Annotated in this window: 53 protein-coding genes and 1 tRNA gene (2 of these 54 only partly in view); 37 read left to right on the forward strand and 17 right to left on the reverse strand. The window is 64.3% G+C overall.

Annotated features, from left to right (window positions below):
* Window positions 1-151, reverse strand: partial view of a hypothetical protein gene (locus MPN20_RS03315; protein WP_242779512.1) — the 5' portion only. Its footprint begins 584 nt before the window's first position; the window shows 151 of its 735 coding nt (coding positions 1-151); its start codon is at window positions 149-151; the stop codon falls past the left edge of the window.
* Window positions 152-195: 44 nt separating this feature from the next.
* On the opposite strand from MPN20_RS03315, the gene MPN20_RS03320 reads away from it, so the two are divergent.
* The 4 genes from MPN20_RS03320 to MPN20_RS03335 all read left to right on the forward strand — a co-directional run bounded on the left by MPN20_RS03320 (window position 196) and on the right by MPN20_RS03335 (window position 3,618).
* Entirely contained in the window at window positions 196-981 is a 786-nt protein-coding gene (locus tag MPN20_RS03320; RefSeq protein WP_242779515.1) for an ABC transporter ATP-binding protein, read from the forward strand.
* A gap of 20 nt (window positions 982-1,001) precedes the next feature.
* Window positions 1,002-1,814, forward strand: a complete 813-nt coding sequence (locus MPN20_RS03325) for a sulfite exporter TauE/SafE family protein (RefSeq protein ID WP_242779651.1) — start codon at window positions 1,002-1,004, stop codon at window positions 1,812-1,814.
* 19 nt (window positions 1,815-1,833) lie between these two features.
* On the forward strand, window positions 1,834-2,742 hold the full coding sequence (locus MPN20_RS03330) for an RNA methyltransferase (RefSeq protein WP_242779518.1): 909 nt from the start codon (window positions 1,834-1,836) through the stop codon (window positions 2,740-2,742).
* A gap of 105 nt (window positions 2,743-2,847) precedes the next feature.
* Window positions 2,848-3,618, forward strand: coding sequence for a phosphatase (locus tag MPN20_RS03335; protein ID WP_242779521.1), 771 nt, complete (start codon window positions 2,848-2,850; stop codon window positions 3,616-3,618).
* Between the two features lie 53 nt (window positions 3,619-3,671).
* Here the strand turns inward: MPN20_RS03335 and MPN20_RS03340 are convergent, their stop codons facing one another.
* Window positions 3,672-4,223 carry a YbaK/EbsC family protein gene (locus MPN20_RS03340; RefSeq protein ID WP_242779523.1) on the reverse strand — a complete coding sequence of 184 codons (552 nt, stop codon included), beginning with the start codon at window positions 4,221-4,223 and terminating at the stop codon, window positions 3,672-3,674.
* 176 nt (window positions 4,224-4,399) lie between these two features.
* Here MPN20_RS03340 and MPN20_RS03345 point away from each other — a divergent pair, with 176 nt between their 5' ends.
* Entirely contained in the window at window positions 4,400-4,654 is a 255-nt protein-coding gene (locus MPN20_RS03345) for a type B 50S ribosomal protein L31 (protein ID WP_242779525.1), read from the forward strand.
* A 576-nt stretch (window positions 4,655-5,230) separates the two neighbouring features.
* On the opposite strand, the gene MPN20_RS03350 is transcribed toward MPN20_RS03345, so the two are convergent.
* The 3 genes from MPN20_RS03350 to MPN20_RS03360 all read right to left on the reverse strand — a co-directional run bounded on the left by MPN20_RS03350 (window position 5,231) and on the right by MPN20_RS03360 (window position 7,413).
* Entirely contained in the window at window positions 5,231-6,055 is an 825-nt protein-coding gene (locus MPN20_RS03350; RefSeq protein WP_242779527.1) for a PfkB family carbohydrate kinase, read from the reverse strand.
* Window positions 6,056-6,099: 44 nt separating this feature from the next.
* Window positions 6,100-6,564 (reverse strand): tRNA (cytidine(34)-2'-O)-methyltransferase, encoded by a 465-nt coding sequence (locus MPN20_RS03355; RefSeq protein WP_242779529.1) that lies wholly within the window; start codon window positions 6,562-6,564, stop codon window positions 6,100-6,102.
* 147 nt (window positions 6,565-6,711) lie between these two features.
* Window positions 6,712-7,413: a class I SAM-dependent methyltransferase gene (locus MPN20_RS03360; protein WP_242779531.1), complete on the reverse strand. Its 702-nt coding sequence runs from the start codon at window positions 7,411-7,413 to the stop codon at window positions 6,712-6,714.
* Window positions 7,414-7,739: 326 nt separating this feature from the next.
* Between MPN20_RS03360 and MPN20_RS03365 the strand changes: the two genes are divergently transcribed.
* The 6 genes from MPN20_RS03365 (at window position 7,740) to MPN20_RS03390 (ending at window position 18,117) form a co-directional block, all read left to right on the forward strand.
* A complete protein-coding gene (locus MPN20_RS03365) occupies window positions 7,740-9,647 on the forward strand; it encodes an HNH endonuclease signature motif containing protein (protein WP_242779533.1) in 1,908 nt (635 codons plus the stop codon).
* Between the two features lie 39 nt (window positions 9,648-9,686).
* On the forward strand, window positions 9,687-10,382 hold the full coding sequence (locus tag MPN20_RS03370; RefSeq protein WP_242779535.1) for a DNA recombination/repair protein RecA: 696 nt from the start codon (window positions 9,687-9,689) through the stop codon (window positions 10,380-10,382).
* A 118-nt stretch (window positions 10,383-10,500) separates the two neighbouring features.
* Window positions 10,501-12,117, forward strand: coding sequence for a DNA polymerase Y family protein (locus MPN20_RS03375; RefSeq protein WP_242779537.1), 1,617 nt, complete (start codon window positions 10,501-10,503; stop codon window positions 12,115-12,117).
* Window positions 12,117-15,575: an error-prone DNA polymerase gene (locus tag MPN20_RS03380; protein ID WP_242779653.1), complete on the forward strand. Its 3,459-nt coding sequence runs from the start codon at window positions 12,117-12,119 to the stop codon at window positions 15,573-15,575. Before MPN20_RS03375 ends, MPN20_RS03380 begins: the two co-directional genes overlap by 1 nt.
* Window positions 15,576-15,758: 183 nt before the next feature.
* Window positions 15,759-17,081 carry a PLP-dependent transferase gene (locus MPN20_RS03385; protein ID WP_242779539.1) on the forward strand — a complete coding sequence of 441 codons (1,323 nt, stop codon included), beginning with the start codon at window positions 15,759-15,761 and terminating at the stop codon, window positions 17,079-17,081.
* Window position 17,082: 1 nt separating this feature from the next.
* On the forward strand, window positions 17,083-18,117 hold the full coding sequence (locus MPN20_RS03390) for a homoserine O-acetyltransferase (RefSeq protein WP_242779541.1): 1,035 nt from the start codon (window positions 17,083-17,085) through the stop codon (window positions 18,115-18,117).
* 151 nt (window positions 18,118-18,268) lie between these two features.
* On the opposite strand, the gene MPN20_RS03395 is transcribed toward MPN20_RS03390, so the two are convergent.
* Both MPN20_RS03395 and MPN20_RS03400 read right to left on the reverse strand, forming a co-directional pair.
* The gene (locus MPN20_RS03395) at window positions 18,269-20,335 is read right to left on the reverse strand and encodes an acyl-CoA dehydrogenase (RefSeq protein ID WP_242779543.1); all 2,067 of its coding nucleotides are present in this window, start codon (window positions 20,333-20,335) and stop codon (window positions 18,269-18,271) included.
* On the reverse strand, window positions 20,332-20,976 hold the full coding sequence (locus tag MPN20_RS03400; protein ID WP_242779545.1) for a TetR/AcrR family transcriptional regulator: 645 nt from the start codon (window positions 20,974-20,976) through the stop codon (window positions 20,332-20,334). The genes MPN20_RS03395 and MPN20_RS03400 overlap by 4 nt, the downstream gene beginning before the upstream one ends.
* Window positions 20,977-21,034: 58 nt before the next feature.
* Between MPN20_RS03400 and MPN20_RS03405 the strand changes: the two genes are divergently transcribed.
* The 5 genes from MPN20_RS03405 to MPN20_RS03425 all read left to right on the forward strand — a co-directional run bounded on the left by MPN20_RS03405 (window position 21,035) and on the right by MPN20_RS03425 (window position 26,241).
* The gene (locus tag MPN20_RS03405; RefSeq protein WP_242779547.1) at window positions 21,035-22,324 is read left to right on the forward strand and encodes an acetyl-CoA C-acetyltransferase; all 1,290 of its coding nucleotides are present in this window, start codon (window positions 21,035-21,037) and stop codon (window positions 22,322-22,324) included.
* Window positions 22,321-23,673, forward strand: coding sequence for a 3-oxoacyl-ACP reductase (locus tag MPN20_RS03410; protein WP_242779549.1), 1,353 nt, complete (start codon window positions 22,321-22,323; stop codon window positions 23,671-23,673). Before MPN20_RS03405 ends, MPN20_RS03410 begins: the two co-directional genes overlap by 4 nt.
* Entirely contained in the window at window positions 23,673-24,527 is an 855-nt protein-coding gene (locus tag MPN20_RS03415) for a MaoC/PaaZ C-terminal domain-containing protein (protein WP_242779551.1), read from the forward strand. Before MPN20_RS03410 ends, MPN20_RS03415 begins: the two co-directional genes overlap by 1 nt.
* A gap of 193 nt (window positions 24,528-24,720) precedes the next feature.
* Window positions 24,721-24,808 (forward strand) — tRNA-Leu (locus tag MPN20_RS03420).
* Window positions 24,809-24,933: 125 nt separating this feature from the next.
* Entirely contained in the window at window positions 24,934-26,241 is a 1,308-nt protein-coding gene (locus MPN20_RS03425; protein WP_242779655.1) for a M20/M25/M40 family metallo-hydrolase, read from the forward strand.
* Here MPN20_RS03425 and MPN20_RS17465 read toward each other — a convergent pair.
* Entirely contained in the window at window positions 26,195-27,184 is a 990-nt protein-coding gene (locus MPN20_RS17465; RefSeq protein ID WP_242779553.1) for a DMT family transporter, read from the reverse strand. The genes MPN20_RS03425 and MPN20_RS17465 overlap by 47 nt on opposite strands.
* Before the next feature lie 10 nt (window positions 27,185-27,194).
* Window positions 27,195-27,398 carry a DUF5703 family protein gene (locus tag MPN20_RS03435; RefSeq protein ID WP_242779555.1) on the reverse strand — a complete coding sequence of 68 codons (204 nt, stop codon included), beginning with the start codon at window positions 27,396-27,398 and terminating at the stop codon, window positions 27,195-27,197.
* Between the two features lie 37 nt (window positions 27,399-27,435).
* On the opposite strand from MPN20_RS03435, the gene MPN20_RS03440 reads away from it, so the two are divergent.
* A complete protein-coding gene (locus MPN20_RS03440; RefSeq protein ID WP_242779557.1) occupies window positions 27,436-28,173 on the forward strand; it encodes a histidine phosphatase family protein in 738 nt (245 codons plus the stop codon).
* Between the two features lie 51 nt (window positions 28,174-28,224).
* Here the strand turns inward: MPN20_RS03440 and MPN20_RS03445 are convergent, their stop codons facing one another.
* Window positions 28,225-29,058, reverse strand: coding sequence for an undecaprenyl-diphosphate phosphatase (locus tag MPN20_RS03445; protein WP_242779559.1), 834 nt, complete (start codon window positions 29,056-29,058; stop codon window positions 28,225-28,227).
* Window positions 29,059-29,127: 69 nt separating this feature from the next.
* Between MPN20_RS03445 and MPN20_RS03450 the strand changes: the two genes are divergently transcribed.
* A complete protein-coding gene (locus MPN20_RS03450; RefSeq protein WP_242779561.1) occupies window positions 29,128-30,027 on the forward strand; it encodes an aldo/keto reductase in 900 nt (299 codons plus the stop codon).
* 30 nt (window positions 30,028-30,057) lie between these two features.
* Here MPN20_RS03450 and MPN20_RS03455 read toward each other — a convergent pair whose 3' ends face one another.
* Window positions 30,058-30,336: a hypothetical protein gene (locus tag MPN20_RS03455; protein WP_242779563.1), complete on the reverse strand. Its 279-nt coding sequence runs from the start codon at window positions 30,334-30,336 to the stop codon at window positions 30,058-30,060.
* Between the two features lie 57 nt (window positions 30,337-30,393).
* Here MPN20_RS03455 and MPN20_RS03460 point away from each other — a divergent pair, with 57 nt between their 5' ends.
* The 3 genes from MPN20_RS03460 to mshC all read left to right on the forward strand — a co-directional run bounded on the left by MPN20_RS03460 (window position 30,394) and on the right by mshC (window position 33,247).
* A complete protein-coding gene (locus MPN20_RS03460) occupies window positions 30,394-30,957 on the forward strand; it encodes a DUF3090 family protein (protein WP_242779565.1) in 564 nt (187 codons plus the stop codon).
* 6 nt (window positions 30,958-30,963) lie between these two features.
* Window positions 30,964-31,878 (forward strand): SCO1664 family protein, encoded by a 915-nt coding sequence (locus MPN20_RS03465; protein ID WP_242779567.1) that lies wholly within the window; start codon window positions 30,964-30,966, stop codon window positions 31,876-31,878.
* 109 nt (window positions 31,879-31,987) lie between these two features.
* The gene (gene mshC / locus MPN20_RS03470; protein ID WP_242779569.1) at window positions 31,988-33,247 is read left to right on the forward strand and encodes a cysteine--1-D-myo-inosityl 2-amino-2-deoxy-alpha-D-glucopyranoside ligase; all 1,260 of its coding nucleotides are present in this window, start codon (window positions 31,988-31,990) and stop codon (window positions 33,245-33,247) included.
* Window positions 33,248-33,356: 109 nt separating this feature from the next.
* On the opposite strand, the gene MPN20_RS03475 is transcribed toward mshC, so the two are convergent.
* Window positions 33,357-34,187: a PAC2 family protein gene (locus MPN20_RS03475; protein WP_242779571.1), complete on the reverse strand. Its 831-nt coding sequence runs from the start codon at window positions 34,185-34,187 to the stop codon at window positions 33,357-33,359.
* 22 nt (window positions 34,188-34,209) lie between these two features.
* Between MPN20_RS03475 and MPN20_RS03480 the strand changes: the two genes are divergently transcribed.
* The gene (locus MPN20_RS03480) at window positions 34,210-34,869 is read left to right on the forward strand and encodes an HAD family phosphatase (protein ID WP_242779573.1); all 660 of its coding nucleotides are present in this window, start codon (window positions 34,210-34,212) and stop codon (window positions 34,867-34,869) included.
* 27 nt (window positions 34,870-34,896) lie between these two features.
* Here the strand turns inward: MPN20_RS03480 and MPN20_RS03485 are convergent, their stop codons facing one another.
* A complete protein-coding gene (locus tag MPN20_RS03485; protein WP_242779575.1) occupies window positions 34,897-35,706 on the reverse strand; it encodes a PD-(D/E)XK nuclease family protein in 810 nt (269 codons plus the stop codon).
* Between the two features lie 105 nt (window positions 35,707-35,811).
* Here MPN20_RS03485 and MPN20_RS03490 point away from each other — a divergent pair, with 105 nt between their 5' ends.
* The 3 genes from MPN20_RS03490 to arc are packed head-to-tail and all read left to right on the forward strand — an operon-like array spanning window position 35,812 to window position 39,791.
* Window positions 35,812-36,972: a site-2 protease family protein gene (locus MPN20_RS03490; protein ID WP_242779577.1), complete on the forward strand. Its 1,161-nt coding sequence runs from the start codon at window positions 35,812-35,814 to the stop codon at window positions 36,970-36,972.
* 46 nt (window positions 36,973-37,018) lie between these two features.
* Window positions 37,019-38,146, forward strand: coding sequence for a tRNA (adenine-N1)-methyltransferase (locus MPN20_RS03495; protein WP_242779579.1), 1,128 nt, complete (start codon window positions 37,019-37,021; stop codon window positions 38,144-38,146).
* A complete protein-coding gene (arc, locus tag MPN20_RS03500) occupies window positions 38,139-39,791 on the forward strand; it encodes a proteasome ATPase (RefSeq protein ID WP_242779581.1) in 1,653 nt (550 codons plus the stop codon). The genes MPN20_RS03495 and arc overlap by 8 nt, the downstream gene beginning before the upstream one ends.
* Before the next feature lie 99 nt (window positions 39,792-39,890).
* Here arc and MPN20_RS03505 read toward each other — a convergent pair whose 3' ends face one another.
* The gene (locus MPN20_RS03505) at window positions 39,891-40,295 is read right to left on the reverse strand and encodes a DUF3054 domain-containing protein (protein WP_242779583.1); all 405 of its coding nucleotides are present in this window, start codon (window positions 40,293-40,295) and stop codon (window positions 39,891-39,893) included.
* Window positions 40,296-40,327: 32 nt separating this feature from the next.
* Between MPN20_RS03505 and dop the strand changes: the two genes are divergently transcribed.
* The 7 genes from dop to MPN20_RS03540 all read left to right on the forward strand — a co-directional run bounded on the left by dop (window position 40,328) and on the right by MPN20_RS03540 (window position 46,460).
* The gene (gene dop / locus MPN20_RS03510; RefSeq protein WP_242779585.1) at window positions 40,328-41,854 is read left to right on the forward strand and encodes a depupylase/deamidase Dop; all 1,527 of its coding nucleotides are present in this window, start codon (window positions 40,328-40,330) and stop codon (window positions 41,852-41,854) included.
* Window positions 41,855-41,913: 59 nt separating this feature from the next.
* Window positions 41,914-42,105: a ubiquitin-like protein Pup gene (locus MPN20_RS03515; protein WP_242779587.1), complete on the forward strand. Its 192-nt coding sequence runs from the start codon at window positions 41,914-41,916 to the stop codon at window positions 42,103-42,105.
* Between the two features lies 1 nt (window position 42,106).
* Window positions 42,107-42,907 (forward strand): proteasome subunit beta, encoded by an 801-nt coding sequence (gene prcB / locus MPN20_RS03520; RefSeq protein ID WP_242779589.1) that lies wholly within the window; start codon window positions 42,107-42,109, stop codon window positions 42,905-42,907.
* Window positions 42,904-43,593 carry a proteasome subunit alpha gene (gene prcA / locus MPN20_RS03525; RefSeq protein ID WP_242779591.1) on the forward strand — a complete coding sequence of 230 codons (690 nt, stop codon included), beginning with the start codon at window positions 42,904-42,906 and terminating at the stop codon, window positions 43,591-43,593. The genes prcB and prcA overlap by 4 nt, the downstream gene beginning before the upstream one ends.
* The gene (gene pafA / locus MPN20_RS03530) at window positions 43,593-44,996 is read left to right on the forward strand and encodes a Pup--protein ligase (RefSeq protein WP_242779593.1); all 1,404 of its coding nucleotides are present in this window, start codon (window positions 43,593-43,595) and stop codon (window positions 44,994-44,996) included. The genes prcA and pafA overlap by 1 nt, the downstream gene beginning before the upstream one ends.
* A gap of 51 nt (window positions 44,997-45,047) precedes the next feature.
* Entirely contained in the window at window positions 45,048-46,004 is a 957-nt protein-coding gene (locus MPN20_RS03535; RefSeq protein ID WP_242779595.1) for an FKBP-type peptidyl-prolyl cis-trans isomerase, read from the forward strand.
* A gap of 81 nt (window positions 46,005-46,085) precedes the next feature.
* Window positions 46,086-46,460, forward strand: coding sequence for an FKBP-type peptidyl-prolyl cis-trans isomerase (locus MPN20_RS03540; RefSeq protein WP_242779597.1), 375 nt, complete (start codon window positions 46,086-46,088; stop codon window positions 46,458-46,460).
* A 16-nt stretch (window positions 46,461-46,476) separates the two neighbouring features.
* Here the strand turns inward: MPN20_RS03540 and MPN20_RS03545 are convergent, their stop codons facing one another.
* Window positions 46,477-47,601: a DUF3866 family protein gene (locus MPN20_RS03545; protein WP_242779599.1), complete on the reverse strand. Its 1,125-nt coding sequence runs from the start codon at window positions 47,599-47,601 to the stop codon at window positions 46,477-46,479.
* Between the two features lie 40 nt (window positions 47,602-47,641).
* On the opposite strand from MPN20_RS03545, the gene MPN20_RS03550 reads away from it, so the two are divergent.
* The 5 genes from MPN20_RS03550 to MPN20_RS03570 all read left to right on the forward strand — a co-directional run bounded on the left by MPN20_RS03550 (window position 47,642) and on the right by MPN20_RS03570 (window position 53,613).
* Window positions 47,642-48,664, forward strand: coding sequence for a WYL domain-containing protein (locus tag MPN20_RS03550; RefSeq protein ID WP_242779601.1), 1,023 nt, complete (start codon window positions 47,642-47,644; stop codon window positions 48,662-48,664).
* Window positions 48,648-49,535 carry a WYL domain-containing protein gene (locus MPN20_RS03555; protein WP_242779603.1) on the forward strand — a complete coding sequence of 296 codons (888 nt, stop codon included), beginning with the start codon at window positions 48,648-48,650 and terminating at the stop codon, window positions 49,533-49,535. Before MPN20_RS03550 ends, MPN20_RS03555 begins: the two co-directional genes overlap by 17 nt.
* 136 nt (window positions 49,536-49,671) lie before the next feature.
* A complete protein-coding gene (gene tatA / locus MPN20_RS03560) occupies window positions 49,672-49,986 on the forward strand; it encodes a Sec-independent protein translocase subunit TatA (protein ID WP_242779605.1) in 315 nt (104 codons plus the stop codon).
* Between the two features lie 56 nt (window positions 49,987-50,042).
* Window positions 50,043-50,810, forward strand: a complete 768-nt coding sequence (tatC, locus tag MPN20_RS03565) for a twin-arginine translocase subunit TatC (RefSeq protein WP_242779657.1) — start codon at window positions 50,043-50,045, stop codon at window positions 50,808-50,810.
* Window positions 50,811-50,817: 7 nt separating this feature from the next.
* The gene (locus tag MPN20_RS03570) at window positions 50,818-53,613 is read left to right on the forward strand and encodes a DEAD/DEAH box helicase (RefSeq protein ID WP_242779607.1); all 2,796 of its coding nucleotides are present in this window, start codon (window positions 50,818-50,820) and stop codon (window positions 53,611-53,613) included.
* 178 nt (window positions 53,614-53,791) lie between these two features.
* Here MPN20_RS03570 and secA2 read toward each other — a convergent pair whose 3' ends face one another.
* Window positions 53,792-56,053, reverse strand: a complete 2,262-nt coding sequence (gene secA2 / locus MPN20_RS03575; RefSeq protein ID WP_242779609.1) for an accessory Sec system translocase SecA2 — start codon at window positions 56,051-56,053, stop codon at window positions 53,792-53,794.
* 42 nt (window positions 56,054-56,095) lie between these two features.
* A protein-coding gene (locus MPN20_RS03580; protein ID WP_242779611.1) for a 5'-3' exonuclease H3TH domain-containing protein crosses the window boundary here: on the reverse strand, window positions 56,096-56,773 show its 3' portion. 1,083 nt of this gene lie beyond the right edge of the window; only the last 678 of its 1,761 coding nucleotides appear in the window; its start codon lies off the right edge, out of view; its stop codon occupies window positions 56,096-56,098.

The raw sequence follows: 56,773 nt of genomic DNA on the forward strand, positions 1-56,773 counted from the left end.
GTGAGGAGTCGAAGACCTCGTCGGCGACGATGAGAGGAACATCACGATCGTCGTCGAGAAAAGCCGCGCTGACCTCGTCAGGGGCGAGGCTTGAGCGCAGGCGGTGGTTCATCGCCAGGGTCAGCAGCAGTGAGTCAGTAGTCAAGTCCATGTCGAACCAGAATAGACCGCAAGCCTGCGATAGAGTTGGCTGATATGAGTGATGTCCTGACTGTGGATAATGTTTCCGTGCGCCGTGGAGAGAATTTTCTCCTCCAAGATTTCTCCCTGACCGTCTCCGAAGGTGAGCATTGGGCCGTTCTCGGACCCAACGGCGCCGGCAAGACGACTCTGCTGGAGCTGGCCGCAGGACGCCTCCATCCGACGACCGGCACGGTCGGGATCCTCGAAGAGCGCCTCGGACGCGTCGATGTCTTCGAACTGCGCCCGCGCATCGGATACGCGTCGACGGCTCTGGCCAACCGGATCCCACTGTCCGAAGCTGTCCTCGACACCGTGCTGACCGCCGCCTACGGCGTGACCGGACGCTGGGTCGAGAAGTACGAAGAGGACGATATCGAGCGAGCCAAGGACCTCCTCGGCGCGTTCAACATCACACATTTGGCCGGCCGTACGTTCGGCACTCTCTCCGAGGGCGAGCGTAAGCGCGTGCAGATCGCCCGCGCCCTGATGACCGACCCTGAGCTCCTCCTGCTCGACGAGCCGGCGTCGGGTCTCGACCTCGGCGGCCGTGAAGAGCTGCTGGCCGCAATGACTGAGATCCTCTCGTCGAAGTGGGCCCCGGCCACGATCATGGTCACCCACCACGTCGAAGAGATCCCGGTCGGCATCACACACGTGCTCCTGCTGGCTGAGGGCACGGACCTCGCCGCCGGGCCCATCGATGACACGCTGACCGCCGACAACCTCTCGGCGACGTTCGGCATCGACGTCAAACTCACCCGTGACGGGCAGCGTTTCCACGCCCACTCGCAGCTCTGAGCATGGAGTCAGTGCTCGGGATGGAGCTGTGGCAGGTCGCGCTCATCGTCCTCGCGGGCATCGGCGCCGGTGGTATCAACGCGGTCGTCGGCTCCGGTACGCTCATCACCTTCCCGGCGCTCGTCGCCTTCGGTGTGCCGCCGGTGGTGTCCACGATGAGCAACGCCGTCGGGCTGATTCCGGGCAACATCGCCTCCTCGATCGGCTACCGGGAAGAGCTGAAAGGGCAATGGCGGCGGATCCTCGGGTTCGTTCCTGCCTCTCTGCTCGGGTCGCTGACCGGTGCCTATCTGCTGCTGCACTTACCTGAGGACGCATTCGAGACGATCGTTCCGGTCCTCCTCGTCGTTGCCTTGGTCATGGTTGTGGGACAGCCTGCGCTCTCGCGGTACCTCAAGAACCGCTCCCTGCGTCGTGCCGAGAAGGCCGGTCACGAGCACGTGGCAGCCTCTGTGGGGGACAAGCTCACGACAGGTCGGTACATCCTCGTCCTCATCGTGGTCTTCCTCACCGCGATCTACGGCGGGTACTTCGCCGCCGCGCAGGGCATCATCCTCATCGCCCTCCTGGGCCTCCTCCTGCCCGACGACCTGCAGCGCCTCAACGGGCTGAAGAACGTCCTCGTCCTCGTCGTCAATACGGTCTCAGCGACGACGTACATCATCGTCGGTCACGATCGGATCAACTGGACCGCCGTCATCTGCATCGCCATCGGCTCGCTCATCGGCGGCTACTTCGGCGCACGTGTTGGCCGGAAGTTCTCACCTGTCCTCCTGCGCTCGGTCATCGTGATCCTCGGCCTCGTTGCGATCTGGCGGATTCTGACGCTGTGAACGGGTTAGCGGTGGACGCATGAACACTCCGGCAAAGGCACCTCTGACTCGCGAACAGATCGTCTCGCGTGCAGCTGAGGCTGGCATCGCAGCCGGTCGTCTGCGCTTCTTCGACGAGGAGACACTTGCTTCGTCTGCGATCGACGATCTCCGTGACTACACCCAGTTGACCGACGTCGCCCTGCGCAGCGTCCGCGAGCCGGCCGAGGGCCTGTTCATCGCCGAATCCTCGAAGATCATCCGCCGCTCCCATGCGGCTGGCATGGTGCCCCGCTCCTATCTGACCAGCCCCAAATGGCTCTTCGACTTAGCGGACCTCATTGCCTCCAACGATGCGCCGATCTTCATCGGCACCGATGCAGCCGTCGAATCCCTGACCGGATTCCATCTCCACCGAGGTGCTCTGGCGGCCATGCACCGACCGCAGCTTCCCAGCGTCGCCGACCTCGTCACCGACGCCCGACGCATCGTGGTCATCGAGGACGTCGTCGACCATACGAACGTCGGCGCCATCTTTCGGTCGGCCGCTGCATTCGGCGTTGATGTTGTCCTGGTGACGCCGAGGTGCGCCGACCCGCTCTACCGCCGCTCGATCCGCGTATCGATGGGCACGGTCTTCCAAGTGCCGTGGACCCGGCTCGAGTCCTGGCCTGATGGTGTCGACTCACTGCGTGACCTCGGCTTCCACGTTGCGGCCCTGGCTCTCGACGAGAACTCGGTGGCCATTCGCGACTTCGCGGCGTCGGCCCCGGAACGCACAGCCGTTGTCTTTGGAACCGAAGGGGACGGACTGCGCCGATCGACGATCGCCGCCTGCGACTCAACGGTCATGATCCCGATGAGCGGGGGAGTCGACTCGCTCAACGTCGCGGCTGCCGCGGCAGTGACCTGCTTCGCCCTGCAGGCGGATCCTGCCGACGGTGCCTGACTGTTCCAAAGCATCAGCCTGAGCGCCTCGACCTGAGAGCCTCGACCTGAGAGCCTCGACCTGAACGTCTTGACCCGAATGAATCGACCCCCAATGAGGAGACCAGTGGACCGCACATCGCTTGCCGCCGCGCTTGAGGCCGGACGCATCACAGGGGAGGTTGCCACTCCCAGAGAGAACAACCTTTCCCACATCCACCGTTTCCTCGCACAGGAGAGACAATTCGACTTCGGTGTCGAACTCACTCAGGACTGGGACTACGACTCCGTCTTCGCCCTCATGGTCGACCGGTGCGGGCTACGCCCCGAGACGGACTTCGTCGAAGGCGTCGACACTATTTCGACCGAGCGCTGCATCGACGCCCTCGAAGCACTGGCCACGGCGATCGGGGATGTCACCCGTGCCGGGGGAGAGATCCTCTTCGCCACCGGACACCCTGCCGGCCTGCTTCCCGTGCACATGGCGATCGCAGCCGCTGCCGAATCCCACGGCGCCCAGATCACACACCAGGCCAACGCTGTTCCCGTCCCCGACCTCGGCGGTGACTGCCGACAGATCAACCGCGTGTGGACCTGGCACCAACACGGTGGAACCCCGCACACCCACCTCGCCGAACCCATGCACGCCCTCCTCGACGACATCGATCGCCGAGGTGGTGCCACACCTGATCTGATTGTGGCCGACCACGGGTGGGCCGGTGCAGCATCGAGCCGTGGACTGCGCACGCTCGGCTACGCCGACTGCAACGATCCGGCATTGTTCGTCGCCGAAGCGCAGGGCGCCATCGAGGTCACAGTGCCCCTCGACGATGATGTCGTCCCGTATCTCTACGGTCCGCTCATCGATTTCGTCCTCGAGGCTGCTGGGTTCAACTGATCCCGTCTGGGTTGAACTGAACCCGGCTGGGATCGGGGTGAACCCGGCTGGGATCAGTCGATCTCATTCGCGAGCCCGTCGACCACCTCGGCGGTGGGGAGCGACGCCAGAGCCGCACCGGAGAGGATGAGCTTCGACCCGCGGATTCCGGAGCCGATGATGATCTCGTCAGCCTCGGCGACGCGTGAGTCGACGAGGATCCGGTAGTCGGCGGGCAGACCGATCGGTCCGATGCCTCCGTGCTCCATTCCGGATTCCCCGACGGCGCGATCCATCGGCAGAAATGACGCCTTGCGCACGTCGAGGAGCTTCTTCACGCGCTTATTGACGTCTGCCCGCGTGTTCGCAAGCACCATGCAGGCGGCGATGCGCTCCTCACCGGATCTCGACCCGGCGACGAGCACGCAGTTCGCAGAAGTTTCAGGACCGAGTCCGGTCGCGTTGAGGAGTGCGGCAGTGTCTGCGATTTCGGGGTCGATCGCGAAGACGTCGACGTCCCCGGTGATGGAGGGCAGAGCCTCGGCGGTGGGGTTCGCCATGAGTTCGGGCGCGGTGGCCGCCGGCTGGAGGTCGAATTGGGCGGAGATGCGTTCCTTGGTGTCCATGGCCACAGTCTAAGAGGACAGAGCCGAATCGCTTTGGGGCAGTCCATCAGATAGACTGGACTGTCGCTTCGTGTCCGGTTCCTACGGCTCGCAGCGTGTCCAGCAGACGAATTCGGGCACTGGCGGATGGGTCGACCCATACCAGGCGCCTGAGCGGATTCAGCAAAGGTATGAATATGAAAAAGGACATCCACCCGGAATACGCGCCGATCGTGTTCAACGATCTGTCGTCCGGAACCAAGTTCCTCACGCGCTCGACCGCGAAGAGCGAAAAGACGATCGAGTGGGAAGACGGCAACACCTACCCAGTCATCGACGTTGAGATCTCAAGCGCATCGCACCCGTTCTACACCGGAAAGCAGCGCATCCTCGACTCCGCAGGCCGCGTCGAGAAGTTCAAGGATCGCTACAAGGGCTTCGGCAAGCGCTGATCCCACGTCGGTTCCGACCGACACGGACGGTTCATTTCGTCCACGCGACTCCAGCCGGTCATCCGGCTCCAGTCGTTTCACAGCATTGAAGCGAACTGCCCCGCACACCGGAAATGGTGCGCGGGGCAGTTCTCTTTGTGCCGTCCCCCGTCGTCCCCCACAATCATTCAGCCGTCATTCACAATCATTCCTCGAGCTGGGGTGGGTCTGGTTGGACCATGGGAGTCGGCAGAAGAGCGTCCCCGCGGGGACGCACCAACCGACAGCAAAACTTCGGGCCAGAACGTCCCCGCGGGGACGCGCGACCGTTGGTCAGGGCACGGCGAAGTCAGACCACCGAGGCTGCTGGGAGCCGCAGATCCACGCCATCACCGAGGCTGTGGCGAGTTCCGATACAGCTGAGGCGTCCCCGCGGGGACGCCTCATACTGAACCCGGTGGAACTGAACCCGGTGGAACTGAACCCGGTGGAACTGAACCCGGTGGAACTGAACCCGGTGGAACTGAACCAGATTGAACCGTGCTGGACTGCGGCTGCGATCATGGTCGCCGATCGGGCCGTCAGCCGGTCACGGTGTCAGTCGACGGTGACCGAGACTTCAGGCGACGGCTGGGTGCGCGATGCGGGGTGGAGTAGCGAGGCAACGCCGGTGGCGTTGTCGAGGCAGGCGGCAATGCCGTGTGCCACCTTCTCCTTGGCTGTGACCACGGCATCCTGAATGCTCAGACCAGTGGCGAGGCCGGCAGCGATCGAGGACGCGAATGAGCATCCGGCTCCGTTGACGAGTTTCTCGTTGACCTTGCGAGAGCGCAGCGTCGTGACTTTCTCACCGTCGAAGAGGACGTCGATCGCATCATCGCCGGCCAGGCGTGCACCGCCCTTGACGACGACGTTCTTCGCTCCCTGGCCGTGGATGATCTTTGCCGCCTCGATCATTCCCTCAACCGAGTCGATCGGCTCGAGTCCGGCCAAGGTTGCAGCCTCTTCGAGGTTCGGGGTGATCACGGTGGCCAGCGGCACGAGGTTCGCGACGAAGAGATCCTTGAGGTCGACCATCGTGCCCACGCCCTTGCAGACCAGGACCGGGTCGAAGACGTAGGGCAGTTCATTGGTCTTCAGCTTCTCGGCGAGGACGAGTGCGGAGTCCACCGAACCGAGCATGCCCGACTTGATGACGTCGAACTTGTGGACGGCCAACGTCGACTCGAGCTGGCGGGTGACGACGTCGGAATCGATGAATTCGACGACGTGGCCGAAGCTGTCATCAGGGTCGAAGGTGACGATGCAGGTCACGACGGCGGTGCCGAACGCGCCGTACTCTTCGAACATCTTCAGGTCAGCTTCGAGTCCGGCTCCGCCTGAGACGTCGGAGCCGGCGATGGTGAGCACTTTGGAGGTCATTGTGGTCCTTTCGGGAATGTGTATCGGCAGAAGTCTACGCGGGTTCAGGCCCCGGCGTACCCCTGCTGGCGCCACGCTTCGTAGATGGCGATGGACGCGGAGTTCGCGAGATTGAGTGAACGGCGCGAGGGCAGCATCGGAATGCGCACGCTCATATCCACATGGTCATCGGCGACGACGGAATCGGGCAGCCCGGTCGACTCCTGACCGAACAGGAGGACGTCGCCGTCTCTGTATTCCACCTCGGCGAAGGAATTCTCCGTGTGTGTGCTGAACGCGATCACCCGACGCTCGCCGAGGTGGTCCCACAGGTCCGCCAACGTCGGGTGGACCGTGACGTGGGCGAGATCGTGGTAGTCGAGCCCGGCACGACGCAGCTTGGCGTCGGAGAGGTCGAACCCGAGCGGTTCGACGAGGTGGAGATGGGCTCCCGTGACAGCGGCAAGACGGATGGCATTGCCGGTGTTGCCAGGGATCTCGGGAGTGTGGAAGACGATGTCGATGTTCATATGACTCCTATTTTGTCACTGATCATCCGTCGGTGCTGCGCACTCCGGCACCACATGGCTGTCGTCGGGTGGGCTGATCTCACTGCGGATCTGCCCTCACTGCGGATTTGATCTCACTGCGGATTTGATCTCACTGCGGATCTGTCCTCACTGCGCGAGCCGGACGAGCAGGTATCCCTGCCTGGTCGCCTCGGGGAACTGGCCGGACCGGTCGGGTTCGCGCTCGAGCCGTGTCACGGGAACGAAACCATGTGGCTCGAGTGCGGTGAGAACCTCGGCGAGCGAGCGCCGGTGGAAGTCGAGATCGACCTCGACTCCGGCCATGTCGGTGACGTGGTCGACGCGGTCGCCGAGTTGGAAAGCCAGCTGGAACAGCCCGCCCGGACGGAGCACACGCGCCGCCTCGGCGAAGGCAGTGCTGAGGTCCTCATCAGGGACATGGATGATCGAATACCAGGCCACGAGACCGGAGAAGCTGTCATCGGCAAACGGCAGCGAGGTCATCGAGCCGAGTGCGAAGTTGAGGTTCGGATAGTGACCTGTGGCAATTTCGAGCATGGCGGGGGAGAGGTCGAGGCCGGTCGGACTGACGCCCAGGGCCGCGAGGAACGCGGTGATCCGACCTGGTCCGCAGCCGATCTCGAGAGTCTCATCGTGCCCGGTCGAGAGGACGAGCTCTGAGAACGCGCCGAGGGCGGCTCGATCATGTGGCTTAGTGGTCAGCTCGTTCGCGATCCAGTCCGTGTAGACCTCCGCGATCGCATCGTAGGAGTCCCGTGTGGCCTGTTCGCGCGACGATTCCTGCGCTGGTTCTCGCGCCGAGGCGGTGTCCGGGGTGTGCTCGCTCATGGCACCAGGTTAGTGCGATGCGAAATGCGATGTCGTGACGTCCCCGCGGGGACGTCGGTGCGACAGTGCTTCCCGCGGGGCCGAGCGGACTTTGCGCGGCGACGGAGTGTGAGGGGCTCTGTGTCGTAGCGAGCGCGTCATACGATCCGACCGGGTCACCTGCAGAAACGAAGAAAAATCGAAGTTGTCTGGCAAAGAGAGGAAGTAGGCGTGAATTGATTCGAATCTCATGTCAGTACCGACCCGTACGGTGAAAGCATGGTTCGAGGTCATGGGGACTCACGAACCGAGCCGGCCGTACTGGCCGAGGGGGAAGGGTACTGAACATGAAGGAGAACGACGTCGCCGATCCATTCGACGATCATTCGGACGCATCTGCGCAGGTTGCGGATCTGAGCGGGCTGAGCGTCGATCCCGGGGACTACGACAGGGGACCGGGCAAGCGCCCAGACGAATCGGGCAACATGTCAGGGGGTCCGGATGGCGCTGACTGTCCGGAAGGTTCTGCCGATTCTGACAATTCTGGCGGTTCTGACGACTCCAGCACCGGCCTGAGTGATCTCAGCGCGGAGGAGCTGGTCGCCGACATCCGCCGCAATATCTCGTGCATCGCCTTCTGCCATGCACGTGTGCTTGCACTCATCGACGAGGTGGACCAGCGTGGTCTCTGGGCACAATGGATCGGTGTGACGTCATTGACCCAGTGGGTCATGCACATTGCGGCGGTGAGTGCTCACACCGCGCGGGAGTACGTTCGTGTGATGACCGCGCTGCGGGAGATGCCGAAAGTGAAGGAGAGCCTGGGCTCGGGCGATGTCAGCTTCTCCAAGGTTCGTGAAATCACCAGACTGGTCGGGCGGATTCCCGACGAAGATGCACTGAAATTGGCCACGGTGGCCACCGGCAGCCAGATCGGAGTGGTGGCTCACAGCTACTGTCAGCTGTCCGACGCCATCGCCGGCGGCGAAATTCCCCGCTTCCTCCCAGCCGACAGCGTGAGCATGCGGACGACTGGGCCCGGACGGACCCGCATCACGATCGATCTGGGAGAAGACGAAGCCGCTGAGATCTTCTCCATGCTCGAGGCTGCTCGACACCTCATCGAGCAGGAGTCGGGCGAGGGGGAACTCGGGAGCTCAACGGAGACGGCTGCGACTGCAGCCGAGAGTCCGGCATCCGACGATTCTGTATTCGGGAGCCCTGCAGCTGAAGGCAAGAACGACTTTCTGCCTATCGCGGTCACTGAACCGGAGGAGAAGCCGCCATATGAGCCGATTTCCCAAGTCATGTGCTTGATGGAGATCATCCACGCGTTTCCGCGAGCGGAGTCAGCCGGCACCGTCGACGTCGATCGGGCACGAATGCTCGTGCATGCCTCCGCCGAGGTTGTCACCCATGCCGGTACTGAGCTCGCATCTGCGGATGTGGAAGGTCCCGATCTGCCGGGTGCTGCCGAACCGACGGATGTTCCGTTCGCCGACGTCCCCGCGGGGACGACCGATCCTTCCGCGGTTCCTGCCGGGGTGCGTACGAACAGCGACGTCCCCGCGGGGACGTCAGCGGATGGCGGAACGACCGCGCATGGCGGGACGGTTGTGGATGGCGGGACGACCGCCTCGGCGTCGGCGGACATGACCTGCCGGATCGACGGTTTCGGAGGCATCGCTCCGGAGACAGCGGAGCGGTTGACCTGCGAAGCTCTGATCAGCGGTGCGATCAAAGCTGCCGACGGGGACGTGCTCATGCTCGGACGGTCGAAGAGGCTGGTGAGCCGACGCCAGCGTCTGGCGCTGAGTGCGCGGGACATCGGCTGCCAATTTCCCGGCTGCCGAGCGAGACGGCGATGCGATGCTCATCACATCCGCCCCTGGTCCCAGGGTGGGGCGACGGACATGGACAACCTCATCCTGCTCTGTCGTACTCATCACACTGCGGTTCACAAATATCAGCTGACCATCTCGCGAACCGATGCGCGCTTCGCCGGAGCTCTGGAGGGGCGCGCCGCGTTCGCCTTCTTCCTGCCTGACGGGTCTGAGATGCTGCCGCTGGAACAGGGGCAGGCGGGCCGTCCGGTGTTCGACACCGCGCGGCTGGTGAAAGTGGCTGAAGAAGCAGTCGTGGACGCGGATCCGAGCACTCTCGGTGGTGGGTACGGCTTCAACCTGGACAATTGCGTCGACTGGATGTTCGAAGCGGAATGGCGACACGCCCGGGCGAACAATGCAGCCGCGTAAATCTTGCCTATTTAGAACACTAGTTCGATAATGGATGTCATGTCTGCAGTGCCACTCGTTGAACAGCTCAGCCGGGAGATGGGTATCTCCACGGCCACTGCTCTGTTCGACGGGCACCAGCCTCGCCCGGTGGATCCCGTGCTGGCACCGATCTTCCGCCGAGGCGGTCTTCCCCGAGGTGAGATCGTGACCCTGACAGGAGGACAGTCATTGAGTTGTGCCCTCGCCACGATCGCCGCTGCGACCCAGGAACAGAAATGGTGTGCGGGGATCGGGCTCGGCGAACCAGCCGTCTCGTCGATCGCTGATCTGGGTGTCGACCTCGATCACTTCGTCAATCTCGCCACCCCAGCCGAGGACTGGCTGCGCGTGGCCTCCATCCTCATCGAATCCTTCGACATCCTCATCGTCGACCCCGGATTCCGACCCAGCGCGGGGGAGCGGGCCCGTTTGCTGGCCAAAGTGCGTGAGCGCAAGATCAGCCTCATCAGTCTGGAGCCGATGCCCGGAAGTACAGAGCAGATCGAAATCACCGACACACAGTGGTCGGGCACCGAGCACGGTCACGGACGTCTGCGGTCCTGTCTTGTGACGGCCCGCTCCCAAACCGGGATCCACCGATTCCTCCTGCCCGGTCCCGAGGGGACCCCTGCAGAGGCGCCGGCCCGGGTGCCGGCTCCCACCTCGGTGTGGGAAGAAAAAGGCGAACGGCCGGTGATCCGCAGTGTCAGTTGACAGCTCTTTCACGCGCCCTCCCGCGCACCCTCCGACGCACGCTTCTGGGCACGCTCCTGGGCACGACTCAGGCCAGCCCGGTGCGGATGCCCAGGGAGCGAGTCCTCACCGCACACTTGTGCTCACAGTTCCCGACTGGCCGGCTGTCGCGGCTGCTGCCGAGCGCGATCTCAGCTCCCGGACACCGGTGGCGGTCCTCAGGGCTGGCAAAGTGGTCGCGGCCAATGCGCCTGCTCGCACCGCGGGAATCGCTGTGGGCAACAACAAACGTGCCGTCGGATTCCGCTGCCCCGAAGCGCAGGTGGCGGCCTGGGACGAGGACGTGGACAATAAGCACTTCTCCGCCGGGGTCGGAGCGCTCGAAGACCTCGTGGCCCGGTTCACCTTGTTGGGTCCCGGAACGTTGGCGATCCCTCTCGACTCGCTCAGGCACGGCTATGCCGATGAGCCCAGTGCAGTCGAAGATCTGATCTCGGAGCTCGTGTCTGCAACCGGGTGGGAGTTCTTCCCAGGCATCGCCGACACCGTGTTCGCAGCAGTGCTCGCAGCTGGCCAGGCGCGACGGGTCGAACCGGGCGAGACCGTGAACTTTCTGGCAGCACAGCCGATCACCACTTTGGAGTACGCCGGGGCAGAGGTCGCCAAGCTCATCGACACCTTCACCCACCTGGGTCTGCGCACCCTGGGCGCCCTGGCTCGACTCGACGCGAAGGATGTGAACTCGCGATTCGGAGCGCCGGGTCGACACGCTCATGACCTGGCCACAGGCTCCGAGAGGAGGCCACTGCACGATCATGTCCGTGAGGACGGGCTGACTGCCGAACTCGGTCTGGAGGCACCGACAACCCGCAGTGACACGCTGGGCTTCCTGACCCGCCAGCTTGCCGCGGATCTGCTGACCAAGGTGCGCCGGCTGGGGCTTGTCTGCACGCAGATCACAATCGAACTCGTTGCGGTCTCCGGGCAGTCCTCGAAACGGACCTGGCGGATCGAGGACATGAACGAGAACACCATTGCGGACCGTCTGCGCTGGCAGGCAGAAGGCTGGCTCGCCGGTGCCGCCCGGGGTGGAAGCTCTGCTGGGAGCGCACGGACCGATGGGAAAGCCGCTGCCCGAAGCAGGCGTGCCCATGATTTCGACATCCCCGACGAACCGGCACCGGATCCGGAGGACTTCTCTGAGGAGGGGATCATCGCTCTTCGCCTCGTGGCTGCGGAGCTGACCACGCCCATCGGTGCCACGAAGAGTCTGTTCGATGAGAACACCGGGCAGGTCACCCACACTCTGGAGCGCCTGCAGGGCCTGTTCGGACCTGATTCGGTCCTGGTCCCCGGACTCCAAGGCGGATGGGACCCGAGCGAGACGAACCTGTGGACCCCGTGGCAGCAGAAGTCCGTCCCGGTGCGCAGCCCCGGAGCCCCCTGGCCCGGAGCGCTGCACGCACCGCGACCCACGACGGTTGAGCATGTGGCCGTCGATGTGCTCACCGGCGACGGACGGACTGTGGGAGCACGCCCCGCGGGTCTGGAATCGACACCCGCCGCGATCCGATTTCCGACCGGAGCCACTGAGGCGATCACCGACTACTCCGGCTCCTGGCCTGTCGAATCCGGGTGGTGGGACCCCGAGCGCGCCACCTACCGAACCCGTCTGCAGGTCGTCACCGAATCCGGGCAGGCGCTTCTGCTGAGCAAGGAGAACGGCCAGTGGCACATCACCGGCCGATACCGCTGATGGGCTTTTCGAATCCGCGCACACCCTGGTCCGAGCTGGCCCGACGCCTCGAAGGCAAAGAGACTGGCAAGGAGGCAGGCAAGGAGGCAGGCAAGGAGGCAGGCAAGGAGACTGGAAAAGAGACAGACGGCAGGCAGGTCAGGGACAGACACGTCACCAGCAAACAAACCACCAGCAGACAAGCCACCAGCAAACAAGTTACCGACAGACAGACGGTCGACAAGCATGCCGATGGCTCCGACGCGCCTGCCTTCTCCCGTCCCGATCGCCACCAGGTCTCGGTCGGCCCCGGTGGGTCCGATGGGCGCGACCGGTACTCGGGTCCTGGTCAGGGCCCAGTCCTGCGCACCTCGACCGTCGAGTGGGCCGAGCTGCATGTGCACTCCCAGTTCAGCTTCCTCGACGGCGCGTCCGACCCCGAGGAGCTTGTAGCAGCAGGGGCAGCCGCCGGGCTGACGTCCCTAGCGCTGACCGATCACAATGGTCTCTACGGTGCCGTCCGCTTCGCCCATGCCGCCGCCGAGGTGGGTCTTCCCACAGTGTTCGGCTCCGAGCTGTCCGTGGGGCTGAGGGAGAAGATCCCCGGCCAGACCGATCCCGATGCCACCCACCTGCTCGTCCTGGCTCGTGGGGTCGAGGGGTACCACCGGCTGTCGACCGCCATCACCGAGGCGAACCTGGCCGGGGAGAAGAACCGGCCGGTGTTCGGCCTCGAAGAGCTGGCCGCGATGAGTGGGGACTGGACGATCCTCACCGGCTGCCGCAAGGGACCTCTGCGCCGAGCATTGAATGATCCCGACGGCGGACTTGGAGCCCTGCGCGACCTCGTCGCGCTCTTCGGCCCCGACCACCTCGCCGTCGAACTCAGCCGGGACGGAACCCCAGATGACGATGAACGTCTGCGCCACCTCGGCGAGTTGGCCCAGCGGACGAATCTGCCCATCGTGGCCAGCAACAGCGTGCACTTCGCCACCCGGGCACAGTGGAAGTCAGCGCAGGTGAGAGCCTCGGTACGGTCCCGGCTGTCCTTGGACGAACTGGCCGGGTGGCTGCCGGCGACGGCGAATGCCCGGATCCACACGGGGGAGGAGATGGCCGCGCGCTTCCCTCGGCAGGCTTTGAAGAACGCTGTGGCCATCGGTGAGGAATGCTCTTTCGTCCTGGGCTCGGCCCGCCCGGACCTGCCGCGCGCCCCGATGCCCGATGCTCGTGGGGGCGAAGAGTATCTGCGGGAACTCATCGAGGACCGAGGCGCCAGACGCTACGGGGCCCGGACGGCGAATCCGAAGGCCTGGGCTCAGCTCGACCGGGAGATGGAACTCATCGCGCAGCTGGGGTTCTGCGGGTATTTCCTCATCGTCTACGACATCACCGAGTTCTGCCATCGGTCGAGCATCTTCTGCCAGGGCAGAGGCTCGGCGGCGAACTCAGCGGTCTGCTATGTCCTCGGCATCACCGCAGTCGACGCGGTCAAGCACGAGCTTCTCTTCGACCGGTTTCTGTCTCCGGATCGCAAGGGGTATCCGGATATCGACATCGACATCGAATCCGGCCGTCGGGAAGAGGTCATCCAGTACGTCTACGATCATTTCGGCCGTGAGCGCGCCGCCCAGGTCGCCAACGTCATCACCTATCGGGCGAAGTCGGCCATTCGAGATGCCGCCTTCAGCCTCGGCTACGAACCCGGTCAGCAGGACGCATTCTCGAAGTCCAGCAACCGCTGGTCGGCCCTGCCCGAGGCCGACGACTCCCCGGTCCCGGCCCCGGTGCTGAGGATCGCGGGCGACCTCCTCGGCTCGCCCCGCCACCTGGGCATCCACTCGGGCGGCATGATCCTCGCCGATCGACCCATCGGCGAGGTTGTCCCGATCGAGAAGGCCACGATGGGCCATCGCACCGTCGTCCAATGGGACAAGGACGACTGTGCGGCCATGGATCTGGTGAAGTTCGACCTGCTGGGGCTGGGCATGCTCACAGCACTTCACGAGATGGTCGACCTGGTCCACCAGCACACGGGTGAGCTCATCGACCGGGCCGACATCGACGACGAGGACGAGGGTGTCTATGAGATGCTCCGGCGAGCCGACGCTGTGGGGGTCTTCCAAGTCGAATCTCGGGCTCAGCTGGCGACTCTGCCCCGCCTGCGCCCGGAGACGTTCTACGACCTCGCCGTCCAGGTCGCGCTCATCCGCCCCGGGCCCATCCAAGGTGGGTCCGTTCACCCCTACATTCGTCGCCGGCAGGGCCTCGACGAGGTCGAATACCTCCACCCGCTGCTGCAGAAGTCCTTGGCCAAGACCTACGGGGTGCCGCTGTTCCAGGAGCAGCTCATGCAGATGGCCATCGACGTCGGCGGCTTCACCGGGGCCGATGCCGACCAGCTGCGGCAGGCGATGGGCTCGCGCCGGTCCGAGAAGCGGATGACCGAACTCGCGGCGAAGTTCCAGACCGGGGCCGCGGCCAAGGGCGTCGAGGCCGAGACCGCCGAGGCGATCTTCTCCACCATCGCGGCGTTCGCGAACTACGGATTCCCCGAATCCCATGCGATCAGCTTCGCGAACCTCGTCTATCAGTCGGCCTGGTTCAAATACCACCACCATGCGGCGTTCACCACGGGGCTGCTGCGCAGTCAGCCGATGGGGTTCTACTCTCCGCAGTCGCTCGTCGCCGACGCTCGCCGTCACGGTGTGCCGATCCTGCCCGTGGACATCCGCCACTCGATGGCGGGCAGCGATCTGGAACGCACGGCAGCCTCGGGGGAGTTCGGGATCCGTTTGGGACTCGACTCGGTCGCCCATGTCGGCACCATCGCCGAGGTGATCGTGACCGAACGCGCGAACGCGCCGTTCACCTCGGTGGCGGACCTGGCCGAACGGACAGGAATCGGCAAGCAGGCACTCGAAGGACTCGCGACCGCCGGTGCGCTGCGCGGCTTCGACCTCGACCGCAGACAGGCGCTGTGGTTGGCAGGCGGGGTCGCCGGTGCTCATCCGGGTGTGCTGCCGGGCACCGCGACCCTGTCCTCGGCGCCGACCCTACCGACCATGGACGCCTTCGACACGACTCTGGCCGAGCTGTTCTCGACCGGAATCACCGTCGACGGATACCCGACAGAGATCCTGCGGCAGTCCCTGACCGAGCGCGGATACGCTTCGACGGCAGACGCGGCGGCGGCCCCGGACGGGACCCGGATGACGGTGGCCGCCATCGTCACACACCGGCAGCGCCCGGCGACCGCCTCGGGGATCACATTCATCAACCTCGAGGACGAATTCGGGATGCTCAACGTCGTCGCCACGGCCGGGCTGATGAAGAGGTACCGCTCGGTCGCCACCTCCCGCAATGCTCTGGTGGTCACCGGGCTGATCCAGCGCGGGGGAGAGGTCGTGAGCCTCTACGCGCACAAGCTCATCCCACTCGAGGTGCAGCTGCCGACGAAGGCCCGCAACTTCCGCTGAGCCCGAACCTGCCCGAGTCACCGCCCGCTGATGATGTGTGACGGAACATGACGTCACATGACATGAAGATGACGAGTTCGCCTCAGCGAACTCGGAGAGTCGATGAGAGTAGAGCCATCACCACCACTCGACCCACTCGCACGAACGATTGCGGGCGGACCCGTCACACCCGAAGGAGACATCATGGCTCAGTCATTCGAAACCCGCCAGATCCACGCCGGTCAGACGCCTGATCCGGTCACCGGAGCACGCGCGCTGCCCATCCACCAGACGACCTCGTTCGTCTTCGACAGCAATGAGACGGCCGCGAACCGCTTCGCGCTGACCGAGCTCGGCCCGATCTACACGCGTATCACGAACCCGACCACCGAGGTCGTGGAGAACCGAATCGCCGACCTCGAAGGCGGTGTCCACGCCGTTCTCACAGCATCCGGTCAGTCGGCAGCGCTCCTGGCGATTACGAACATCGCCGAAGCCGGTGACCACATCGTCGCCAGCTCCAGCCTCTACGGCGGAACCTACAACCTCCTTCACGTGACCCTGCGCAAGCTGGGCATCGACACCACGTTCGTTGACGTCGATGACCTCGACGCATGGAAGTCGGCAGTGCAGGACAACACGAAGCTCTTCTTCGCCGAGGTTGTCTCGAACCCCCGCTCCGACGTCCTCGACATCACAGCAGTGGCCGACATCGCCCACGCAGCCGGTGTGCCGCTCTTCGCCGACAACACCCTGGCCAGCCCGTACCTGGTCCGTCCGATCGAGCACGGCGCCGACGTCGTCCTCCACTCGGCCACGAAGTACCTCGGCGGGCACGGCAACTCGATCGCCGGCGTCGTCGTCGACAGCGGAAACTTCGACTACGGGACGAACCCGGAGAAGTTCCCCAGCTTCAACAACCCCGACGAGTCCTACAACGGCCTCGTCTACGCCCGCGACCTCGGCGCCGACTCCGCATTCGGTGCCAACGTCTCCTTCGGCCTCAAGGCTCGCGTCCAGGGTCTGCGCGACCTCGGCCCGGCAGCCAGCCCCTTCAACGCCTTCCTCATCGCGCAGGGAATCGAAACCCTGAGCCTGCGCATCGAGCGTCACGTCGAGAATGCGAAGAAGGTTGCCTCCTACCTCGAAGGCCATGAGCAGGTCACTCGCGTCGCCTATGCCGGTCTCGAGTCCAGCCCTTGGAATGAGAATGCGAAGAAGTACCTGCCCAACGGCGTCGGTTCGGTCCTCGCCTTCGACATCGCCGGTGGCTTCGATGCCGCTGTGGCATTCGTCGACGCTCTCGATCTGCACTCGCACGTGGCCAACATCGGTGACGTCCGCTCGTTGGTCATCCACCCGGCGTCCACGACTCACGCACAGCTGGACGAAGAGGCTCAGGTCGCCGCTGGCGTGAACCCTGCCCTGGTGCGTCTGTCGGTGGGGCTCGAAGGCATCGACGACATCATCGCCGACCTCGACAAGGGCTTCGCCGCTGCTGCAGCGAATGCGTCGGCCGCAGCCTGACATGACCACCCAGAGCACCTCCGTCGAGCGCATTCTGGGCTTCGTCACAGACTCCGGACACACGTTCGGGACTGTCGAGGTCGCCTACGAAACCTTCGGCACACTCAACGCGGACCGCAGCAATGCGATCCTCATCGAGCACGCCCTGACCGGCGATACCCGGGCCACCGACTGGTGGGCGGGAATCGTCGGTCCGGGCGAGGCGATCGACACGAATGAGTATTTCGTGGTGTGTGCGAATTCGCTCGGCGGGTGCTCGGGGACCACCGGTCCGCAGTCGATCTATGACGACGGGCTGGCCTACGGCTCAAGGTTCCCCGCGGTCACGATCCGCGACATGGCTCGACTCGAACACAATCTGACCCAGATCCTCGGCATCGACTCCTGGCACGCCGTCATCGGCGGGTCGATGGGTGGGGCCAGGGCTCTCGAATTCGCTCTGCTCGACAAGCGCAAGGTGAAGAAGTGCGCCGTCATCGCGGCGCCGGCATTCTGCGAGGCCGACCAGATCGCCTGGGCGATGATGCAGGAACGTGCGATCGAACTCGACGCGGACTACTACTCCGGCGACTACACGGCCGTGGGTCGGTTTCCCGGACAGGGTCTCGGCCTGGCGCGTCAGATCGCCCACCTGACCTACCGCAATGATGCGGAGCTCAACCAGCGCTTCTCCCGCAGACGCAGGTCGCCCGACTACTACGAGGTCAGCTCGTATCTCGACTACCAGGCCAAGAAGCTGACAGCTCGCTTCGATCCGCACAGCTACGTCGTCCTCACCCGAGCTCTGCGCGACCACGATGTGCGCACCGGCCGCTCGTCTGACCTGCCCACCGCGCTGGCCGATGCCTGCACCGACAACCTCGTCATCTCTGTGTCCTCGGACCGGCTGTTCCCGCCTGCCCAGGTCGAGCTGCTAGCACAGAACCTCCCTGGTGCTGTCTCATATCACGTCATCGAATCCGATGTCGGACACGACGGCTTCCTGACCGAGACCGCTGCAGTCTCGGCTGCGCTCACGGACTTCCTGCGCGCCTGAACCGAACTGTCGAACAAGGCCTGGGCACCTCTCGACCACCTCATCACTGAAACCCAACTCCGCATCATCAGCAAAGCCGAGGGCCGCACAGCACTGAAGCTGTACGGCCCTCGGCCTTTGTGTGTCGGGGTTCAAGGTCTGAGCGGTCCGCTTACCTTTGTGCCTTCGCCTTCGCCGACTTCCCTGACTTGGCGGCTGCATCCGCCTTCGCTGCCTTCCGCAGCTGCTTCTCATCGACCGGGTAGTCCTGCTGGGCGCGGGCATGCCGGTAGTAATCGGCAGCTTCCTTCTGACGCTTCGCCTCGACGCCCGTGGCGATCGTGGCGCGTCGATGCTCGTCGCCGTACCCGAAGGCGTCGACCAGGTCGAGCGCATTGTCGGCGAGTTTGTCGCAGAGACGATTGAGCGTCTCGTTGAGCTGACGGGCCCGCATCATCGGCAGGCGACCGTACATGAGGTGCCAGCCGACGTGCTTCTCGATGAGGCTGAGTCCGTAGGTGTCGCGCAGGCGGCGGAAGACCTTGGCCTGATCAGGTTCGGTCTGCTCCTTCATCACCTCGTCGAGGGCTTTCCACTTCTCCAACTCGACATAGGCGCGGGCCATTTCGATGAACTCGTGCTGGTGGAAGTTGAACAGTTCCGCGGCCTTGTCTGCAGGCATCTTCGCGGCCGGGCGAAGATTCTGGGCGAGCCCGGAGACCATGACCTCGACCCTGGTCTCGAGCAGAGAGCGCTGAAGTTTGCCGGAGCGGATCCGCCGGTCGCTGAGATTGAGCGTGAACAGATCGGAGATCGACTGGCCCGCATTCACCAGCCCTGTCCGGTAGATCGTACGTTCGGCCGCCTGCGTGCCGATGTAGCGAGCGGCTCCTCTCACGTCGATGTTCGCGAACTCCTTCGCATAGTCGCCGAGGATGCGCTTGCCCACCAGCTGCAGCAGCACAGTGTTGTCACCTTCGAAGGTTGCGTAGACGTCGAGGTCGGCGCGCAGGCCGACGAGACGGTTCTCGGCCATGAAGCCGGCACCGCCGCAAGCTTCCCGGCACTCCTGGATGACGTCGAGGGCCATCCACGTCGAATCCGCTTTGAACCCTGCGGCCCGGGTCTCGAGCAGAGCACGATTCTCCTCGCTGTCATCGGCGCCGGAGAAGACCTCTTCGAAGGAGATCAGCAGCTTCTCGTGCGCCAGCGCCGAGGCATACACCGAAGCGACGGCCGGCATGAGCCTGCGCTGATGCTGCTGGTAGTCGAGCAGAGTGACCTCGTTGATGTCATCGGCACTGTTGAATTGCTTGCGCTCGAGTCCGTAGCGCACTGCGATGTCGAGGGCCAGCTTCGACGCGACCACCGAAGCGCCATCGAGGGACACACGTCCCTGGACCAGGGTGCCGAGCATCGTGAAGAAGCGGCGCCCGGGGGATTCGATGGGCGAGGAGTACGTGCCGTCGGCAGTGACCGATCCGTACCGGTCGAGGAGGTTGAACCGCGGGATCCTGACACCATCGAAGGTGATCCGGCCGTTGTCGACGCCCTTGAGTCCGCCCTTGAACATATCGTCCTCAATGCCGATGCCCGGCATCGGCTCACCCGCGTCGTCGCGGATGGGGACGAAGAACGCATGCACGCCGTGGTTGACACCGGCGGTGATGAGCTGAGCGAAGACGACTGCGGCACGTGCGTCCCGGGCTGCGTTGCCGATGTATTCCTTCGTTGCTGCCCGGAACGGGGTGTCGATGACGAATTCCTCGGACTCAGCCGAGTAGGTGGCAGTCGTTCCGACCGCTGCAACGTCCGATCCATGACCGATCTCCGTCATGGCGAAGGAGCCCAGCAGCTCGCCCTTCTGCGCGGCCAGCAGCCAGGCCTCATGCTGGGCGGGGTTGCCCAGGTGCAGGATGGCTCCGCCGAAGAGGCCGAACTGGACGCCTGCCTTGATCTGGAGACTCGGCGATGCGGTGACGGTCTCCTCGAAGCTTGCGATGTTGACGGCGTGCTCGTTACGACCGCCCATCGACTTCGGTAGGCCTGTCAGCGGCAGTTCGGTCTCGGCCATGAGCTGGACGCCGCTGAGTGTGCGCTCCCGTGCGGCCTCGAGATCATCGGTCGGATCCTCGTGCGTGACCTCATTCTGCGCCAGCGAGCGGCCCGTGCGTCGGGCCTCGGCCCAGCGGCCGTCGAGGATCGCGTTGAGCGCCTGTGGATCGAGGGACAGCTTCATTCGTCTACTCCTAGTTTGTCGGGCAGCGAGGCCCAGAGCCATTGACTGATTGCGGTGGCGAATTCATCGGGCTGACCGGGATCGGTCAGCCAGTTCTCGGTGGCGGCACGGACGAATCCGATCGCGCCTGCAGCCCACAGCTGACCGCGCGAGCCCTCGAGCCCGAGTCGGTCGGCGAGGAGACTGGCGATGTCGTTGAAGAATCCGCCGGTCTCCGTGGGGGCGAATCGGTTGACCGCGGTGTCGCAGAACCGATAGATGCTCGGGGAGTCTGCGGCGAGCCTGACGAAGGCACGGATCATCTCCGTGAGCGACTCCCGCGCCGAGGCGGCCGTTTCCTCATCGTCGACCGCCGGGTCGTCGTTGGCTGCAGAAAAGTCGTGGACCGGGGCGGCGTCGTCGAGCGACTTCGTGATGACGTCCATCGCCCATTCGCCCATGGCCGCCTGCAGGCCCGCGCGATCGGTGAAATACCGATAGAGCACGGACTTCGTCGTTCCCGAGTGCTCGGAGATCTGATCCATCGAGAGGTCGTCGCCGTGTTCGTCGACGACATGGCGGACGGCACGCAGCAATTCGCGACGCCTGTGGTCGCGATGTTCCTGCCATCTGGTGGAACGGCCGTCTGTGAGCGATTTCATGCAACAGACGGTATCAGGTACTGTCGGTAACAGTTAAATCCATATACCGGAGGTGCAAATGTCCACTCCCAATCAGCGCGCCGTCATCCTCGGCGGCAACCGCATTCCGTTCGCTCGTTCGAACAAGCAGTACGCGAAGGCCAGCAATCTCGACATGCTCACGAGCGCCCTCGACGGGCTCGTCGCCCGGTACGGTCTCGCCGGTGAGAACATCGGTGAAGTCGCCGGCGGTGCAGTCCTCAAACATTCGAAGGACTTCAACCTGACTCGTGAAGCCGTGCTCGGTTCTGCCCTGGCACCCACCACACCGGCCTTCGACCTCGGTCAGGCGTGTGCCACCGGACTCGAAGCCGTCGTGAGCCTCAACAACAAGATCAACGCCGGTCAGATCGAATCGGGGATCGCTTCGGGCGTGGACTCGGCGTCCGATGCCCCGATCGTCGTCAGCGATTCGATGCGCGAGATCCTGCTTGAGCTGTCACGGGCGAAGACCTTGCCGCAGCGTGCGAAGATCGCCGCCCAGATCCGCCCCGCTCATCTGGCCCCTCAAGCCCCTTCGACGGCTGAGCCGCGCACGGGCTTGAGCATGGGCGAGCATCAGGCGATCACGACCGCCAAGTGGCAGATCACGCGTGAGGCCCAGGACGAACTCGCTCTGGCTTCGCACCGCAATCTCGCCGCGGCTTGGGACGAAGGGTTCTTCGATGACCTCTCAACTCCCTACCTCGGCGTCAGTCGCGACACCAATCTGCGCCCCGACTCGACTCCCGAGTCGATGGCCAAGCTCTCACCGGTGTTCGGCAAGAAGCTGAGCACTCCGGCGACGATGACCGCAGGCAACTCGACTCCGCTCACTGACGGCGCCTCATCCGTGCTGCTCGGCAGCGAGGACTGGGCTGAAGCTCACGGATACACGCCCTTGGCTCGTCTCGTCGACGCCGAGGCTGCAGCCGTTGACTTCGTCGACGGGGCAGAGGGCCTGCTCATGGCTCCTGCCTACGCGGTGCCCCGACTGCTGGCCCGCAACGGCCTGACCTTCGACGACTTCGATGTGTTCGAGATCCACGAGGCTTTCGCCTCGACCGTGCTCTGCCATATGGCCGCGTGGGAGTCCGAGGAGTTCTGCCGTGAGAAGGCCGGACTGGACAAGGCCCTGGGCTCGATCGACCGTGCCAAGCTCAATCCGTTGGGTTCGAGCCTGGCCGCCGGACACCCGTTCGCAGCCACCGGTGGACGCATCATCGCCTCCACCGCGAAGCATCTCAAGCTCACCGGCAAGAAGAGGTCGTTGGTCTCGATCTGCGCAGCAGGCGGCCAGGGCCTCACCGCGATTGTGGAGGCAGTATGAAAGACACATACCTGGGCCTGGTCAACGGCCCTCTGAAGCAGGTCGCGAAGACCCTCGGTCTTCCACAGCCTGTCGAGCTCCAGCGCTTCGACTCGACACCTGAGAGCTATCGCAAGAAGCCGGTCCTGGTCCTCGGGGCGGGCGCGGACGCGCAGAAGCTGGCCGACCTGCTGCTCGAGAACGGCTTCGAGGTGCGTCGCCACTCGACTGCGGGAGAGTCACTTCGCGCCATCATCGCCGTCCTCGACGATGTGTTGACGCCGACAGACCTGTCGGAGACCGTGCTCGGAATCGGCTCCGCACTGCGCTCTCTGGCCAAATGCGGTCGGGTCATCACGATCTCGACGGCACCGGACGCGGCGAACCAGTCGCCCGAACAGGCAGCGGTCACCCAGGGGATCACGGGACTCACCCGGTCCCTGGCACACGAGATGCGGGCCGGATCGACGGCCAACGGAATCCTCCTTGACGGTGTCGACATGCACGCACCGTCGGTGGCCACGGCTCTGTGGTTCCTGCTGTCAGGAAAATCGGCGTACGTCTCCGGCCAGTTCGTCACGGTGTCCTCGCAGGAGGGAAACCCGACGAGCATGGAGGCGTTCCTGTCCACGGGTGCCGCAGGCCCTCTGGCAGGTCGCACAGCCGTTGTGACCGGAGCAGCCCGCGGAATCGGTGCGGCCATCGCCCGCAACCTCGCCCGCGACGGCGCGCAGCTCATCGGCGTCGACATGCCCCAGGCCGGACAGGCTCTGGCCGAGGTGATGAACGAGGTCGGCGGCAGAACGCTCCAGCTCGACATCACCGCGGAGACCGCTGCTGAGAAGATCGCCGAGGCGGTCGGTGGAAAGGTCGACATCCTCGTCCACAACGCGGGCATCACCCGAGACAAGATGCTTGCGAACATGGACGCCTCCCGCTGGGATTCGGTCATCGCCGTCAACATCGCCGCACAGGCGCGCATCAACGCGCACCTCAGCGACAAGGGCCTCTTCGCCGACGGCTCACAGGTCGTGTCCCTGGCATCGACCTCGGGCATCGCGGGCAACCGCGGGCAGACGAACTATGCGACTTCGAAGGCTGGTGTCATCGGACTCACGGCAGCCTCGGCGGGGGACTTCGCCCATCGTGGCGGCACGATCAACGCCGTCGCACCCGGGTTCATCGAAACCGACATGACGGCCAAGATGCCTGCACTGACCCGTCAGGTCGCACGCCGGCTCTCGAGCCTGCAACAGGGCGGACAGCCCGTCGATGTCGCCGAGACCATCGGATTCCTCGCCTCGGCGGGGGCTCGCGGGATCAACGGCACGACGTTGCGCGTATGCGGCCAGAACATGGTGGGTGCCTGATGGCCAAGGACTCGATGCTCCCGGTCTATGCGAAGGCCCTGCTTAAGGCCCTTCCGCTCGGCACACGGACGGGACCCGACCTTCCGCGGCGTGCCCTGGACCGCAGTGTGCCCATCGAAGCCGACGCCTACGCCGGCTTCACCAGTGTCGTCGGCGCCGGGCTGAGCAACATCGTCCACCCCGGATATCTGCACGTCCTCGCATTTCCGCTGAGCATGCAGCTGCTCAGCGACCCCGAGGTGCCGCTGCCGATGATGGGGATGGTCCACATCGGCAACCGGATCGACGTCCTCGGCCCCGTTCACATCGGGGACAGCGTTGACATGCACGTTGAGCTCGCCGGTCCGTTCCAGCATCCGTCGGGCACCACGATCGAGGTCAACGTCTTGATGAAGGTCGAGGGCGTGCTCAAGCTGCGCGAGACTTCGACGTATCTGGCCAAGGGCAAGAAGCTGCCGAACGCCGAGCCGAAGGACCACGCGCCGCGTGAGGAGTTCATTGCTCCCCAGCACACTGCGCTGTGGCGACTCGACCCGATCATCGGCAAGCGGTATGCGCATGCCTCAGGGGACTACAACCCGATCCACCTCAACGGACTCGCCGCGAAGGGCTTCGGCTTCCCCCGCGTCATTGCCCACGGAATGTACGGCGCCTCGCGTGCTCTGTCCGCGGTCGATACGCGACTCGAGTCGTACCGCTGGGACGTGTCGTTTGCCAAGCCCGTGTTGTTGCCGTCGACTGTCGGTTTCGCGATCACCGAGGGGCGTCGACACTTCGCGTCGACGTTCGCGATCTTCGACCTCAAATCGGGCAAGCCGCACATCCTCTCTGAGGTCTCGGAGCTGCGGGACTGAGGTCTCGGAGCTGCGGGACTGAGGTCTCGGATCACAGCGAATGCGGTGCGGAAACTGCGCTGAAACGGTGCTGACCATCCCTGGTCAGCACCGTTTCTGCGTCTCTAGGAAGAGCCGGAAGTGCCATGCGTCACAAATGGCCGATCCGATTTTGCGTGGTCGAAACTCGCGTGTAAAGTAATCTCTGTTGCAAGCGCGAGTGGCGGAATTGGTAGACGCGCTAGCTTGAGGTGCTAGTGCCCAACTTATCGGGCGTGGGGGTTCAAGTCCCCCTTCGCGCACAGCAGAGAAATGGCCTCCGGATCTGATCCGGGGGCCATTTCGCTGTCCTCTCGCATCCCCTCGCCGCAGTTGAGATACCGTGGATCCCGTCAGCATCTTCGCACTCTTCCGACTGGAGACCACCGTGTACGATTTCAGCGCCGCCGAGGCCGAGGTCACGTCCCTGTGCCAACAGCTCATCCGCATCGATACCCAGAACTGGGGCGGCAACAAAGCTAATCCAGAACGGCCTGCCGCTGACCTCATCGCTTCCTGGTTCGAAGAGGTCGGGCTGAAGTCCACGATCGTCGAGTCGGAACCCGGCCGGGCCTCGCTGGTCGCACGTATCAAGGGCACCGATCCGGACGCGCCGGCGCTCGTCGTCCACGGCCACACCGATGTGGTCCCGGCCGCCGCCGAGGATTGGAGCGTCGACCCGTTCGCCGGCGTCATCAAGGACGATCTGCTGTGGGGCCGCGGTGCGGTCGATATGAAGGACATGGACGCGATGATCATCGCCTCGGTCCGTGCGATGCTGCGCCAGGGGCTCCGCCCTCGTCGCGACCTCATCATCGCGTTCTTCGCCGATGAAGAGGCAGGCGGGAACTACGGAGCCCGCTATGTCGTGCGCAACCATCCCGAACTCTTCGACGGCGCCACCGAGGCGATCTCCGAGGTGGGCGGCTATTCGGTCGATGTCCGCGGACAGCGCGTCTACCTGATCCAGACGGCTGAGAAGGGCCTCGCCTGGCTCAACCTCATCGCCCATGGCACAGCGGGCCATGGATCGCAGCGCAATGACGACAACCCTGTCACCCGGCTGGCGGCCGCCATCGCTCGCATCGGCGAGTACGCGTGGCCGCAGGAGATCCCGATCGCGACCAGGCAGCTGCTCGAAGGGGTTGCCGAGATCACCGGTATCGAATTCCGCGCCGATACGATCGGAGAGCTGCTGGCGGAACTCGGCTCGGTCGAGAAGTTCGTCGCTCCGACCCTGCAGAACACCTCGAACCCTTCGTTCCTCAACGCCGGCTACAAGCACAATGTCATTCCCGGTACGGCCACGGCCTACGTCGACTGCCGGACCCTGCCCGGCCAGCACGAAGATGTGATGCTCAAGATCAAGGAGCTCGCGGGGGAGGGCATCGACATCGAAGCCAATGACGAGGGCAACGCCCTTGAAGCACCCTTCGACACTCCGCTCGTCGCGCAGATGCAGAAGAGCCTGCTCGACGACGATCCGACGGCGAAGGTCCTGCCGTACACGCTCTCGGGCGGCACGGACAACAAGTCGATGGCGGAGCTGGGGATCACCGGCTACGGATTCGCTCCGCTGCAGCTGACCGGCGACCTCGACTTCCCGGCGATGTTCCACGGAGTCGACGAGCGGGTGCCGATCTCTGCGCTCAAGTTCGGGACTCGGGTCCTCGGCGACTTCCTGATGAAGGCCTAGTCGACGGCATAATCGTAATCGCGATCCCGGCGAGCACCAGGACGGCGCTGATGACCGTCGTGGTGCTCACCAGGGATCCCGGGATGGGCAGCACCAGATCAAGCAGGAGTGCACCCAAGAGATTGCCGAAGAGCGAGAACAGACTGAGCAAGAGCACGCCGAGCCGCGCCACAGTCAAAGCGGTGAGTCCGATGAAGATGACTCCGAATGCTCCGCCGAGCAGCATCCACCATTGAGTCGGCTCTGTCGGGAATCCCTCCCATCGCACTCCGCCGAGCATGATGACCGCGGCGGCCACGAGGAGGGCGGCGAATCCGATGGCGAAGTTCACGGTCGTGGCGACAACGGCCGAACCGGTGGCGGACTTGATCCGGCCGTTGCACGCCTGCTGGACAGACGTCAGCGCTCCGGAGACGAAGGGCAGCAGCAGTGCCCAGAGCGGGACGCCGAGATTCATCCTCTCCGATGCTCCGAAGACAAGGGCTGCGATGACGACGATGACTCCGAATACCCGGACGACCGTCATCCGCTGCTTCCCACCCGGGGGCAGTTTCGTCGAGTCGACGGCGAGGCCGCCGGTGACCTGACCGGAGACGAAGGCCATCGTGAACATCGCGACGCCCATGACAGGCACTGTCGTGGCCTGAGCGATGACGACGAGCGCGCCGCTGAGTCCGCCGAGCAGCATCCACCACGGCATTGTCCGTGTACGCAGCACGTGGAACAGGGTGCGAGCCGCATCTCGGGAACGAGATGAGCAGAGCAGAGCCGTGCCCGCGAGGATGAGCCCGACGGCGAACGAGACCAGAGCGGCGAAGACGGCATGGCCCAACAGCGGACCGAGCATTCCATTGGCTCGGCCCTGCAGAGACATGGCACCGCCGGCCGTGATGGTGACGAGGCCGGCGAAGAGGACAGGGAGGAGCGCAGAGGGCGACTTCACAACGGCGGCGTCAGCTGCTCAGCGTCAGAGGCATGATCTTCCGGCGCAGCCAGACCGTCCGGGTCCCGCCGACGGAGATGCGCGTCCGGGCCAGCTCCCATTTGCCGTATTCGGCTTCGTCGTTGAGTTCCTGCAGACTCACAGACCGGGGAACATCCTTGGAGAAGGAAACCTTGCGGAACTCGTAGGTCATCCGCGGACGCTGACGTTTCATAGGCCCACTGTAAACGATGTGGGCTAGTCTTGATCGCATGCCCGTCATCGTCCTCCTGCGCCACGGTCTCTCAACTGCGAACACAGCTGGGATCCTCGCTGGACGCGCTCCCGGCGTGTCGCTGACCGATCAGGGCGTAAGCGCTCTCGAGTCCACGTTGCGGATGCTGCCTCACCGCGGCTTCTCCCGCCTGCTGCACTCGCCGCTGCAGCGGTGTGAGCAGACCGCCAGACTGGCCGCATCTCACGCAGAATTCGCTGCGATCGAAGCCGACGAGGACATCATCGAACTCGACTATGGCGAGTGGACGGGGCGCAGCCTGCGAGATCTCGCTTCCGAGCCCGAGTGGAAGACCGTGGTCGAGCATGCTTCCCAGGCGCAGTTCCCCGGCGGGGAATCGATCGCCGAGGCGGCCGACCGTGCCGTGGGGCGGGTCCGATCCGTGGTCGAGGAGCTCAGAGCCGAAGAGGCAGCACGGCGTGTGGAAGCCGAAGCAGCCGCAGCAGTCGAAGCAGCCGCAGCCGCTGGGAGAGAATCTCCTGCCACGGCCGACATCCGCCAGTGGGCGATGCTCGTCTCCCACGGAGACATCATCAAGGCCATCATCGCCGACGCGCTGGGCATGCCCCTGGATGACTTCCAGCGGATCGCCGTAGCACCTGGATCATTCACGGTCATCGACTACTCGGGACGCCACCCGGTTCTGACGGCGATGTCGGTGACTGCAGCCGGCCTCGCCGAGTCGGGAACTCCGGGCGGCGGGGGACTGCACTAGCGCAGACCCTGCGCTCTCAGGAGACCCTGCGCTCTCAGGAGAGCCGGCAGATCAGCCCGCGGCGAGGACGCCTGTGCCGAGCAGGATGTAGAGCACGATGCCCAAGGCCACGCGGTACCAGACGAAGATTCCGAACGACTTGGTTTTGACGTATCCGAGGAACCAATGGATGACGAAGAGGCCGAGGATGAAGGCGATGATCGTGGCCATGATCGTCGGACCCCACCCGATGACCATGTCTGAGGCGCCCAGACTCTTGTAGACGCTGTAGAAGCCTGAGCCCAGCACAGCGGGAATGGCGAGCAGGAACGAATAGCGGGCAGCCTCGGGGCGGGAGAATCCCATGAACCGGCCGGCCATGATCGTGCCGCCCGACCGGGAGACGCCGGGGATGAGGGCCAGTGACTGCGCGAGGCCGAACAGGATGCCCTGCCCCCAGTGCATGTCGTCGAGGGTGCGCTGCTTCTTGCCGACCCAGTCGGCGAGGCCGATGATGAGGCCGAAGACGATGAGCATGGTCGCGGTGATCCACAGGCTGCGCAGAGTGGTCTCGATGGCGTCCTGGAACAGCAGTCCGAGGACGACGATCGGAATCGATCCGATGATGATCAGCCACCCGAGACGGACCTCGGGGTCCTTGCGATCGTGTTTGCCGACCAATGCCTTGCACCACTTGGAGATGATCGAGACGATGTCTTTCCAGAAGTAGACGACGACAGCAGCCTCGGTGCCGATCTGAATGATCGCGGTGAAGAATGCGCCGGGATCCTTGCCCGGCAGCATCAGCTCACCGACGATGCGCACGTGGGCCGAGGATGAGATCGGCAGGAACTCCGTCAGAGCCTGAACGATTCCGAGCACGGCGGCAACCAGCCAGTCGTACATGCGTCTCCTTGAGAAAGTGGGGTGGGAACGAGACCACGGTAGTCGCGGAATCGGGTAACCTCAACAATCATGAAGCAACAACGCCTCGGCACCACCGGTCTTGCTGTCAGCGATGTGGGTCTCGGGACCTTCGAATGGGGTCACCGGGTCGATGCCGCGGTCGCCCAAAGGCTCGTGGATTCGTACGTCGGTGCAGGTGGGAACCTCATCGAGCTTCCCTCGTCGGGTGTCAACGCAGCCCATGTCCTGTCCCAGCTGAGTCTTCCTGGGGAGATCATGCTGATTGCCCGAGTGGGCGTGTCCGTGCGTGAGTCATCCCACATCGACGTCGGTCTGGGCCGGGCTCGCATCCTCGATCAGGTCGACGCTCTGCTGCGGGCCACGGGGCGGGAGCACATTGACATCCTCGTCCTCGACGTCTTCGATCCGGACGTCGCTCGGACGGAGACCGCCTCGGCGATCGACACCCTGCTGACCCTGGGAAAGATCCGCTATGTCGGAGTCTCCCACCATGCAGGTTGGGAACTGGCGGAGATGCGCGGGGCCGGAGTGCCCATCGCGTGTGCGCTCACCGAATACTCTCTGCTCAACCGAGATGCCGAAAGTGACTTGGCGCCGGCCGCGAACTATGCGGGAGTCGGACTCATCGCTGGAGCCGCATTGGGCAGGGGAGTGCTCAGCGACAAATATCGACGGGGCACCCCGCAGGATTCACGCCTGGCTGGTGAGCTCTCCGAATACGTCAACGCTTACCTCGACGATCACTCCGGGCGAGTCCTGGCCGGTGTGCGCAAAGCAGCGGCGGCCCTGGGCGTGACGACGACCGATATCGCGCTGGCCTTCAATCGGCATCGCGGAATCAGCTCATCGCTGGTCTCAGCGCGAACGCCGGAGCAGCTGACTCAGATCCTGTCCAGCGATGTGGAACTCGAGCCTGAGATCGCCGAGGTGCTCGACCAGATCTCCTGACCGCTCGAGCAGATCTCCTGACCGCTCGAGTCAGTCGTCCTCGTCGTCCTCGACGGCGAAGTCCCCGTCGAGCTCATTGTCATCGTCATCCTCCTTGGCATCTTCGACATCGTCGAAGAGCTCGAAGGGAGTGACCTCGTCGTAGGCGGTGTAGATCGCGTCTTCGTAGATTTCGAAGGCATCGGCCAAGGCCATGTATGCGGCCTCGACACGAGGGTCTTGGTCTCCATTGCGGTGTGCGGATGCAGCGTAGTGTTCCCTGACTGCTTCGAGGAATGCGTCCAGGGCCTCACGAGGATCAGTGCTCATGACTCAAATGTATCCCAGGCAGGACTGACATGTAAGTCTTTGAACTAGGCTGGAGGCATGGCAGCTTTATACGACCACCCAGCCCCGGAACGATTCGTCGTCGGCACGATCGGTCTGCCGGGGGAGCGCACCTTCCTCCTGCAGGCGAAGTCCGGGTCGGTCCTCACCTCGGTGGTGGTCGAGAAGGAACAGGTCGAGATCCTTGCGGATCGGATCACCGAACTCCTCGACATGGTCATGGTCAAAGATCCTGTCGCCCGAGTGCCCCAGACCGCGATCGATGACCGCATCGACAATGCCGGGCTGAGTGTGCCCATCGAACCCGAGTTCCGTGTCGGAACCATGAGTCTGGGCTGGGACACGGTGGTGCACGAACTCGTCGTCGAGTGCTTCGAACTCACGGAAGAGGACACGCAGTCGGGAACCTCTGCCGACCCCGACGATGACGAAGTCGAACGCGATGTCCTGCGTGTCGTCCTCGACGCGGCAGGGTCACGCGAATTCGCCAGACGCGCCGATCAGGTCGTCTCTGCGGGCCGCGGCGACTGCCCGTTCTGCTCATTGCCGCTCGAGCCCGACGGACATCTGTGCCCGCGCGCCAACGGGATCGCCCGCACCTGATCGATCATGCAGACTTCGACGACTGATCCGAACTCGACCGGCAGCTCTGATCCCGACGAACGCGCCGGGTCCGGAGAGGCAGCAGGTGCTGGCGGAGGCGACTCTCTCGATCACCGGGAGTTCGTCGAGGCGGCGCTTGAGCGCGGCGAATGCACCGTGATGGGATCGATCCCTCGCGCCAGCAACGACACACGCCTCGTCGTCGTCGAATACGCCGGCCACCACCTGCGTGCCGTGTACAAGCCCAGCGGGGGTGAGGTTCCGCTGCGTGACTTCCCGCCGCAGACCCTGGCCCTGCGCGAAGTCGCCGCTTATCGACTGAGCGCGCACCTCGACCTCGGGGTCGTCCCGCCGACTGTGCTGCGCGATGACCTGCCCGAAGGGATCGGGTCGCTTCAGGCCTACGTCGAGGCCTCCGGAGACGATGAGTCGATCACGCTCACGAGCATTGACGGCATCCCGGCCGAGCACACCCCGATGTTTGCCCTGCGCACCGAGGACGGCGCGGATCTCGTGCTCTCCCATGCCATTGACGACGACCTCCGGGCGATCGCCTTCTTCGACCTGCTGGCGAACAATGCGGACAGGAAGGCTGGACACGTCATCCATGGCAGCTATCTGCCGTGGGCGGGGCCGAGGAGCATCGGCTCATTCGGCATCGACAACGGTCTGACCTTCCACGAGGAGGAGAAGCTGCGCACTGTCGTGTGGGGATTCTCTCAGTCGTCGTTCCGCATTGACGAGGTCGACGCTCTGGACGACGTCTCAGCGATGAACGACGACCTCGTGTCCGTCCTCGAGGACTGTTTGTCGGCACCCGAGATCGCTGCGCTCAAAGGTCGTGGTCAGGCTCTGGCCGAATCGGGTTTCTTCCCGGACCCGCCCGATGATCGCACTGTCATTCCTTGGCCGCCGATCTAGCATCCACGATCGAGCTGGAAACTGATCTGGGGCGAGGTTGCGAAACCTGGCCGAGACCCGGCAGCTCGAGGAAGTGCCGTTCGGCGGTGACTCGGTTAGGCTGGTCCCCGTGAAGTCATGGTCCGAACCTCAGTTGCCCCGCCTCACCAGCTCCGGAAAGGTGCCGACAGTCTTCGACACCGGCACCCGGAGTCCACGCACTCTCAAAGGGCGTGACCAGAAGGCCGGCCTCTACGTCTGCGGAATCACCCCGTACGACGCCACCCACCTCGGTCACGCGGCGACCTATGTCGCCTTCGACCTGCTCAACCGCATCTGGCGCGACGCCGGCCTCGACGTGACGTACGTGCAGAACACGACCGATGTGGATGACCCCCTGCTGGAGAGGGCCGACGCCACCGGCGTCGACTGGCGCGAACTCGCCGAGTCGCAGATCGAGCTCTTCCGCGAGGACATGCAGGCTCTGCGCGTGCTTCCTCCTCAGAGCTACATCGGCGTCGTCGAATCAGTTCCGCAGATTGTCAGCGCCGTCGAGGACCTCGTCGCCTCTCGGGCTGCCTACGCACTCGACAATGGTGACGTCTACTACCGAGTTTCGACTCCGATCCACCCGCCCTTCGGCAGCATCAGCCATGATGACAAGGCAACGATGGAGAAACTGTCGGCCGAGCGCGGCGGCGATCCGGAGACACCGGGCAAGGACAATCCGATCGACCCGCTGCTGTGGAAGGCTGCGCGTGAGGGCGAGCCGTCATGGGACGGCGGCAGCCTCGGTCGAGGCCGTCCCGGATGGCACATCGAATGCACTGTCATCGCACAGGACTACGCAGGTATGCCCGTCGATGTTCAGGGCGGCGGCAGCGACCTGGTGTTCCCGCACCACGAGATGAGTGCGGCACATGCTGCGGCGTGGAAGCAGACCCCGCTGGCCAAGACCTATATGCACACCGGAATGGTCGGCTACCAGGGCGAGAAGATGAGCAAGTCGAAGGGCAACCTCGTCCTCGTCTCTCAACTGCGGGCCCAGGGTGTCGACCCGATGGTGATCCGCACCGTGCTCCTGGCGAACCATTACCGCAGCGACTGGAACTTCACCGACGATCTGCTCGAATCGGCCTCGGCGCGGCTGCAGGCGTGGAAGCACGCGGCCATGTGCGAGTCAGAGTGCAGGGAGGGCCTGCGCGATCACATCATCGGGCTTCTGCGGGAGTCGCTGGCCGACGACCTCGACAGCCCACGGGCGTTGGGCATCCTGGACGAATGGGCCGAGCACTATGCCGATTCGCCTGCTGGCCAGAGCGCACCGGTGAGCGGAGACCGAGTCGCAGACGCGGTTGACGCTCTTCTCGGAATCACGCTCGTCGACTGAGACTGCGTGATCGCTGCGCCTGAATCGCTCAGCGCTGTACTTGAATCGCTCGGCGCTGTACTTGAATCACTCACCGCTGCGCCTGAGGCAGCCAGGACGGCTCGGCCTCCTATTTCTCGCGGCCGCGCTTGCGCAGGTAGCGCTCGAATTCGGCAGCGATTGCATCACCGCTGGCTTCCGGCAGCTCCGTGGAGTCATTGAGCTGTTCGAGTCCCTTGAGCAGCTCGACCAGGTGCGGATTGAGCTCGACCAGCTCATCGGCGCCGAGTTCCCACGCGCGGCTCTCCTCTTCGAGGACAGGAATGTCGATCTCGACTCCCGTGTACCGCTCGACCGCCGAGGCGAGAGCGAGCTCGGCCTTCGGCGAGGGCGAATCGGTGAGATAGTCAGGCACGCCGACCCACAGGTTGATCGCCCGCAGTCCCCTCCACGCGCTCTCCACACCGAGGAGGCCGAGGATCCCGATCGGCCCTGCGTAACCGTTGACCTCGATGTCCAGATCGGCGGCGAGTCCTGCATCCTCGGTGTTGGCGACAACCGGCAGCGGCCGGGTGTGGGGGACCTCGGCATGGAGACCACCGAGGAGGACGATCGAATCCTCGGGCCCGACCTGGGTGAGGATGAGGGAGAGGAACTCACGCCACTTCAGTCCCGGCTCGTGTCCCTGGATGACAGTGATCGGGGCGCCTTCGTGGACACCCCGATGGACCTCGATGCCCGGCCAGGCGATCGAGGCGCGCCCGTTCTCATCGCGGACGATTTCCGGTTCGGAGAAGCGGAACTCGTAGAACCCGTCGGTGTCCAAGATCTCACTGTCGTCGAGCCGCCAGACATCGATGAGATCTTTGACCAATGAGCTGGCGGCTTCGGACGCATCTGCGTCCTGTCCCTCGAAGGCGATGAGCACGAGTGCACCGGACCCTGATGGAAGAAAAGTCATGCTTCAACACTACGCTGGAACCATGACGAATCCTGCGGCAGTCCTCTGGGACATGGACGGAACCCTGGTCGATACGGAACCCTATTGGATCCGGGCCGAGACCGAGCTGATGAACGCCCACGGAATCCCCTGGAGCGACGAACAGGGCTTGGAATTCGTGGGCAACGATTTGCTCACCTCGGCGGGGATGATGCGCGACGCTGGTCTCGACCTGCCTGCGGAGCAGATCGTCGACACGCTCCTCGACGAGGTCATCGCCCAGATCCGGCAGGACGTACCGTTTCGACCCGGGGCCCTCGGCTTCCTCGCCGCGCTCGTGGCAGAGGGGATTCCGTGTGTGATGGTCACGATGTCCTACCGGCGACTCGCTGAAGCTGTCATCGCGGCCTGCCCCGACGGCAGCTTCGTCGGACTCGTCTCCGGCGATGAGGTCAGTGCCGGCAAACCCGATCCGGAACCCTACCTCAAAGGTGCGGAAAGCCTGGGTCTCGAGCCGGGCCTCTGTGTCGCGCTCGAAGACTCGAAGCCGGGACTGGCCAGCGCCGAGGCGGCGGGAACGATCGCGATCGGTATCCCTCATCTCGTCGACCTCGAAGCGAAGCCCGACCGGATCCTGTGGTCGAGCCTCGAAGGGGCCACAGTCGACGACCTGCGCGAGCTCACTGCCCAGCGAAGCGCGTGATCTGACGGACTGACGACCGGCGTGACCTCAGGCGCCGACTATCCGCGTGATCTCCGGGGTCGCAGGCGCGCTGTTGCCCCACGCCGGGCAGATGGGTTTGAACGTGCACCAGTTGCACAGGGGAGACTTCTTGGGCCGCCACTTGTCCGTTTCGGCAGCGGTGATGATGTCCTTCCAGATCGCATCGATCTCGAACTCGGTGCGTTCGATGTCGCTCATCGTCGGATGCGACTTCACCACGCTCTGCGAGCCTAGGTACATCAGCTGCAGAGTGTGTACGAGCTCACCGGTGAGTCGGTATTCGACGAGAGCGTAGAAGCCCATCTGGAACTTCGCCTCCCGACCGTACTGGGGTTTGGGCTGTTTGCCCGTCTTGTAGTCGACCAGACGTTTCTCGCCGCCCGGGGCCACATCGACCCTGTCGATGAAGCCGCGCAGCTCGAGGCCGTTATCGAGCGTCGTGCGGACGAACTTCTCGGTCTCGTCGGGCTCGAGATGCTCGGGGAACTCCAGTGAGAAGTAGGCGCGAAGCAGAGATCTGGCGGATGTGAAGAACGTCTCCTTGTCTCCTTCGTCGGTGAAGATCTCGAGGACGCTGGGGTCCTTCTCCACGAGCGCGTCCCAGCTGGGACGCAGCAGAGAATCCGCAGCCTCTTGGGTGCGGCCGTCGGGCGGGAGCGTGAAGAGCTGCTCGAGGACCGAGTGGACGACTGTGCCCTTGAACGCTGCCTGAGAGGGAGGTTCCGGCAGTTTGTCGATGCTGCGGAAACGGAACTTCAGCGGACACTGGATGAAGTCGTTGGCCCGCGAGGGCGAAAGACTGATGAGCTCGGCCATGGAACCACTGTAACGACTCGGCCTGACACGACGCGTCGGCAGGCGTCGGCACCCCGGTCGCTGTTAGGCTTGAACTCCCGACCCCCAGCAAGAGGAATTCCTTAGATGGCCGCGAAAAATCACCAGACTGGTGCCTCTTCGGGGTTGCGCCTGGGGACTGTTCTCGGCGCCCCGGTGATCCTCGCATGGTCATGGTTCCTTGCCGCGATCGTCATCACGATCCTCTTCGCGCCATGGTTGAATTCGGTTCGCCCTGACCTGGGCCCCTGGGTCTGGCTCGTCGCATTCACCTACGCGGTCCTGCTCTTCACCTCGGTGTTCCTCCACGAACTCGCACACGGCGTCGCCGGACAGTTCTACGGACTCAAGGTCGCAGCGATCGAGCTCAACATCTGGGGCGGTTTCACCCGGTTCGAACCCCAGATCGAGAACCCGCGCGACAAGGCCGCACTGACGAGCTTCGTCATCTCCATCGTCGGCCCGATCGTCAATATCGTCCTGGCCCTGCTGGGATGGTGGTGCCTGAGTGCGGTCACCCCCGCCTCGGTGCCGTGGATGCTGCTCATCGCGGTCACATTCGCCAACGGCGCCCTCGGTGCGATCAACCTGCTGCCCGGAATCCCGCTCGACGGCGGCTGGGCCCTGCAGGCCCTGATGTGGCGCATCACCGGGTCGCAGTACCTGGGCACAATCGTGGCCAGCTGGGTCGGTCGAGTCATCGCCGTGGGCTTCATCGGCTGGTCGGTCATCACCCCACTGCTCGCGGGTGAGCGCCCGGATCCGTTGACCGTGGCCTGGATGTCACTCATCGCCATCATGCTCTGGTTCTCCGCAGGGGACGCCGCGACTCATGCGAAGCGGGCCCGGAAGATGGAGACCTACGACCTCTCACAGGTCATCCAGCCGGCCATCGCCGCCACCTGGGACGCTGACCTCGCCGACACGCTCGACTACGCGAACACGCTGGGTAACGCCAAGGAGCGCACCCTCATCGTCGTGCTCGACCAGAGGGGACTGCCCTACGGTCTCGTCGACAGGCACGCCGCTGCCGGTCGCCTGGCCGAATCATTGGCGCAGGTTCCCGCAGGAGAGGTCGCTCGGCCGTTGGCCGGATGGATCGGCGTGCCGAAGGACATCACAGCCCCGCACCTCCTCGAGTCGCTCACTCACCGTCCCAAGGCGCAGTTCAGCCTCGTCATGGATGAGAACACCCTTGTGGGCGTCATCGATCTCCAGGAGTTCTTCGACGAGCTTCTCGCAGCCTGAACCAGGTGTGCCTCGTCACTTCCCGTCAGCGTAGAGTGGAATCATCATGACTCAGGTAAGCCAAACCCAACCCGACCGGGCTCTCAGAGCCGGTGAGAAGATCCAGCTCACCGACCCCAAGGGGCGTATGCACACGATCGTGCTGGCCCCCGGTGAGCTCTTCCATACCCATAAGGGCCTCATCGGCCACGATGACATCATCGGCAGGTCCGAAGGCATCATCGTGACGAACACCGGGGGGATCGACTTTCAGGTCTTCCGCCCCCGCTATGAGGACTTCGTGCTCTCCATGCCGCGCGGTGCGGCAGTCGTCTACCCGAAGGACTCGGGGCTCATCGTCACGCTCGGCGACATCTTCCCCGGAGCTCGCGTGGTCGAGGCCGGTGTCGGCTCCGGCGCTCTGTCGATGGCCCTGCTGCGTGCGGTCGGCCCGGCAGGCGAGGTCCACTCGTTCGAACTCCGAGAGGAGTTCGCCCGCATCGCCGAGGGCAACATCGCCGACTTCTTCGACGGCCGTCCCGACAATTGGTCGGTCACCGTCGGCGACCTGGGTGAGGCGCTGCCGCAGACGTTCGACGCCGGCACCGTCGACCGGGTTGTCCTTGACATGCTCACTCCCTGGACCACGCTGGAGGCTGTGAGCACTGCGCTGACACCCGGTGGAGTCGTCATCGCCTACGTGGCCACAGTGCCGCAGCTCTCACGCTTCGTCGAGGCCGTGCGCGCAACCGCATGCTTCAGCGAGCCCCAGTCGATGGAGGCCATGGTCCGCGGGTGGCACGTCGACGGTCTTGCCGTGCGTCCCGACCACAGGATGATCGCCCACACCGGCTTCCTCGTCATCGCCCGCCGGATGGCTCCCGGGGTCGCTCCGCTGGAGAAGAAGAAGCGCCCGCAGGGCACCGCGGCCGCCACCGAAGACGTCGACGCCTGGACGGGCCCAGAGATGACCGAGGCCGCCATCGGCACACGAGTCGCCAACGGCAAGAAGCTGCGTCGCGTGATGCGCGAGGCTGGCAAGCGGTTGGACCAATCTGAGCCGACCACTGAGCCGACCACCGAGCCGACCACCGAGCCGGCGACCACAGAGCCGGCGACCACAGAGCCGGCGACCACAGAGCCGGCAACCCCAGAATCTGCGACCACAGAGTCGAAGGAGGACACCAATGACTGAGCCCACGACCGATGCTAAGCGCCTGCGCGAAGACACGGCGTCACTGCGCCAGCAGCTCTTCAGCGCCGGAAAGCGCAACGAAGCTCTGTCCAAGACTCTGCGCACTGCTCGTGACGAACTCACTCGGATCAAGGAAGAGGCCCGTCGGCTGACCGAGCCGCCCAACAACTGGGGCACGCTCATCGCAGTGGGGGAGGCCGGCACGACCGCCGACGTCATCGTCGGCGGACGACGCATGCGCGTGGCCGTCGGACCAGAGGTCGACCCGGTCACACTGCGGGCCGGCACCGAGGTGCTGCTCTCAGAGGGCCTGGTCATCATCGGCACCGGCACGTTCGCCCCCGTCGGCTCCGTCGTCAACGTCCGTGAGTTCGTCGACGAGACCAGAATCCTCGTCGGTGCGCCCGGCGATGACGAACAGGTCTACACCCTCGCCGAGGACCTCGTCGATGCCGGACTGCGCGTCGGCGATGCCGTCGTCGTCGACACCCGTACGCACTATGCGCTGGAAGTCGTCGAGAAGCCCGAGGTGTCCTCTCTTCTGCTCGAAGAGGTTCCGGACATCACGTACTCTGACATCGGGGGACTGGCCGACCAGATCGGTCAGATCAAGGACGCCGTCGAGCTGCCGTTCGAACATCCTCAGCTCTACACCGAACACGGACTCAAACCGCCGAAGGGCATCCTGCTCTACGGCCCTCCCGGCTGTGGAAAGACCCTGATCGCAAAGGCCGTGGCGAACTCGCTGGCGGACCGGACCGGTGCTCCGAGCGTGCGCAAGACGTACTTCCTCAACATCAAAGGTCCGGAGCTGCTCGACAAGTACGTCGGCGAGACCGAACGGCAGCTGCGTCTGATCTTCGCGCGTGCCAGGGAGAAGGCCTCGGCCGGCTTCCCCGTCGTCGTCTTCTTCGACGAGATGGAGTCCCTGTTCCGCACGCGCGGTACCGGCAAGTCCTCCGATGTGGAGACGACGATCGTTCCGCAGCTGCTGACCGAGATCGACGGCGTCGAACAGCTCGACAACGTCATCGTCATCGGCGCTTCGAACCGCGAGGACCTCATCGACCCCGCGATCCTGCGTCCCGGTCGCCTCGACGTGAAGATCCGCATCGAACGCCCTGACTCTGATGGAGCTCGGGACATCTTCGAGAAGTACCTGACCGACGAGTTGCCGCTGCACCCGAGCGTGCTCTCCGGTCACACGACCCCCGCCGAGGCGGTCGCCGGGCTGATCTCGTACTGTGTCGACCGCATGTACGCGCAGACACCCGAGAACGAATTCGTCGAGGTTACCTATGCCGACGGATCGAAGGAAGTCCTCCACTTCTCGGACTTCGCCTCTGGCGCGATGATCCACAACATCGTCGACCGGGCGAAGAAGGGCGCGATCAAATCGCTGCTCGAAACCGGCGAGCGCGGTCTGCACCCTGAACACTTCGAAGCCGCTATCGCCGAGGAATTCAGCGAGCACGAGGATCTCCCGAACACGACGAATCCCGACGAATGGGCGCGGATCTCAGGACGCAAGGGTGAGCGGGTGACGCATCTGCGGATGATGCACCTCGATACGACCCGAGGTGCTCCCGCGATGCCGCTCGAGACCGATATCGCCGAGGTCACGCCGAATTCCGATCTGGTCTGAGCTCACGCTCGGACGGGGTCGGAATCCCGGGTGTCCAGGTTGTCCCGATGTTGTCCGCAGGGTGTGATTCCGGAGGTGTCCGAGCAGGACCCCGTCGGCTCAGGAACGGCGACGCGTCTTCGTCCCGCCGCCCGTCAGTGCAGTGGCGACGACGCGCCAGCCGACCAAGGTGATGAAGTTGAGTGTCGTGGCGACGATCATGAAGCTGACCGGCACCTGGCCCGGTTCCCCGCCAGCGCCGGTGACACCGCGGATGACCAGACCGAGGAGGACGGTGATCGCCCAGACGGCGGTTCCCGTTCGCAGGGGAGCGATCGGTCGGTCCCAGACTGCCGAGAGCAGCCAGGCGACGACGAGCCCGGCGACGAACGGCCACGCTGTGGTCATCAGCCCCTGCGGGTCGAAGTTATGAGAATGTGTGTAATGACCGATGATCGTGAAGAGGACCACTAGGACGAGGTCGACGATCAGAGCGATCGGGAGATGAGATTTCTTCGCAGCCACGTCCCCGAGTCTAGACGTTTGAGGGAGTTCAGATGATCAGTGTGCACCGTGTGATGGGATCGGAAACCGAGTTCGGCCTGAGTCAGCCCGGCAATCCGCACGCGAACCCGATGCGAGACTCGGCGCGTGTCGTCGACGCCTACGCCGGCCCACGGGGACTGAAGTCTTCCCAGAACTTCTGGGACTTCGCCACCGAGTCTCCGCTTGCTGATGCCCGCGGGTTCTTCATGAACGTCGCCGACGCCGACATCTCCCAGCTGACTCACATGCCGCAGGAGTCCGTCGAAGCACAGTACCTGGCCAACGTCGTGACCGAGAACGGTGCCCGCTACTACGTCGACCACGCACACCCCGAGTATTCGTCGCCCGAAGTGCTGACTCCCCGCGACCTCGTCACGTATGACCGGGCAGGAGACCTCGTGGGGCTGGCCTCTGTGCGCCGCCTCGAATCCTCGGACGAGCCGGTCAACCTCTATAAGAACAACACGGATTCGAAGGGCTCGTCCTACGGCACCCACGAGAACTACCTCGTCGACCGTGGTGTCGAATTCGATGCGCTCGTCGCCGGACTCATCCCGTTCTTCGTCAGCCGACAGATCCTGTGCGGTTCAGGACGGGTGGGCATCGGACGCGAAGGGGAGGAGAAGGGGTTCCAGATCTCCTCGCGGGCCGACTTCTTCGAAGCCCAGGTCGGACTCGAGACGACCCTGCGCCGACCCATCGTCAACACCCGTGACGAACCCCACGCAGATCCGGCCAAATACCGCCGACTCCATGTGATCATCGGCGACGCCACGATGGCCGAACCTGCGACCCTCGTGCGCTTCGGCGCCACCTCACTCGTGCTCGGACTCATCGAGGCCGGACTCGCGCCGACACTCGAACTCGCTGATCCTCTGCAGTCGCTGTGGGACGTCAGCCACGACCTCAGCCTGAGTGCGAAGCTGCCGATGGCCGACGGCACCACGATGACCGCTCTTGACATTCAGAACGTCTTCTACGCCGCATGCTCCGAGCACGCCGGTGACGACGGGGACACCGTCGAGGTCCTGCGCGAATGGCGCCGCCTCCTCGACGGCCTGGCCGTGGACCCGCGCAGCCTCTCGGACTCCATCGACTGGATCGCCAAATGGGTCCTGCTCGAGGGCTATCGCAGCAAGGAGAACCTTGACTGGGACCATCCGAAGCTCGCCCTCATCGACGTTCAGTATCACGACATCCGTCCCGAGAAGGGCCTCTTCCACAAATTGGAGAGAGCCGGACGGATCAGGCGCCTGACCACCGATGAGGAGGTCGAGGCCGCCGTGCTCACAGCACCGAACGGCACCCGGGCCTACCTTCGGTCCCTGGCTGTGACCCGCTTCTCTGACTCTCTGGTCGCGGCCAGCTGGGACTCCCTTGTCCTCGACGCTGGCGACTATGGGATCGTGCGCCTGCCCATGAGCGAACCGCTCAAGGGCAATCGCGAGCTGCTCGAAGAGCGACTGGCCGAGGTCCATGACGCGCAGGGCCTTCTCCGTGCGCTCGGAGTGGATAGACTGAAAACCACGACGGACTGACGCGGAGTCGGTTCGACGATGTGGCTGTCTCAAGCCACGAGAGACGAAAGAGGTGTCAGATGAGTTCTCAGGAACAGGTGCACAAGGACCACTCAGCAGGCGGCGGCGAGCCCCCGGTCGATCCGCCCGAGGCGGTGTCGGCACAGATCAACACCCAGAATGTGGATTCGATCCTCGATGAGATCGATGGAGTCCTCGAGTCCAACGCCGAGGAGTTCGTCCGCAACTTCGTGCAGAAGGGCGGCCAATGAGATGTCGGGGTTCTCTCCTGCATTTCTGAGTTCGACGAGCAATTCGTTCGTCGAGCTCGCGCGCGCCGTAGCGCCCGACGCACTTCCGCTGGCGGGCGGACGCGATCTGTCCGATCAGGTTCCGGAGGGAACGACGATCATCTGCTTCCGGACTGCTGCCGGGATCCTCATGGCAGGCGATCGCCGCGCCACGATGGGCAGTCTCATCGCGTCCCATTCGATGCAGAAGGTCAAAGCCGCCGATGACTTCTCGGTCATCGGCATTGCGGGCACAGCGGGTCTGGCTCTCGACCTGATCCGCCTCTTCCAACTCGAGCTCGAGCACTACGAGAAGATCGAGGGAGCACGCCTGTCACTCGGCGGCAAGGCCAACAGGCTGGCCTCGATGCTCCGCGGCAATCTCAATCTGGCAATGCAAGGGCTGGCGGTCGTGCCCATGTTCGCCGGAGTCGACGAATCGACCCCCGCCGGGCAGATCTTCAGCTTCGACGTCACCGGCGGGAAGTACGAGGAGCACCGGTTCCACGCGATCGGCTCCGGCTCCGGTTTCGCCCGCGGTGCGCTGAAGAAGCTTTGGCGACCGGATCTTGCGACCGAGGACGCGATCGACGTGGCCGTCGAGGCACTGTTCGACGCCTCCGACGACGATTCGGCCACCGGCGGTCCCGACTTCGTGCGACAGATCGCACCGACGATCATCACCGTCGACCTCGAGCACGGTGCCGTGGAGATTCCGTCCGCCGCGGTTCTCTCCACCGCCACCGAGGTCGTTGCCCGTCGGACCAGGAAGGCACAGTCATGAGCCAGGCCCCGTTCTACGTCTCACCCGAACAGCTGATGAAGGATCGGGCGGACTTCGCCCGCAAAGGCATCGCCCGAGGCCGCTCGGTCGTGGTGCTGCGCTACGACGAGGGCATCCTACTCCTGGCTGAGAATCCCTCACCTACGCTGCACAAGATCGCCGAGATCTATGACCGCATCGGATTCGCCGCAGTCGGCAAATACAACGAATTCGAGACGCTGCGACAGGCAGGGGTCCGGTACGCGGATCTGCGCGGGTATTCATACCACCGCACGGACGTCACGGCTCGCGGTCTGACGAACGCGTACGCGCAGACGTTGGCGGGGGTCTTCACCACGGAATCGAAGCCCTTCGAGGTCGAACTCGTCGTCGCTGAACTCGGCGTGACGGCCAAGACCGATCAGCTCTACCGCCTCAGCTACGACGGTTCCGTCATGGACGAGACCGAGCATGTGGCCATCGGAGGACAGGCCGACGCGATCACTGCGACGCTCAAGGATCTCCTGACCTCTGTGCTGCCGCTGGCCGAGGTCTTCGACCATGGTGTGCGCGCTCTCGCCGCAGCCACGAACGGGCCCCTTCCCACGAAGGACCTAGAGGCGGCGGTCCTCGACCGCAACGCGAGCGGGCACCGAACCTTCAAACGACTCAGTGAGGCCGAGATGGCGGAGCTGAGGGAGGACTGATGGCACGTATCTACGGACTTGAGACCGAATATGGTCTCGCCCATTCGGCAGACGAAGGCGACCGCCGCATCGGCCCTGAGGAGATCGCCCGGTACCTGTTCCGTCCCATCGTCGAATGGGGACGCTCATCGAATGTGTTCCTGCCCAACGGCTCGAGGCTGTACCTCGACGTCGGCTCGCATCCGGAGTACGCGACGGCCGAGTGCGATACGCTCACCGACCTGCTCACCCAGGACCGTGCAGGCGAGGCGCTGATGATCGACCTGCTCAACCAGGCTCAGGACGGCCTTGAGGCCGATGGTCTGGGCGGGCGGATCCACATGGTCAAGAACAATACGGATGCCGCAGGCAACTCGTACGGCTCGCATGAGAACTTCCTCATCCGCCGCAACCTCGACTTCAATCGGCTGACCACCGTGCTGCTGCCCTTCCTCGTGTCCCGGCAGCTTCTGGTGGGTGCCGGCGCGATCATTCCCGCACAGTCGTCGTTCGTCCCCGACGAAGACCCGAAGCGCTCGGAGATGATGTACGGGCTCTCCGCACGTTCCGACGTCATGTGGGAGGGCCTGTCCTCGGCCACGACCAGGTCGCGGCCGATCATCAACGCCCGCGACGAACCGCACGCGGATGCGGAGAAGTATCGCCGCCTCCACGTCATCGTCGGTGATTCCTCGATGTCGACAGCCACCTCGGCGCTCAAGATCGGTTCCGCGGTCCTCATGCTCGACCTGATCGAAGCCGGAGCCCGCATTCCCGAGCACGGACTGCGCCATCCCGTGCGCGACATCCGGCTCGTCGCCAGGGACCTCACCGGCAAGGTGAATCTCGAACGCACCGACGGGACGTCGATCACGCCGCTGGGACTGCTCGCCGACTACCGCGACCGTGCCCGTGTGCTCGTGTCCAAGGGCGACCACAGCCTCGGCGACGACGGAATGGCTGAATACGTCATCGACCTGTGGACCCGGATGCTCGAAGCCGTCGAGTCCCAGGACTTCTCCGCCGTCGACCATGAGATCGACTGGGTGATGAAGAAGGCGCTCATCGACCGGTCGCTGGCGCGTGGCAGCGGCGACGTCGACGACGCCCGGATCCACCGACTCGACATCGCCTACCACGACATCACTCCGGAGACCGGGCTGTTCCCGAAGCTCGAGGCTGCGGGACTGGCGAAGAACCTGGTTCCCGATGCCGCCAGGCAGAAGGCGAAGGACGTGCCGCCGGCGACGACGCGCGCAGCGATCCGCGGAGAGTTCGTCCGTGCCGCCCACGCTGCCCGTCGTGACTACACCGTCGACTGGGTGCATCTGCGTCTCAACGACGAATCCGGCCGGGCTGTGGCGCTGAAGAACCCCTTCGAGCCCACGCACCCGCAGGCAGAAGCTCTCATCGCGGGCCTGTAAGATTTCGGCGTATACGATCTCAGAGATCTGGTCTTGAACGAAAGGAAACACGTGCGCACAAAAGTGCTCAGCGTTATCGCCGCAGCCACCCTGCTGCTCTCCGCCTGCGGGCAGGGCGACGATGCGGACTCCACCGCGAGTGCCCCACCATCCGTGTCTGCGCAGGACGCGAAGTCGACGAGCCTCGACGACATCACTGTCAAGGGCAAGTTCGGTGAGAAGCCGAAGGTCAGCTTCGAAGCCCCGCTGGTCGTCAGTGAGACCGGGAAGACGGTCGTCAGCGAAGGCAAGGGCGATAAGGTCGCCGACGGGGAACAGGTCTCGGCGCAGATGACGCTGATCTCGGGCACGACCGGCAAGCAGATCGAGTCGAGCTACGATTCGAAGTCGCCGGCAGGGTTCCCGATGGACAAGAACCAGATCTCCGAGGACCTGTACAACGCCCTCCTGGATTCGAAGGTCGGATCCCGCATTCTCATGTCGCTCAATGGAAGTGCTGAACAGGGCCAGCCGTCGCAGACTCTCGTCTACGTCATCGACATCGAGAAGACCACGAAGCCGCTGACGCGCGCCGAGGGCAAGAAAGCCGACCAGTCGAAGAACCCCGTCACGGTCAAATGGGCCGACAACGGCGAGCCGTCGATCTCAAAGCCCAAGGGCAAGGCGCCCAGCAAGCTCGAAACCTATACGACGATCGAAGGCGAAGGTCCCGAGGTCAAAAAGGGCCAGAGCGTAGCCGTGAACTATTCCGGTTGGCTCTGGGACGACAATTCGAAATACTTCGACTCCAGCTGGCAGGATGGACGCGGACCCTTCGCCGTCGATCCGGTCGGTCAGGCTCAGGTCATCGAAGGATGGAACGAAGGCCTCGTCGGAGCGAAGGTCGGCAGCCAGATCGTCCTCGTCGTCCCACCGGACAAGGGCTACGGAGAACAGGGCAGCCCGCCGAGCATCCCGGCGAACGCGACCCTCGTCTTCGTCATCGACATCCTCTCGGCCCAGGGCTGAGTCCCTCGGCCAACGGCTGAGAGTCCCTCAGCCCACGGCTGAGATCACAGATACCCCAGAACTACGACTCAAGGAGACACCATGAGCAAGCAGAAACCAGTCGTCGATTTCCCCGGCGCAGAAGCACCGACCGAACTCGTCATCGTCGATGACATCATCGGAGACGGCGCCGAGGCGAAGCCGGGCGACACCGTGAGCGTGAACTACGTGGGCATCGCCCATTCGACCGGTGAGGAGTTCGACGCCTCGTACAACAGGGGAACCCCGCTGGAATTCCGCCTGGGATCCGGCATGGTCATCTCAGGATGGGACCAGGGAATCCAGGGAATGAAGGTCGGCGGACGCCGGACCCTGCAGATCCCACCACACCTGGCCTACGGGGAACAGGGAGCCGGCGGCGTCATCAAGCCCGGTGAGAGCCTCATCTTCGTCTGCGATCTGGAGAACGTGCGCTGAGACTCTGAGCCGGGGCTCAGAGTCCGGCAGCCATTCTGCCCGCCGCGGCAGCAGCGAGAAATGCTGCTGCATCGGCGGGCAGTCTGCGTCCCATGGTCGAGAGACCGACAGGGGAGGACTTGAGCGCCGTCCACAGTCCGTCGAGGTCGACGTCGACGAGCTTGTGCATGTGCAGGGTCGTGAGCTGGGCGGCCGTGACCTCGTCCAATCCGGACGGATCGGCCTCCATCTCCCCACGGTCCGCCTCGGCGAGGGTCGAGAAGTCCGGCACGGGAATCCTGACTCCCGGACGGGCGATCTCTGCCAGAGACGTCAGCGAATGGTGCGAGACACCGAAGTGGCGGCCGCGGGCATCGGCATTGGACATGCGCAGGACTCCGACGGGCACTCCGCCCAGCAGCGCAGCCGCGTTGAGGTGCTCGCCGGTGACGAGCCCCGAATATCCGTACTTCGTCCCGGTCCCGAGGTTGCCCGGCCCTTGCGCGACGATGGCGATGTCAGCGTGCATCACGTGCTTGGCTGCGAGCAGCCCGGTGTGGATCGTCACCGCCTCGAGATCGGCGCCCCACGACTGTCCGGTGCTGATGGTCCCCTCCAGCCAGCCGGCGTCCTTGAGTCCGGCCGCGGCTTGCGAGAACCGCGCGGGCAGGGCTGCGCCGTCGCTGAGGACGTATGCGATTCTCAGATCCGGGTTCTCGGCCCGGATGCCGGCGACGATCGCGGGCAGCGCCGAATGCAGATCGGCTACGAGCACGGGCATCGCGTCGAGCGACTCCGCGTGTGCCAGAGTCTCATGGTGCTCGGACTCCTGGTCGTCGACGCCGAGGACCATCGTCTGCAGCGGAGAGTATCGGTCCTTGACGAGATGACCCGGACCCTCGGGAGGGTCGGCTGGAAGAGCATCGGGCAGGGCCACGACGAGGCCGAAGCCACCCGTGCCCAAGCGTTTGGCCAGTGCCGAGACGTTGAGCAGGACGGTGTCGCCGACCTGCGGGTCACCGACCGCCTCGGTGTAGGCAACGGCCCTGATGTGGGTGATCGTCGTACCCGGCAGGGCCTGGTCAAGATCGGCCTCGACCTCTGTGTATCCTGGCCGGGTGGAACGAATCGTGGTCACGATTCCTCTGCGCCAATGAATCATGGTCTTAAGACTATCGCCCGCAGTAGGTTACGGTGGAATCGTGAACACACCCCGCCCCAGCAGACAGAGACAGCAGACCGAACGGCTGCTCAATCTGCTCATCGCACTTCGATCCGCCCGGGGATGGGTGTCGCGGAAGACGCTCATGAACGCGATCGAGGGATATGAGGGCCTCGACGACATCGCCTTCGACCGCAAATTCTCCCGTGATAAGGAGCTGCTGCGGCACATGGGGATCACGATCGCCACACGATCGGAACACGACGCCTACGGCGATGTGGGGGAGACCGGGTACCGGATCTCCGCTGACGACTATGCGATGGGCGACGTCGATCTGACTCCCGCCGAGGCAGCCGCCGTGGCCGTCGCCGCACAGTTCTGGTCTGACACGGAACTCGGTGAGTCCAGTTCCCAGGCCCTGACCAAACTACGGGCCCTGGGCATCGATCTGAGCGACACCGGTTCGGGGCGCGAGGACGCACATCAGGGACCGGCGGCGAAGAAGCTCGGCAGTGCGAACTTCGCCACGGCGCTGCACCACATCAACGTGCGTGAGGCGATCGGGTTCAAATACCACAAACCGGGACAGAACCCTCGCAGAGTCCGGCTCGAACCCTACGCTCTGCTCAGTCGCGGCGATCGGGTCTACCTTCTGGGCTTCGACCTCGACCGTGAGGCTCAACGCACCTTCCGCCTCTCCCGGGTCGAGGGCAAACTGTCGAAGCTCGGAGGCCGTGAACCGGGCGACTATGACATTCCCGCCGACTTTGCCCCGCACGTGGCGCTGAACGCGAGCACCGAGATGGCCGTTGTGAGCGAAGCGACGCTGCGCCTCGGCGCACATCGAGCCGATCCGCTGCGTCGCCGGCAGGTGCGCACAGACGGAGAGACGATCGTCATCGAATTCACGGACGCGGCGGCCTTAGCCGAGGAGATCGTGAGCTTCGGAGACGCCGTCGAGGTGATCGGACCCGATGAACTGGTCCAGGCCGTCGACGCTCGCCGCCAGACCATCAGAGAGTCCCTCGAACGACTCGGAGGCCGCAATGTCCTCAGCGCGTGAGCGACTGACCCGGTTGCTGAGCCTGGTGCCCTACCTCGATGCTCATCCCGGAGCCGACCTCGAAGAGACTGCCGTCTACTTCGGCATCGCCGCGGACACCCTCATCGACGATCTGCAGCTGCTCTTCGTCACGGGGCGTCCCGGACATATGCCCGACGATCTCATCGACGCCTCCTGGGAAGGCGGGAAGATCTACATCTCCAACGCCGAGGAGGTCTCCGTCCCGGTGCGTCTGAGCGCCGAGGAAGCCGGAGTCCTCGTCCTCGCGCTCGACCTCATCGATACACTGCCCGGACTCGACACCGAGGCCGTGCGCAGCGCCGCAGCCAAACTGCGGGTCGCGGCGGGGGAGAACCTCCACACCACGGTCGAGGTCTCACCGATCCCTGCGGACGAGGAGCTCATGGAGTTCCTCAAGCAGGCGATCGACTCGGAGTCGGCCGTCGAGATCGACTACTACGTGGGTTCCCGCGATGAGCTGACCAAACGCATCGTGGCCCCCAGCCGCTTGGTCCCCGGCGCCGACTGGTACCTCGACGCCTGGTGCTATTCGGCACAGGCGCCACGGCGGTTCGCACTGAGCCGAATCCGGTCATGGACGACAGCGGCCCATCCGCCGTTGGCCACCGGCACGTCGGACCAGAATCCGCGCGAGGTCACGATGACCCTGTCGGCGGCCGGCGCGTGGCTGGCAGATGAACTCGAGCTGAAAGAGCGTGAATACTCCGCCAACGGTGAGCCAAGTGTGCGGATCAGGTTCCTAGTGCACTCCATTGACTGGTTGAGTCGGTTCCTGCTGTGCCATGCCGACGTCATCACAGAGATCGACGACGGCGAAGCCGTGGACGCGGCGCTGACACGGCTGGGCTGACACGGCTGGGCTGAGGGCCTGCTGTACAAGTCCTGGCAACATGTCGCCACCGCTGTGACGTGCCCGTCGGCAGGTATGAAAGCCGCATCCACACGGCGTAGAATCGTAGAGAGCCAACAAGAGTCAAGGAGTCCCCATGCGACCAAGTTTCGTGCAGATCGCGATCGTGATCCTCATCATCGTGATCATTTTCGGTGCCCCCAAGCTGCCGCAGCTGGCCAGAAGCCTGGGCCAGTCGATGAAGATCTTCAAGTCCGAGATCAAGGACCTGCGTGACGAGGATGAGCCCACGACCACGGAACCCGGTGAACTGAACCGTGACCCCTCGACGCCTGCTGCCCAGCAGCCCGTGGCCCAGCCTCGTGCCGACGGCGCGTCCGAGCCGGGAGCGTCTGCTAAGGCTGAGCAGCCTGCGCAGGACAGGCAGGATCCGCAGTCTCACGAGAAGTGAAGGAGAACAGCTCCCGGAGATCGTTCTCGTCGAGGAAGAAGAACCCTGAGAAGAAGATGCCCGTCGTCGGGCACCTGGTCGAACTCCGGAACCGCTTCTTCATCGCGGCGATCGCCATCGCCCTCGGTGCCGTCGCCGGATGGTTCCTCTACGACCCGGTGCTCGACATTCTGCAGGAGCCCATCCGCACCATTCGGAGTTCGAGCGGGCGCACTGCTGAGATCAACTTCGCCGGAGTGGCCTCGCCCTTCGACCTGAAGATCAAGCTGTCGTTCTTCATCGGCATCTTCCTGGCCTGTCCGATCTGGCTCTACGAAGTCTGGGCGTTCATCGTTCCGGGACTGACGAAGAAGGAGAAGCTGTACTCGGTCGGATTCCTCGGAGCCGCCATTCCTCTGTTCCTCGCCGGCTCCACCATGGCCTTCTTCGCCCTGCCGAACGCAGTGAAGGCCCTGACGTCGTTCACACCCGCCGGTGGTACGAACATCATCCCGGCTCAGGACTATCTGAGCTTCGTCATGGTCATCATCGTCGTGTTCGGTCTCGCCTTCGTTCTGCCGGTGCTGATGGTCGGACTCAACATGATGGGAATCCTTTCCGCTGTGAGGATCCGCAAATCGTGGCGAATCATCGTGATGCTCGTCTTCCTGTTCGCTGCGATCGCCACTCCGACTCCCGATGCGATGTCGATGTTCTTCCTCGTGATTCCGATGATGACGCTGTTCAGCGTGGCCTGGGTGATCTGTGTCTTCAGCGACCGGAGGCGGAAGAAGCGACTCATCGCACAAGGCCTGTGGGTCGACCCCGACGAACCGATTGACTGAGAGAAGCATGACTGATTCCCTGCGACCGTCCGACTCATCCGACTCATCCGACGCCGAAGGTCCGATGACCTCGGTGGGCCGGAAGGATCCGACGATCTCGATCGACCCGGCTGACGCGGACACCCCGGCAAGCCCCGCCGAGGCATATGCGCGGTTCAAGGAGCAGTCCGCACTGTCTCGCACGGCGCTGGGTCGCTTCACCTCGCGGATGGACTTCGAGCTCGATGACTTCCAGATCGAAGCATGCACACAGCTGCAGGAGGGCAAGGACGTCCTCGTCACGGCCCCGACCGGTGCGGGGAAGACCCTCATTGCGGAATTCGCGGTGGAACTGGCGAGGGACGAAGGCAAACGCGTCTTCTACACGACCCCGATCAAGGCCCTGAGCAATCAGAAGTTCAATGACCTGATGGATGTCCACGGCGTCGAGAATGTCGGTCTGCTCACCGGTGACACGTCGATTCGTCGTGATGCGCCGATCGTCGTCATGACCACCGAGGTCCTGCGGAACATGCTCTACAACGACCTCGCGGGTCTGGCAGACCTCGGGTTCGTCGTCCTCGACGAAGTTCACTACCTCGCTGACCGATTCCGCGGCCCCGTCTGGGAAGAGGTCATCATCCATCTTCCCGACCGCGTCCAGATGGTCTCGCTGTCCGCGACGGTCTCTAACGTCGAAGAATTCGGCGCCTGGCTGCGCGAGGTACGCGGACCCACGACGATCATCTCGACGACACATCGACCGGTTCCGCTGGTCAACCATGTCCTCGTCGGCCACCGCATGTACGACCTGTTCACCCATCACGATTCGGATCGGATCGACCCGGCGCTCAACCATGCCACACGGACCCACGGCGGACCGCGGTCGAAGCGTGAAAGAGCGACGCGTGCGCGGTTCCGCAGGCCCAGCCGCACACAGGTCGTGTCCTCACTTGCCGAGGCGGGGATGCTGCCGGCGATCATGTTCATCTTCTCCCGCAACGCCTGCGACGAGGCCGTCGAGCAGTATCTGTCATCCGGCTATGACCTCAACTCCCGTGAGGAGAAGGTCACTGTCAATGCCGAGCTCGAGAAGCTGCGCGAAGAACTCTCGAACGAGGACTTGGGGATCCTCGGGTTCCACTCGTTCGCGGAAGGACTCCTGCTGGGGGTCGCCGCTCACCACGCGGGGATGATCCCACAGTTCAAGAAGCTCGTCGAAGAGCTGTTCTCGCAGGGCATCATCAAGGTCGTCTTTGCGACCGAAACCTTGGCTCTCGGCATCAACATGCCCGCCCGCACGGTGGTCCTCGAAAAGCTCGTGAAGTTCAACGGCGAGGCACATGTCTCGATCACCCCGGGGGAGTACACGCAGCTGACCGGTCGTGCCGGCCGTCGCGGAATCGACCAGATCGGACACGCCGTCGTCATCTGGCATCCGAGCTTCGAAGTCAGCGAGCTCGCGGGTCTGGCCTCGAACCGGTCCTATGCGCTCAACTCGGCCTTCGGCCCGACCTACAATATGACCGCGAACCTGCTCTCGCGCATGGGATCGGCCGAGGCAGCCAAGGTGCTCGAAACCTCCTTCGCCCAGTTCCAGGCGGATAAGGCCGTCGTGGGGTTGGCGAAGAAGGTTCGGAAGAACGAGTCGACGATCGCGGCCTACGAGAAGTCGATGCAGTGCGAGCTCGGCGACTTCGCCGAATACGCTCGGCTGCGCCAGGCCATCTCCGAGACAGAGAAACAGGAGACGCGCACCAAGTCGAAGAATCGACAGCGCGAGATCGTGGAGTCGCTGACGTCTCTGAAGGTCGGCGACATCATCACTCTGCCCGCTCGACGGGTCGAGGGAACCGCGGTCATCATCTCCCCGATGAGCTCGCGCGACGGAGTCTCACGACTGCCGACCGTGCTCACCGAACAGGGCAAGGTCTGGCACCTGCGCCCCCATGAGGTCACCGAACCGGTCGCGGCCCAAGGCAGAATCAAGGTTCCGAAGAAATTCAACCACCGCCAGGCCGGTGACCGCAGGCAGCTCCTGACCATCCTCAGCGCCGCGAAGGAAGACGGCAAGGTCGATTCCGGGGCACTCTGGGAGACCTCGGCGAAGGCCTCTGGCGTGAGTTCGAACGTGGCGGAGATGACTGCACAGCTGCGGGCCCATCCGTGCCACGACTGCCCGGATCGGGAGATGCATGCGCGGTGGGCCAACCGGGCAGCCAAACTCAGCAAGGAGAACGATTCCCTTGTGGCACGCATCGAAGGACGTACGACATCGATCGCGCTTGTCTTCGAACGCGTCCAGCTGGTCCTGAAGACTCTCGGATTCGGTCCGGAGCATTCCGACATGTTGCGCCGGATCTACGGTGAGCGGGACTTGCTGGTGGCACTGACAGTGCGTGCCGGTCTCTGGGACCGTCTTGTCGAACCGGAGCTCGCGGCCTTCGCCTCCTGCTTCGTCTACCAGTCCCGGCGAGGTGACACCCTGCACTCCGAACGGGCACCGAGCCGCGATCTCAAAGTCAACGGGGATGAAGCGGTGACGATCTGGCGTAAGCTCTTCCAACTCGAAGAGCAGCACGCCCTGCCGACCACGGCTGAACCCGATCGTGGGCTGTTCAAGCCGATGTATCGGTGGACCGAGGGAAAGAACCTCGCCGATTCGCTGCGCGGTTCGGACATTGCCGCCGGTGACTTCGTCCGCTGGGCCAAGCAGAGCCTCGATCTGCTGGGCCAGGTTGCCGAGGTGGCGCCGGCAGAGACCGCTGTGCGCATCCGCCGGACGGTCGACGCCATCCGCCGCGGAGTCGTTGCCGACTCCTAGGTAGCCGACGTTCGCAGTGCATCCGCAGACAGTGAATCGACTGCGGCGCTGAACCGACCTCAGCCGCCCAACCGACACCGCCGCTGAACCGACCTCAGTCGCTCAAACGACACCGCCGCTGACACGTCCCCGAGAAATGGAGGACTGCGTCAGCGGCGGGTTATCGGGGAGATTTGCGTCAGCGTTTGACCTTCTTGACGATGTTCTCGATGTCGGAGCCGAACGCACTCTCGGTGGTCAGATAGGTCCACGTCGACGACGGGCGCTTGAGTCCGTGCGACGCCAGATCGATCCCGGTGTCCGTGAAATCCGCCTCTTCGATCGTCGTGGCCGAATCGTCGACGACGTCCGACCAGAATGAGGAGAAGACGCGGATCGACTCAGTGTTGAAGGCCTCATGGGGCTTCTCCCGAGCAAACGTGCGCAGGTGAATTCCCTCACGCAGGTCATTGAGGAACGCGAGGTGATCGACCCAGCGTGAGTCGAGGTGGAAAAGCATGACCTCGCGGAAGGTGGAGTCGATGAGCTCGCTCGGATGATCCTTGGCCAGATCATCGGAGACTTCGCCGAGGCGGGCCTTGAGCTCGTCGATGGCCTCGTCCTCTGTGCGCAGCTCCCGACGGCGTGTGAGCACCAGCTCTCGCTGCTTGGCCATCAGCTCGTTGAACTTCCACGTGTCACGGTGCAGTGCAGTGTTCTGTCCCTCCGCGATGCGCTGAGCATGTTCGACGAGGCCCAGTGCTCGCTTCGACTCGATCCATCCGGTCTCGTCGCCTTCGGAGACGAAGCGCTGGATCTCCGGGACACGGGTGAGCAGCTCGTCCTCGAGGCTGGTGAAGAAGACTGACGTGCCAGGATCGCCCTGACGCCCAGCACGGCCACGCAGCTGGTCGTCGAGGCGCGAGGAGAGATAGCGTCCGGCACCGATGACCAAGAGTCCGCCGGCTTCGGCGACCGACTCGTTGGCCAGTCGGATATCCGTTCCGCGTCCGGCCATCTGGGTCGAGACCGTGACGGCCCCTGGGGCACCGGCCGCGGCGATGATCTCGGCTTCCAGCGAGTCGTCCTTCGCGTTGAGGACCTTGACCTCGATCCCGCGCTCTGTCAGTCGAGCGGCGAGCGATTCGCTCTCGGCCACCGACGAGGTGCCGATGAGCACGGGACGATCCTTCGCATGGTTCTCGGCGACCTCGTCGACGATCGCGCGCTCCTTCGACTCCTGATAGGTGTAGAGCCGGTCGGGCTCGTCGACGCGGACGACAGGAAGGTGCGTTTCGACGGGAACAATTTCGAGGCGGTAGAACTCGCGGAGGTCGTCACCGACTGCCAGTGCGGTTCCCGTCATGCCGCACACAGTCTCGTACCCGTGGATGAGCTCTTCGACGGTCATCTGGTCGAGGATCTCGCCGCTCTCTGTGGTGCCGACCTTCTCCTTGGCCTCGACGGCCGCCTGCAGGCCATCGGGCCAGCGCTGGAGTTCGGCCACTCGACCGCGGGAGGCGGAGATGAGTTTGATCCGACCGTCGACGACGAGATAGTCGACATCGCGTTTGACGAGAGCCTTCGCATACAGGGCAAGGTTGACTGCTGCCAGGTCGGAGGCGTCATCGCCGAACAGCTCGACATCGAGTTCGGCTTCGACCCGGTTGATTCCCCCGTCCGTGAGGGAGACCGCCCTGTGGTCGGGGCTGACTTCGTAGTCTGTACCGGGTGTGAGGGTCTCGACCAGGGCGGCGATCTGAGAGTTCGCATCCTCGACGCTGGCTGATCCGGCCAGAACGAGCGGCACGCGTGCCTCGTCGATGAGCACGGAATCGGCCTCGTCGACGATGACGACATCGCGATCGGCCACGCGGATCTGATCGTCATCGGTGACGAAACGGTCCCGTAGCACGTCGAACCCGACTTCCGTGACCGAGGCGTAGAGGACTTCGGCGCGATATGCCTGACGGCGTTCGTCTTCGTCCTGGGTGGCGGAAATGGATGCCGACTCCACGCCGAGGAGGTCGAAGACCGGCTTCATCCAGGTGCGGTCACGACGTGCGAGGTAGTCATTGACGCTGACCACATGCACACGCCTGCCCTGCAGGGCGTAGCCAGCGGCGGCGAGTGCTCCGACGAGGGTCTTGCCCTCACCTGTGGCCATCTGCACGATATTCGCCTGCAGCAGACCGACGAGGCCGCGCAGCTGAGTGTCGTAGGCGCGTTCGTCGAGGGCCCGTTCTGCGGCCTCCCGTGCGAGCGCACAGTAGCGGATGAGGCTGTCCTGTTGGGTTCCCTCGGTGAAGATCTCTGCAGCGGCCTCTGTCAGGTCGCTGTCGCTGAGCTCCGCGTACTCACGGCTCGCAGCCGCCATGTCGTCGGCGGCCCTGTCGAACCAGCCCGTGGTTCGGTCGGCCTGTGCGCCGGGGCGGTTGAGCAAGCGAGAAAAGAATCCCATTATCGTCCTTCGTCGAGTGATGGTCGCAGTTGATTCTATCGTTCAGGACATGGGCCAGGAGCCATCCACGACAGCATCGGTGTTGCCTTTGCTGCGCAGGAATGCCTGCAGGTCAGCCGCCTGGGCGCGCTTCCACTCGCCCTGGGCGCTCATGACCTCGTCGCGGGTGAGCCGCGCGATTTCCTTCGAGCTCACGGCCAATGCTCGGGAAATGTCCAGGGCGGCTAGGGCATCGGCGGCCGCATCGTGGGCATCGAGGAGCTCGACCTTCCATGCCGCTGCCGTCGCGGTCAGTGTCCGTTTGCCTCTTCGGAACCTATCGGCCTGTTTGTCGAGGACGAAGGTGTCGACGATCGTGGGAATGATCGCGGCCAGGTCGATGTGGGGCTGATGGCGTCTGACCTCGGCGGCCATGACGCTGAGGTCGTAGACGATGTTGTGTCCGACGAGCACGGCGCCTTCGGTGCGGAGGTCGGCGAGGACCGCACACAGCTGTGCCACCACTTCGGAGGCGGGCGCGCCGTTGGCACGCGCGAACTCGGTGGTGATTCCGTGGACGGCGCGAGCTGATTCGGGAATCTCGACGCCCGGGTCGGCCAACCAAGTCCGTGTATTGTCGGCGGATTCGACGAAGGCGGCCGTGACGATTCGGGCGGTCGCCGGGTCGACGCCGGTGGTCTCCAGATCGAATCCGACCAGTCGTGCCTGCGACCAAGGAGC

The organism is Brevibacterium sp. ZH18 (assembly GCF_022748595.1).
Lineage (GTDB): Bacteria > Actinomycetota > Actinomycetes > Actinomycetales > Brevibacteriaceae > Brevibacterium.

Excerpts from the sequence above, each read along its gene's own strand:
- MPN20_RS03320 (WP_242779515.1), top strand. The coding sequence starts at position 196 with ATGAGTGATGTCCTGACTGTGGATAATGTTTCCGTGCGCCGTGGAGAG.
- MPN20_RS03325 (WP_242779651.1), top strand. The coding sequence starts at position 1,002 with ATGGAGCTGTGGCAGGTCGCGCTCATCGTCCTCGCGGGCATCGGCGCC.
- MPN20_RS03330 (WP_242779518.1), top strand. The coding sequence starts at position 1,834 with ATGAACACTCCGGCAAAGGCACCTCTGACTCGCGAACAGATCGTCTCG.
- MPN20_RS03340 (WP_242779523.1), bottom strand. The coding sequence starts at position 4,223 with ATGGACACCAAGGAACGCATCTCCGCCCAATTCGACCTCCAGCCGGCG.
- MPN20_RS03345 (WP_242779525.1), top strand. The coding sequence starts at position 4,400 with ATGAAAAAGGACATCCACCCGGAATACGCGCCGATCGTGTTCAACGAT.
- MPN20_RS03350 (WP_242779527.1), bottom strand. The coding sequence starts at position 6,055 with ATGACCTCCAAAGTGCTCACCATCGCCGGCTCCGACGTCTCAGGCGGA.
- MPN20_RS03355 (WP_242779529.1), bottom strand. The coding sequence starts at position 6,564 with ATGAACATCGACATCGTCTTCCACACTCCCGAGATCCCTGGCAACACC.
- MPN20_RS03360 (WP_242779531.1), bottom strand. The coding sequence starts at position 7,413 with ATGAGCGAGCACACCCCGGACACCGCCTCGGCGCGAGAACCAGCGCAG.
- MPN20_RS03365 (WP_242779533.1), top strand. The coding sequence starts at position 7,740 with ATGAAGGAGAACGACGTCGCCGATCCATTCGACGATCATTCGGACGCA.
- MPN20_RS03370 (WP_242779535.1), top strand. The coding sequence starts at position 9,687 with ATGTCTGCAGTGCCACTCGTTGAACAGCTCAGCCGGGAGATGGGTATC.
- MPN20_RS03380 (WP_242779653.1), top strand. The coding sequence starts at position 12,117 with ATGGGCTTTTCGAATCCGCGCACACCCTGGTCCGAGCTGGCCCGACGC.
- MPN20_RS03385 (WP_242779539.1), top strand. The coding sequence starts at position 15,759 with ATGGCTCAGTCATTCGAAACCCGCCAGATCCACGCCGGTCAGACGCCT.
- MPN20_RS03390 (WP_242779541.1), top strand. The coding sequence starts at position 17,083 with ATGACCACCCAGAGCACCTCCGTCGAGCGCATTCTGGGCTTCGTCACA.
- MPN20_RS03395 (WP_242779543.1), bottom strand. The coding sequence starts at position 20,335 with ATGAAGCTGTCCCTCGATCCACAGGCGCTCAACGCGATCCTCGACGGC.
- MPN20_RS03400 (WP_242779545.1), bottom strand. The coding sequence starts at position 20,976 with ATGAAATCGCTCACAGACGGCCGTTCCACCAGATGGCAGGAACATCGC.
- MPN20_RS03405 (WP_242779547.1), top strand. The coding sequence starts at position 21,035 with ATGTCCACTCCCAATCAGCGCGCCGTCATCCTCGGCGGCAACCGCATT.
- MPN20_RS03410 (WP_242779549.1), top strand. The coding sequence starts at position 22,321 with ATGAAAGACACATACCTGGGCCTGGTCAACGGCCCTCTGAAGCAGGTC.
- MPN20_RS03415 (WP_242779551.1), top strand. The coding sequence starts at position 23,673 with ATGGCCAAGGACTCGATGCTCCCGGTCTATGCGAAGGCCCTGCTTAAG.
- MPN20_RS03435 (WP_242779555.1), bottom strand. The coding sequence starts at position 27,398 with ATGAAACGTCAGCGTCCGCGGATGACCTACGAGTTCCGCAAGGTTTCC.
- MPN20_RS03440 (WP_242779557.1), top strand. The coding sequence starts at position 27,436 with ATGCCCGTCATCGTCCTCCTGCGCCACGGTCTCTCAACTGCGAACACA.
- MPN20_RS03445 (WP_242779559.1), bottom strand. The coding sequence starts at position 29,058 with ATGTACGACTGGCTGGTTGCCGCCGTGCTCGGAATCGTTCAGGCTCTG.
- MPN20_RS03450 (WP_242779561.1), top strand. The coding sequence starts at position 29,128 with ATGAAGCAACAACGCCTCGGCACCACCGGTCTTGCTGTCAGCGATGTG.
- MPN20_RS03455 (WP_242779563.1), bottom strand. The coding sequence starts at position 30,336 with ATGAGCACTGATCCTCGTGAGGCCCTGGACGCATTCCTCGAAGCAGTC.
- MPN20_RS03460 (WP_242779565.1), top strand. The coding sequence starts at position 30,394 with ATGGCAGCTTTATACGACCACCCAGCCCCGGAACGATTCGTCGTCGGC.
- MPN20_RS03465 (WP_242779567.1), top strand. The coding sequence starts at position 30,964 with ATGCAGACTTCGACGACTGATCCGAACTCGACCGGCAGCTCTGATCCC.
- MPN20_RS03475 (WP_242779571.1), bottom strand. The coding sequence starts at position 34,187 with ATGACTTTTCTTCCATCAGGGTCCGGTGCACTCGTGCTCATCGCCTTC.
- MPN20_RS03480 (WP_242779573.1), top strand. The coding sequence starts at position 34,210 with ATGACGAATCCTGCGGCAGTCCTCTGGGACATGGACGGAACCCTGGTC.
- MPN20_RS03485 (WP_242779575.1), bottom strand. The coding sequence starts at position 35,706 with ATGGCCGAGCTCATCAGTCTTTCGCCCTCGCGGGCCAACGACTTCATC.
- MPN20_RS03490 (WP_242779577.1), top strand. The coding sequence starts at position 35,812 with ATGGCCGCGAAAAATCACCAGACTGGTGCCTCTTCGGGGTTGCGCCTG.
- MPN20_RS03495 (WP_242779579.1), top strand. The coding sequence starts at position 37,019 with ATGACTCAGGTAAGCCAAACCCAACCCGACCGGGCTCTCAGAGCCGGT.
- arc (WP_242779581.1), top strand. The coding sequence starts at position 38,139 with ATGACTGAGCCCACGACCGATGCTAAGCGCCTGCGCGAAGACACGGCG.
- dop (WP_242779585.1), top strand. The coding sequence starts at position 40,328 with ATGATCAGTGTGCACCGTGTGATGGGATCGGAAACCGAGTTCGGCCTG.
- MPN20_RS03515 (WP_242779587.1), top strand. The coding sequence starts at position 41,914 with ATGAGTTCTCAGGAACAGGTGCACAAGGACCACTCAGCAGGCGGCGGC.
- prcB (WP_242779589.1), top strand. The coding sequence starts at position 42,107 with ATGTCGGGGTTCTCTCCTGCATTTCTGAGTTCGACGAGCAATTCGTTC.
- prcA (WP_242779591.1), top strand. The coding sequence starts at position 42,904 with ATGAGCCAGGCCCCGTTCTACGTCTCACCCGAACAGCTGATGAAGGAT.
- pafA (WP_242779593.1), top strand. The coding sequence starts at position 43,593 with ATGGCACGTATCTACGGACTTGAGACCGAATATGGTCTCGCCCATTCG.
- MPN20_RS03540 (WP_242779597.1), top strand. The coding sequence starts at position 46,086 with ATGAGCAAGCAGAAACCAGTCGTCGATTTCCCCGGCGCAGAAGCACCG.
- MPN20_RS03545 (WP_242779599.1), bottom strand. The coding sequence starts at position 47,601 with ATGATTCATTGGCGCAGAGGAATCGTGACCACGATTCGTTCCACCCGG.
- MPN20_RS03555 (WP_242779603.1), top strand. The coding sequence starts at position 48,648 with ATGTCCTCAGCGCGTGAGCGACTGACCCGGTTGCTGAGCCTGGTGCCC.
- tatA (WP_242779605.1), top strand. The coding sequence starts at position 49,672 with ATGCGACCAAGTTTCGTGCAGATCGCGATCGTGATCCTCATCATCGTG.
- tatC (WP_242779657.1), top strand. The coding sequence starts at position 50,043 with ATGCCCGTCGTCGGGCACCTGGTCGAACTCCGGAACCGCTTCTTCATC.
- MPN20_RS03570 (WP_242779607.1), top strand. The coding sequence starts at position 50,818 with ATGACTGATTCCCTGCGACCGTCCGACTCATCCGACTCATCCGACGCC.
- secA2 (WP_242779609.1), bottom strand. The coding sequence starts at position 56,053 with ATGGGATTCTTTTCTCGCTTGCTCAACCGCCCCGGCGCACAGGCCGAC.